Source organism: Enterococcus sp. LJL128 (genome assembly GCF_056924295.1).
The window spans coordinates 115,344-160,002 of record NZ_JBXPBP010000007.1 but is presented as its reverse complement, the minus strand read 5'-3'; the positions used below and the strand labels follow the sequence as shown (position 1 = coordinate 160,002).

The 44,659-nt window shown below is 39.0% G+C and carries 40 protein-coding genes and 1 other annotated feature (1 of these 41 running past the window's edge); of the genes, 32 read left to right on the top strand and 8 right to left on the bottom strand.

Annotated elements, in window-relative coordinates; genetic code table 11:
* Positions 1-254: 254 nt before the first annotated feature.
* Genes AC1Z3K_RS10735 through AC1Z3K_RS10725 form a run of 3 tightly spaced genes read right to left on the bottom strand, consistent with a single transcriptional unit; the run spans position 255 to position 3,853 of the window.
* A complete protein-coding gene (locus AC1Z3K_RS10735; RefSeq protein ID WP_461732725.1) occupies positions 255-2,180 on the bottom strand; it encodes a PTS fructose transporter subunit IIABC in 1,926 nt (641 codons plus the stop codon).
* Between the two features lie 12 nt (positions 2,181-2,192).
* The gene (pfkB, locus tag AC1Z3K_RS10730; protein ID WP_461732724.1) at positions 2,193-3,104 is read right to left on the bottom strand and encodes a 1-phosphofructokinase; all 912 of its coding nucleotides are present in this window, start codon (positions 3,102-3,104) and stop codon (positions 2,193-2,195) included.
* Complete coding sequence (locus AC1Z3K_RS10725) at positions 3,101-3,853, bottom strand: DeoR/GlpR family DNA-binding transcription regulator (RefSeq protein WP_461732723.1); 753 nt, start codon at positions 3,851-3,853, stop codon at positions 3,101-3,103. The genes pfkB and AC1Z3K_RS10725 overlap by 4 nt, the downstream gene beginning before the upstream one ends.
* A 310-nt stretch (positions 3,854-4,163) precedes the next feature.
* Between AC1Z3K_RS10725 and AC1Z3K_RS10720 the strand changes: the two genes are divergently transcribed.
* The 19 genes from AC1Z3K_RS10720 to AC1Z3K_RS10630 all read left to right on the top strand — a co-directional run bounded on the left by AC1Z3K_RS10720 (position 4,164) and on the right by AC1Z3K_RS10630 (position 27,327).
* Positions 4,164-5,360 carry an EpaQ family protein gene (locus AC1Z3K_RS10720; RefSeq protein WP_461732722.1) on the top strand — a complete coding sequence of 399 codons (1,197 nt, stop codon included), beginning with the start codon at positions 4,164-4,166 and terminating at the stop codon, positions 5,358-5,360.
* A gap of 183 nt (positions 5,361-5,543) precedes the next feature.
* Complete coding sequence (gene pcrA, locus AC1Z3K_RS10715) at positions 5,544-7,787, top strand: DNA helicase PcrA (protein ID WP_461732721.1); 2,244 nt, start codon at positions 5,544-5,546, stop codon at positions 7,785-7,787.
* A 12-nt stretch (positions 7,788-7,799) separates the two neighbouring features.
* The gene (gene ligA / locus AC1Z3K_RS10710; RefSeq protein ID WP_461732720.1) at positions 7,800-9,836 is read left to right on the top strand and encodes an NAD-dependent DNA ligase LigA; all 2,037 of its coding nucleotides are present in this window, start codon (positions 7,800-7,802) and stop codon (positions 9,834-9,836) included.
* 174 nt (positions 9,837-10,010) lie between these two features.
* Entirely contained in the window at positions 10,011-10,316 is a 306-nt protein-coding gene (gatC, locus tag AC1Z3K_RS10705) for an Asp-tRNA(Asn)/Glu-tRNA(Gln) amidotransferase subunit GatC (protein ID WP_461732719.1), read from the top strand.
* Positions 10,316-11,785, top strand: coding sequence for an Asp-tRNA(Asn)/Glu-tRNA(Gln) amidotransferase subunit GatA (gene gatA / locus AC1Z3K_RS10700; protein ID WP_461732718.1), 1,470 nt, complete (start codon positions 10,316-10,318; stop codon positions 11,783-11,785). The genes gatC and gatA overlap by 1 nt, the downstream gene beginning before the upstream one ends.
* Entirely contained in the window at positions 11,785-13,215 is a 1,431-nt protein-coding gene (gene gatB, locus AC1Z3K_RS10695) for an Asp-tRNA(Asn)/Glu-tRNA(Gln) amidotransferase subunit GatB (protein ID WP_461732717.1), read from the top strand. The genes gatA and gatB overlap by 1 nt, the downstream gene beginning before the upstream one ends.
* 18 nt (positions 13,216-13,233) lie before the next feature.
* Positions 13,234-14,307, top strand: a complete 1,074-nt coding sequence (locus AC1Z3K_RS10690; RefSeq protein ID WP_426083406.1) for a diacylglycerol kinase — start codon at positions 13,234-13,236, stop codon at positions 14,305-14,307.
* 463 nt (positions 14,308-14,770) lie between these two features.
* Complete coding sequence (gene rlmD / locus AC1Z3K_RS10685; protein ID WP_426083408.1) at positions 14,771-16,135, top strand: 23S rRNA (uracil(1939)-C(5))-methyltransferase RlmD; 1,365 nt, start codon at positions 14,771-14,773, stop codon at positions 16,133-16,135.
* Between the two features lie 368 nt (positions 16,136-16,503).
* Positions 16,504-17,178: a response regulator transcription factor gene (locus AC1Z3K_RS10680; protein ID WP_461732716.1), complete on the top strand. Its 675-nt coding sequence runs from the start codon at positions 16,504-16,506 to the stop codon at positions 17,176-17,178.
* On the top strand, positions 17,163-18,074 hold the full coding sequence (locus AC1Z3K_RS10675) for a sensor histidine kinase (protein WP_461732715.1): 912 nt from the start codon (positions 17,163-17,165) through the stop codon (positions 18,072-18,074). The genes AC1Z3K_RS10680 and AC1Z3K_RS10675 overlap by 16 nt, the downstream gene beginning before the upstream one ends.
* Before the next feature lie 114 nt (positions 18,075-18,188).
* On the top strand, positions 18,189-18,899 hold the full coding sequence (locus tag AC1Z3K_RS10670) for an ABC transporter ATP-binding protein (RefSeq protein WP_461732714.1): 711 nt from the start codon (positions 18,189-18,191) through the stop codon (positions 18,897-18,899).
* Positions 18,880-21,468 (top strand): ABC transporter permease, encoded by a 2,589-nt coding sequence (locus tag AC1Z3K_RS10665; RefSeq protein WP_461732713.1) that lies wholly within the window; start codon positions 18,880-18,882, stop codon positions 21,466-21,468. Before AC1Z3K_RS10670 ends, AC1Z3K_RS10665 begins: the two co-directional genes overlap by 20 nt.
* Positions 21,469-21,681: 213 nt before the next feature.
* Positions 21,682-22,086: an SRPBCC family protein gene (locus tag AC1Z3K_RS10660; RefSeq protein WP_426083418.1), complete on the top strand. Its 405-nt coding sequence runs from the start codon at positions 21,682-21,684 to the stop codon at positions 22,084-22,086.
* Positions 22,087-22,642: 556 nt separating this feature from the next.
* Positions 22,643-23,467, top strand: a complete 825-nt coding sequence (locus tag AC1Z3K_RS10655; protein ID WP_426083420.1) for an HAD-IIB family hydrolase — start codon at positions 22,643-22,645, stop codon at positions 23,465-23,467.
* A 112-nt stretch (positions 23,468-23,579) separates the two neighbouring features.
* Positions 23,580-24,662: an endonuclease/exonuclease/phosphatase family protein gene (locus AC1Z3K_RS10650; RefSeq protein WP_461732712.1), complete on the top strand. Its 1,083-nt coding sequence runs from the start codon at positions 23,580-23,582 to the stop codon at positions 24,660-24,662.
* A gap of 148 nt (positions 24,663-24,810) precedes the next feature.
* Positions 24,811-25,125 carry a rhodanese-like domain-containing protein gene (locus AC1Z3K_RS10645; protein WP_426083424.1) on the top strand — a complete coding sequence of 105 codons (315 nt, stop codon included), beginning with the start codon at positions 24,811-24,813 and terminating at the stop codon, positions 25,123-25,125.
* Positions 25,125-26,777 carry an FAD-dependent oxidoreductase gene (locus AC1Z3K_RS10640; protein WP_426083426.1) on the top strand — a complete coding sequence of 551 codons (1,653 nt, stop codon included), beginning with the start codon at positions 25,125-25,127 and terminating at the stop codon, positions 26,775-26,777. The genes AC1Z3K_RS10645 and AC1Z3K_RS10640 overlap by 1 nt, the downstream gene beginning before the upstream one ends.
* On the top strand, positions 26,777-27,076 hold the full coding sequence (locus tag AC1Z3K_RS10635) for a rhodanese-like domain-containing protein (RefSeq protein ID WP_461732711.1): 300 nt from the start codon (positions 26,777-26,779) through the stop codon (positions 27,074-27,076). Before AC1Z3K_RS10640 ends, AC1Z3K_RS10635 begins: the two co-directional genes overlap by 1 nt.
* Positions 27,073-27,327 (top strand): metal-sensitive transcriptional regulator, encoded by a 255-nt coding sequence (locus AC1Z3K_RS10630; protein ID WP_426083430.1) that lies wholly within the window; start codon positions 27,073-27,075, stop codon positions 27,325-27,327. Before AC1Z3K_RS10635 ends, AC1Z3K_RS10630 begins: the two co-directional genes overlap by 4 nt.
* Before the next feature lie 399 nt (positions 27,328-27,726).
* On the opposite strand, the gene AC1Z3K_RS10625 is transcribed toward AC1Z3K_RS10630, so the two are convergent.
* From AC1Z3K_RS10625 to AC1Z3K_RS10615, 3 genes are read right to left on the bottom strand one after another with little or no spacing between them, the layout of a single operon-like run.
* Complete coding sequence (locus AC1Z3K_RS10625; protein ID WP_461732710.1) at positions 27,727-28,521, bottom strand: ABC-2 family transporter protein; 795 nt, start codon at positions 28,519-28,521, stop codon at positions 27,727-27,729.
* A complete protein-coding gene (locus tag AC1Z3K_RS10620) occupies positions 28,521-29,306 on the bottom strand; it encodes an ABC transporter permease (protein ID WP_426083433.1) in 786 nt (261 codons plus the stop codon). The genes AC1Z3K_RS10625 and AC1Z3K_RS10620 overlap by 1 nt, the downstream gene beginning before the upstream one ends.
* On the bottom strand, positions 29,290-30,273 hold the full coding sequence (locus AC1Z3K_RS10615) for an ABC transporter ATP-binding protein (protein ID WP_426083435.1): 984 nt from the start codon (positions 30,271-30,273) through the stop codon (positions 29,290-29,292). The genes AC1Z3K_RS10620 and AC1Z3K_RS10615 overlap by 17 nt, the downstream gene beginning before the upstream one ends.
* A gap of 785 nt (positions 30,274-31,058) precedes the next feature.
* Between AC1Z3K_RS10615 and AC1Z3K_RS10610 the strand changes: the two genes are divergently transcribed.
* The 9 genes from AC1Z3K_RS10610 (at position 31,059) to AC1Z3K_RS10570 (ending at position 38,414) form a co-directional block, all read left to right on the top strand.
* Positions 31,059-31,946, top strand: a complete 888-nt coding sequence (locus AC1Z3K_RS10610) for a helix-turn-helix transcriptional regulator (protein WP_461732709.1) — start codon at positions 31,059-31,061, stop codon at positions 31,944-31,946.
* Positions 31,947-32,007: 61 nt separating this feature from the next.
* Positions 32,008-32,409, top strand: coding sequence for a GyrI-like domain-containing protein (locus AC1Z3K_RS10605; protein WP_461732708.1), 402 nt, complete (start codon positions 32,008-32,010; stop codon positions 32,407-32,409).
* A gap of 358 nt (positions 32,410-32,767) precedes the next feature.
* Positions 32,768-33,199: a hypothetical protein gene (locus tag AC1Z3K_RS10600; RefSeq protein WP_426083441.1), complete on the top strand. Its 432-nt coding sequence runs from the start codon at positions 32,768-32,770 to the stop codon at positions 33,197-33,199.
* 133 nt (positions 33,200-33,332) lie between these two features.
* Positions 33,333-33,722: a MerR family transcriptional regulator gene (locus tag AC1Z3K_RS10595; protein WP_461732707.1), complete on the top strand. Its 390-nt coding sequence runs from the start codon at positions 33,333-33,335 to the stop codon at positions 33,720-33,722.
* A gap of 85 nt (positions 33,723-33,807) precedes the next feature.
* Positions 33,808-34,389, top strand: a complete 582-nt coding sequence (locus tag AC1Z3K_RS10590; RefSeq protein WP_426083445.1) for a DJ-1/PfpI family protein — start codon at positions 33,808-33,810, stop codon at positions 34,387-34,389.
* Positions 34,390-34,494: 105 nt separating this feature from the next.
* A complete protein-coding gene (locus AC1Z3K_RS10585) occupies positions 34,495-34,761 on the top strand; it encodes an ACT domain-containing protein (RefSeq protein WP_426083447.1) in 267 nt (88 codons plus the stop codon).
* A 234-nt stretch (positions 34,762-34,995) separates the two neighbouring features.
* Complete coding sequence (locus AC1Z3K_RS10580; protein WP_426083449.1) at positions 34,996-36,339, top strand: PFL family protein; 1,344 nt, start codon at positions 34,996-34,998, stop codon at positions 36,337-36,339.
* Positions 36,340-36,415: 76 nt separating this feature from the next.
* On the top strand, positions 36,416-36,808 hold the full coding sequence (locus tag AC1Z3K_RS10575) for a DUF1149 family protein (protein ID WP_426083451.1): 393 nt from the start codon (positions 36,416-36,418) through the stop codon (positions 36,806-36,808).
* A gap of 217 nt (positions 36,809-37,025) precedes the next feature.
* Positions 37,026-38,414 carry an L-cystine transporter gene (locus AC1Z3K_RS10570; protein WP_426083452.1) on the top strand — a complete coding sequence of 463 codons (1,389 nt, stop codon included), beginning with the start codon at positions 37,026-37,028 and terminating at the stop codon, positions 38,412-38,414.
* Between the two features lie 79 nt (positions 38,415-38,493).
* On the opposite strand, the gene AC1Z3K_RS10565 is transcribed toward AC1Z3K_RS10570, so the two are convergent.
* Positions 38,494-39,303, bottom strand: a complete 810-nt coding sequence (locus tag AC1Z3K_RS10565) for an MBL fold metallo-hydrolase (protein ID WP_461732706.1) — start codon at positions 39,301-39,303, stop codon at positions 38,494-38,496.
* A 98-nt stretch (positions 39,304-39,401) separates the two neighbouring features.
* On the opposite strand from AC1Z3K_RS10565, the gene AC1Z3K_RS10560 reads away from it, so the two are divergent.
* Complete coding sequence (locus AC1Z3K_RS10560; RefSeq protein WP_426083456.1) at positions 39,402-39,776, top strand: VOC family protein; 375 nt, start codon at positions 39,402-39,404, stop codon at positions 39,774-39,776.
* Between the two features lie 305 nt (positions 39,777-40,081).
* Positions 40,082-41,023, top strand: a complete 942-nt coding sequence (gene trhO, locus AC1Z3K_RS10555) for an oxygen-dependent tRNA uridine(34) hydroxylase TrhO (protein WP_461732705.1) — start codon at positions 40,082-40,084, stop codon at positions 41,021-41,023.
* A gap of 490 nt (positions 41,024-41,513) precedes the next feature.
* Here trhO and AC1Z3K_RS10550 read toward each other — a convergent pair whose 3' ends face one another.
* On the bottom strand, positions 41,514-41,990 hold the full coding sequence (locus tag AC1Z3K_RS10550; protein WP_461732704.1) for a hypothetical protein: 477 nt from the start codon (positions 41,988-41,990) through the stop codon (positions 41,514-41,516).
* Between the two features lie 258 nt (positions 41,991-42,248).
* Positions 42,249-42,510: a binding site (T-box leader), on the top strand.
* 172 nt (positions 42,511-42,682) lie between these two features.
* On the opposite strand from AC1Z3K_RS10550, the gene AC1Z3K_RS10545 reads away from it, so the two are divergent.
* Both AC1Z3K_RS10545 and AC1Z3K_RS10540 read left to right on the top strand, forming a co-directional pair.
* A complete protein-coding gene (locus tag AC1Z3K_RS10545) occupies positions 42,683-43,954 on the top strand; it encodes an O-acetylhomoserine aminocarboxypropyltransferase/cysteine synthase family protein (protein ID WP_461732728.1) in 1,272 nt (423 codons plus the stop codon).
* Between the two features lie 3 nt (positions 43,955-43,957).
* Positions 43,958-44,659, top strand: partial view of a homoserine O-succinyltransferase gene (locus tag AC1Z3K_RS10540; RefSeq protein ID WP_461732703.1) — the 5' portion only. The gene runs 249 nt beyond the window's last position; 702 of the gene's 951 nt are visible here — the first part of the coding sequence; the start codon lies at positions 43,958-43,960; its stop codon lies beyond the right edge, outside the window.

Genomic DNA, 44,659 nt, shown 5'->3' with positions numbered 1-44,659 from the left:
TTAACCCCTGTCAGCTCTAGTATCTCTTTTGTTGTCTTTCCTTCAATTTTCAATTCAATTACTTTCTCTTTGACTTCAAGAGAATACGCCATTTTTTTCTTCATCAAAAGCACCTCCGCTAAATTTATTATATAAAATAAATTCAACGGAGGTGCCTCTTTTTTATATTCTCATTCTTGGGGGTCAGTGCCCTTCTGTCACAACCTCTATTTTAGACAGTTCATTCATTCACTAATTTTATCAAAATTTTGTAATTAAACCGCTGTTTTAGCTACAGGCTTTTTTATTAAACCGACGATTACTGCTGATACTGCTGCACCAATCGCAATAAAGAGTAAATACATCACGGGGTTGGATAATAATAATGCAACGAAGATTCCGCCGTGAGGAGCTAAGAGACGAATCCCCATTCCGCCAACTAAAGCACCAGTTAGTGCAGAGCCGGCAACAAAACCAGGGATGACACGCAGCGGGTCAGCAGCAGCAAAAGGAATCGCTCCTTCTGTAACAAAGGATAGACCCATAACTAGATTTGTCAAACCGGCATCTTTTTGATCTTGTGTAAACTTATTTTTAAATAACAGAGTAGCAATAAAGATTGCCAATGGAGGAACCATACCCCCAGCCATTACAGCTGCCATGATGACACTGCCGCCTTCTGTCAGAGAAGCTGCAATAGAGGCTGTTCCAAAGACATAAGCTGCTTTATTAATTGGACCACCTAAGTCAATTGCCATCATGCCGGCCAACAAAGCTCCCAGTAAAGCAGCATTGGTTCCGTCAAGACTCAGTAGGAAACTATTTAGGCTGTCATTGATAAATTTCATTGGAATATTAAGTAATATCATGGCACCACCAGTAATCAGCAAACCAAATACTGGGTAGAACAAAATTGCTTTAATCCCATCTAATGATTTTGGCAGATAGCTAAATAGTTTTTTCAGACCAATAATAATATAGCCGGCCAGGAAACCGCCGATTAAAGCGCCTAGAAACCCAGCACCGCCAGTATTTGCTAACGCTCCAGCAGCAAAGCCGACAATCAATCCGGGGCGATCTGCAATACTTGATGCGATAAAACCAGCCAAAACAGGAAGCATAAAACCAAAGGCAGCACTACCGATTTGATTGAACCAACTGGCTATTTCGTTATAATTTCCCAAACTAGAAAGCTGATCCTGAGGAACGCCAAAAAACTGGTCAATCATGAAGGATAGGGCAATAGCAATTCCGCCGCCGATAACAAATGGCAGCATATGAGAAACTCCATTCATCAAATCTTTGTAAATACGTGAACCGATAGAACCATCAGCTGCAGAGTCTTCAGAGGAAGAGTCGGATTCGTGGCCGTGAAAGACGGGAGCGCTGCCATTTAGAGCTGTTTCAATTAGTTCCTGCGGTTTCCGAATGCCATCGCTAACTGGACGATTGACTAGTTTTTTTCCATCAAACCGATTCATTTCTACTTTCTTATCAGCCGCAACAATCACCCCTTCTGCACGTTCAATGTCTTCGGCGGTTAGTCGATGTTTGATTCCTTCAGAACCGTTTGTCTCTACCTTGATATCGACACCCATTTCCTTCGCCATTTTCTTTAAAGCGTCTTCTGCCATATAGGTGTGGGCAATTCCAGTAGGACAAGCAGTAACAGCAACGATAAATTTCCGATTGCTGTTCGTTGCTGCTTGTTCCTGTTCCAACTCCAGCTGTTCTTCTTTTGCTTTTTGCTGTTCAGCCTCCTGAAACAGGTTTTGAACTTCTTCAGGTGTCTGTGTTTCTTTTAGCTGAGCTACAAATTCAGGATTAACAAGCAATCTTGATAATGCAGCAAGAGCCTGCAGATGAGTATCGTTTGCCCCTTCCGGTGCAGCAATCATGAAGAACAGATAGGTCGGTTGTCCATCTAAAGCCTCGTAATCCACGCCGGCACTACTTTTTGCAAAAAGGACAGTAGCTTCTTTGACTGCTTTGTTTTTGGCATGGGGCATGGCAATGCCGTCTCCTAAGCCGGTAGAGGTTTGGGCTTCACGATCGAGTATACCTTGTTTGTAGGTTTCGATATCTGAAATACGACCGCCTGCATACATCTTTGCAACCATCTCATCAATAGCTCCCTGCTTATCCGCGGCTTGAAGGTCCATAATCATTACGTCTTTGACAAGTAAATCTTTGATATTCACATTAATTCCCCCTTATAATTGTTCAATTTCTACTTCATGCAGCAGTTCATTTATAAAATCGCCAGAAGCCAAATCGTCTGAGAAAGCTGTGGCACTGCCGGAGGCAACACTCCATTTAAATGCTTCAACTGGATCATTGGTTTCTACAAATTTTCCTACAAAGCCGGCAATCATCGAATCTCCGGCACCAACAGAGTTTTTCAAAGGCCGTTTTAAGATATTGGAGCGGTAAACAGCTTGATTAGTAAATAAGAGTGCCCCGTCTCCAGCCATTGAAACGATTGCATACTGAGCACCAGTCTTTAGCAAGGATTTTCCGTAAGGTAGAATGTCATCCTCCGTTTGAAAGGATGTCTGATATAGCTCAGCTAATTCATGATTATTAGGTTTAACCAATAGTGGTTTATGAGGAAGAGCATTTTTTAAATCCGCTCCAGTTGTATCAATAACAAATTGAGCGTTGCATTGCTTAATCAATGCAATTAATTCGCCGTAAAAACCTTTTTCAAGAGCAGCTGGCGTACTGCCGGATAGGATGACAACATCTTCAGCGGTTAAGTGGGACAGTTGGTTTTTCAGCTGTGTCATTTCTGCTTCAAGGATGATTGGTCCCGCTCCGTTTATCTCGGTTTCAACAGTGGATTTTAGCTTGATGTTAATTCGGGTATCCGCTGCAATAGAAACAAAGTCTGTTGCTACTTTTTCTTTGTAGAGCCAGTCGTTGATGAAGTTTCCTGTGAAGCCGCCTATGAATCCCAGAGCAGTAGACTCAATTCCTATTCTTTTTAGAATTCTAGAAACGTTGATTCCTTTTCCACCTGGAAGCTTCAAATCGGATTTCATTCGATTCAATTCTCCAAGATTGACTTCATCTATATGGACAATATAGTCAATTGAAGGATTTAAAGTTATGGTATAAATCATTTTTCTACCTCCTGGATAATCGTTTTCTTTTGAAATTCAGGTAATAAATCTTTCGGACAATGATCTACAAGTAAAATGACCTGTTCGATGTCTGCAACCTTAGTAAAAGTAACTTTATTCAGCTTGGTATGATCTGCCAGGATAAATGCCTGCTCGCCATGCTGAATGGCTAGTCTTTTTACAGAGGCCTCTTCCGGATCAGGAGTGGTCAAGCCAAACTCTGAATGGATGCCGTTCATGCCCATAAATACTTTGTTGAAACGAAACTGTCTTAATTGCTCTAAGCTGGTTGCACCGACAATTGCTTTAGTTGAAAGCTTCAATGTTCCACCTAAGATGATTGTGTTGATATTTAAATCAATGAGCTTGGCTGCGTGATGTACAGAGTTGGTCACAGCTGTAATTTTCTTTTCAGCTAGATAAGGAATCATTTCAAGGGTAGTTGAACCAGCATCAAGATAGATAACATCACCATCCGTTACCTTTTCAGCAGCTAGTTTAGCGATTAATTGTTTTTCTTGAATGTTTTTGATTGTTTTTTCGTTCATCGTCTGTTCGGTACCCAAATCTGAGCGAAGCTTGGCGCCTCCGTGAATTCGTTCCAATAAATCAGCGGCTTCCAGTTCTTGTAAATCTCGTCTTATTGTTGATTCTGACGCGTTTAAAACTAAGGAAAGTTCCTGGGATTTAACGATTGAGTGCTTGTTCAGCAGCTCCATTATTTTTTGATGACGCTCTTCTGTAAGCATTTACATCCCTCTTTTCATTTGCTATCATATCATGATGCTTTATCTAAATCAACCAAAAACGTTCATTTTATTTCAAAAACATTCATTTGAGAAGAAATTATAAATGTTTTTTTGTTTTGAAATTTATTTGCGATTTTTTACAAAAAAATCTTTTTTGGTCTGGTGTGTTGGATGATTGTTTGTTAAGCTAGATAAGGAAAAAAGGTAATAAATCAGAAATACATAGCTCTATTTTTTATTTTTAAATGTTTGATAAATGAAAACTGGTTTATAACCGAATTAACAAAATAAGGATGTTAGGATGTTGAAAATGAAAGAAGAAATACGTGTCAAAGAGATTGCGAAGCTTGTGTCGCTGTTCCTCATGGTGGCCACCTGTGCAGTAGTCTGGAGCGGCTACGGTATACTGACTAGTGCAGCTAGTCAGCATATAGGGACAATTTTTACTATTGCCTTTTTAGTTATACTAGGGACCTCTCTGTCTGACTTTACTAAAAAAGATTGGTTATGGACTGGATTTATTACTATATTGATGGCAGTGCCTATTATTTTTTATCAAGACAATATGGGTTACCTCCGTTTTTATTCACAAATTCCATTTGTTTTAGCTTTCATATTTTTTGGCAGCAAAGTAAAAATGGATAAGAAATATTGTTTTACTTTTTTAGGCTTTAGTAGTTTGTATTCGGTTATTGCTTTGGTAAAAATGATTTTGGCAACATTTGAAATTGGCAGCAGTTCTTTGTGGATGAATGTAAATCTAATAGCTGGTTCAGTACTCTTTGTAACAATGCTGGGAATTATTATGCTGGATAAATTGGAAACAGAATATACCGTGATTTTTCAATTGATACTTGCTGTTGTTGCCATGATGACTGTTTTACTTTGTAAATCATGGACTTCGATGATTGCCTTTTTCATTTTTGTTGCTCTTATGTTTATAGTCAAATTTGTACCGGCTATTCAAAAAATCGCAAAAAAAAGAAATTTTTGGCTAAGTATCTATAGTGGTCTGTTTATTTTTGCTCCAGTAATTTCCTATGTTGTTGTCGCTTTTGATGGATTTGGAACATCATTTAGCGGACGTGTAGATATTTGGATGTACTTTTTCAGAGCATGGAAGAACTCTACCAGTATCATACTTATTGGAATGAAAGGAACATTTCACGATCCTATGCATAATTTACCTGCACACAATGCGTATCTTGATGTTTTAGGTGCCTATGGCTTAATTGGTTATATTCTTCTTTTTGGCGGTATCTTAGGTCTCTTGTTTTGGCGGAAGCAGAAGGAATATTCAATAAATCAAGTTATTAGTTTATCCGCTTTTCTGATGGTGGGTCTTCATGCGTTTATGGAAAACTACCTAAATTCTTTCCATTGGATATCTCTTATGTTTATTTTCTTAGCTGTCTTTATCAGCCAATCAAATGAAGCTGAATTACCAGTTTCAAATGAGCGTGTAGCTGAAGCGGCAGAAGCAGAAAGTACTGACATCGAAATTTAATGGTTCATTTATAATGTAAGTCTGGATAGCGGCTGTTTTACGCGCTGTCTTTTTTGTTTTCTTAGCTAATTTAGTATTTAAGCGTTTTTAGAATAAAATCCTATCAGAGTAATTGTTTTTAGAGAATTTCAGGGCTACTTTTGGTATAATAGTAAGGATTGAAATTAAAGGGAGGACGTTGAAATGGCTCCAAAGAATACCTTGGTTCAGGGAATGAATCCTAGACAAGCAGAAGCTGTTCTTCATACGGAAGGACCTCTTTTAGTGATGGCCGGCGCCGGCAGCGGCAAGACTAGAGTGCTGACCCATCGAATTGCTTACTTGATAGAAGAAAAAGGAGTGAATCCCTGGAATATTCTGGCGATTACCTTTACGAATAAAGCTGCAAAAGAAATGAAGGAACGGGTTGTACGCCTTATGGAGCATGGAGGAGAAGATGTTTGGATTTCGACTTTTCACTCGATGTGTGTGCGGATTCTTCGTCGGGATATTGATCAGATTGGTTATAATCGAAATTTTACGATTATTGATTCTTCAGAACAACGGACACTGATGAAGCGGGTACTGGCAGAATTGAATATTGACCCAAAGAAGTACGATCCGCGGACAATTCTTGGGACCATCAGCAATGCGAAAAATGCCTTGCAGACACCGGAAAAAATGGCGGAGCTTCAGGGGAGTCTTTATGAGGAAATCGCAGCCAAATGTTATGCTTTTTATCAAAGAGAGCTTCGAAACAATCAGTGTATGGATTTTGATGATTTGATTATGAATACGATTCGGTTGTTTGAAGAACATCCAGATACGCTAGCATACTATCAAAACAAGTTTCACTATATTCATGTAGACGAGTATCAAGATACGAACCATGCGCAGTACATGCTTGTTAATATGCTGGCGGAACGTTTTCGCAATCTTTGTGTTGTAGGAGATGCGGATCAAAGCATTTATGGCTGGCGGGGAGCTGATATGCAGAACATTCTTGATTTTGAAACTGACTACCCCAACGCCTCTGTCATTCTTTTAGAACAGAACTACCGTTCAACCAAGAAAATTTTGGCAGCAGCAAACAACGTGATACAAAATAATAGAAACCGTAAAGATAAAAGCTTATGGACTGACAATCTGGACGGGGAAAAAATTGTATATTACCGAGGGAACAGCGAGCGGGATGAGACTCAGTTCATTGTCCAGCAGATACAAAAAGAAATACAAGAAAACGAACGGATTTATGGTGATTTTGCAGTCTTGTATAGAACCAATGCTCAGTCACGTGTAATGGAAGAAATGCTGTTGAAATCAAATATTCCGTATACGATGGTCGGCGGGCATAAATTCTATGACCGGAAAGAAATTAAGGATATTCTTGGTTATTTAAATATCCTGTCTAATCCTATGGATTCGCTAAGCTTTGAACGGATTGTCAATTCTCCAAAACGGGGAATTGGAAAAACCTCGCTTGAAAAGCTTAGACAATTTGCAGATATGCACGGCTGGCCAATGCTGGAAGCTGCTCAAAATGTTGAGCTTGCAAACATTTCTGGAAAGGCAGGCAAGGAGTTAGGCGGGTTTGGATTGATGATTCAAGAATTAACTCAAATGATTCCTTACTTGACAATTACGGAGCTGGTTAAAGAAATATTAGACCGCAGCGGCTACAAGGATGACTTGATTAGACAGAATAATTTGGAATCTCAGTCACGTCTGGAAAACTTGGATGAGTTTCTGACAGTTACACAGGAGTTCGATAAGCGTTATGCTCAGCAGGACGAGGAAGATGCTGAAGCACCGGAAGAAAAACTAGCGGTTTTTCTAAACGATTTAGCACTGGTATCAGATATTGATGACTTAGAAGAAAGTTCTTCTCAAGTAACACTGATGACTCTTCATGCAGCCAAGGGTTTGGAATTTCCAGTGGTGTTCCTAATTGGTATGGAAGAAGGGATTTTCCCGCTATCTCGTGCGATGCTTGAGGAAAGCGAGCTGGAGGAAGAACGGCGTCTGGCTTATGTAGGCATTACAAGAGCAGAAGAAGTATTGTTTATGACTAACGCTTACTCCCGGACTCTATATGGAAAAACACAGTATAATCGACCAAGCCGATTTTTAGAGGAAATTGAAGAGGAACTGTTTGATCGTCGGGGAATTGATTTCGCTGCACAGCAGAGAGCAGTACCTGCACGCGATCCTAAAATATTTAAACCAGCTTATAGCCAACCGGTGCAGAAATCCGTTTCTGCAAAAACAGCCAGTGGGGGCGAAGCGCTGGATTGGAATGCCGGAGACAAGGTGAAGCATAAAGCCTGGGGAACAGGAACCATTGTTAGAGTTGGCGGCACAGGCAAAGATTTAGAGCTGGATATTGCTTTTCCTGAAAAAGGAATCAAGCGTTTACTGGCAGCTTTTGCTCCAATAGAGAAAATCTAGGAGGTTAGTTAGATGGAAAAAAATCAGCCGTTGACTTTAAGTGATGCAACAGAACGCGCAAAGGAATTACGGGTACAGCTGAATAATTATTCCCATGAATATTATGTAGAAGATCAGCCAACAGTGGAAGACTATGTTTATGACCGGCTGTATCAGGAGCTGGTAGACATAGAAGAAGCCTTCCCGGATTTGATTACCTCTGATTCGCCTACTCAGCGGGTTGGAGGCAAGATTCTTGCCGGCTTTGAAAAAGTGACTCATGAGGTACCAATGTATAGCTTGAACGATGGTTTTTCAAAAGAAGATATCTATGCATTTGATGAACGGGTTCAGAAGCTGGCTGGTGGACAAGTCAGCTACTGCTGTGAACTGAAAATCGATGGCTTAGCTATTTCTCTCAAATATGAAAATGGAAATTTCGTTCAAGGGGCAACTCGGGGAGACGGAACAGTAGGTGAAAACATTACTGAAAATTTGAAAACCGTTAAATCAATTCCTTTAAAGCTGAAGCGTCCCGTCTCTATTGAAGTCCGTGGTGAGTGCTACATGCCTAAGAAATCATTCGTTAACCTTAACAAAGAACGGGAAGAAGCCGGACAGGATATTTTTGCTAATCCAAGAAATGCGGCAGCAGGTAGTCTGCGGCAGCTGGATTCGGCTATTACAGCAAAGCGAAACTTGAGTACATTTTTATATACAGTGGCTGATTTCGGACCTATGGAGGCTGAAACACAGTTTGATGCGCTAAATGAGCTGGGAGAAATTGGTCTGCGGACAAATCCGGAGCGAACGTTATGCAAGGATATCGATGAGGTATGGCAGTATATCGAAGAATATCATGAAAAACGGGAACAGCTGCCCTATGAGATTGATGGTATTGTTATTAAGGTTAATGATTTTGCCGTTCAGGATGAACTGGGCTTCACTGTAAAAGCACCACGCTGGGCGATCGCTTATAAGTTTCCGCCAGAAGAGGCCGAAACAGTTATTGAGGATATCGAATGGACGATTGGCCGAACAGGAGTGGTGACGCCAACAGCAGTAATGACCCCTGTGCGTGTCGCTGGAACTACTGTTAGCCGGGCTAGCCTTCATAATGTTGATTTCATCAACATGAAGGGCATTCGTTTAAAGGATCATGTAATTATCTACAAAGCTGGAGATATTATACCAGAGGTTTCTCAGGTGCTTGTAGAGAAGCGTCCAGCAGATAGCAAGGCATTTGAAGCGCCTACTCATTGTCCTATCTGTGACAGCGAGCTGGTACATTTAGATGAAGAGGTTGCTTTGCGTTGTATTAATCCAAAATGTCCGGCTCAGATTAAAGAAGGTCTTAGTCACTTTGTCTCAAGAAATGCCATGAATATTGATGGTCTGGGTCCTCGTGTTTTAGAGCAGATGTATGATAAGGAATTAGTTGCAGATGTTGCCGACTTATATTTTCTGACAGAAGAACAGCTAATGACTTTGGACAAAATTAAAGAGAAAGCAGCACACAATATCTATACAGCAATTATGGCAAGTAAAGGTAATTCTGTAGAGCGGCTAATCTTTGGCTTAGGAATCCGTCATGTTGGTGCGAAAGCTGCGAAAGTGCTAGCTGAACATTTCGGTGATTTACGTACAATAGCTGCAGCTGGGAAAGAAGAGGTGGTTGCTCTTGATTCTATTGGTGAAATTATTGCCGATAGTCTAGTAACTTACTTCGAAAATGAAGAAGTTCATGAGCTGATGAGCGAACTGGAACAGGCTGGAGTAAATCTGGAATATAAAGGGCTGCGTGCTGCACAGCTGGAAGCAGTTGAGTCTCCTTTTAAGGATAAAACGGTTGTACTGACTGGCAAGCTGGAAAAATATAATCGAGAAGAAGCAAAAGAAAAAATTGAAAGTTTAGGCGGGAAGGTCACGGGTAGCGTATCGAAAAAAACAGATATCGTTGTGGCTGGAGCAGAAGCTGGAAGCAAGCTTGCTAAAGCGGAGAGTCTAGGTGTGGAAGTCTGGTCGGAAGCTCAGATGGTAGAAGCATTGGATAACAGCCATGTAGAATAAAAATTGGCTTCGGCACTTCAGTAGCCAGCTAAATAGAAGTAAGAAATAAAGAAATCAGAAGATTTTCATGTTTTTCTGTATCTCTTTCAAATATCAGATATTTTTTATGATAGAATATAAAAAAATGTCTTTTTAAGACGAACACTCGCACTTATAGAGGAAAGAAGGGTATTTATGGCAATCAGTGAAGAACAAGTAAAGCATGTGGCCAAGCTGGCAAAGCTGTCATTTTCATCAGAAGAACTGACAGGTTTTACTGAACAGTTAGGGAAAATAATCGATATGGTTGAACTTCTTGAGGAAGTGGATACGGAAGGCGTTCCTTTTACGTCAAATGTTGTTGAAACAATTAATGTGATGAGAGAAGATCAGTCAGTGCCGGGAACAGATAGAACTGATTTGATGAGAAATGTACCTGATTCACAGGACGGTTATATTAAAGTGCCGGCAATCATGGACAACGGGGAGGCTGGTGCATAATGGCAAAATTATATGATAAATCATTAACAGAGCTGCATGATCTGCTTGTATCAAGGGAGATTACAGCAGTCGATTTGACAAAAACTACACTAGACCGCATCAAAGAGACTGAAAAAGACGTCGATGCTTTTATTACCCTTAATGAAGAAAAGGCAATGAACTTGGCTGAGGCAATTGACCGCAAAGGAATTACTGAGTCAAATCCTCTTGCCGGAATTCCAATTGGTATTAAGGATAATATTGTAACCAAAGATATCAGAACAACCGCAGCATCTAAAATACTGCATAACTTTGATCCTATTTATGATGCTACAGTTATGGATAAAGTGTATCAGGCTGATTTGATTCCTGTTGGAAAACTAAACATGGATGAATTTGCTATGGGCGGTAGTACAGAAAATTCAGCTTTCAAGAAAACTAAAAATGCTTGGGATGCGACTAAGGTTCCCGGCGGTTCATCCGGCGGTTCAGCAGCAGCAGTAGCAGCCGGCCAGATTCCTGTTTCTTTGGGGAGTGATACAGGCGGAAGTATCCGTCAACCAGCTGCGTTTAATGGTATTGTAGGAATGAAGCCCACTTATGGCCGGGTTTCCCGTTATGGACTGATTGCATTTTCTTCCAGTCTCGATCAAATTGGACCACTGACTAGAAATGTTAAAGATAATGCATTGGCATTAAATGCAATTAGCGGATTTGATCCAAAAGACGGCACCTCCGCTGGCGCTTCTGTTCCTGATTTTACAGAAGGATTAACAGGAGACATCAAGGGAATGAAAATTGCTCTTCCAAAAGAGTACTTAGGCGAAGGCGTTGCTCCAGATGTTCGGGAAGCAATTATGAAAGCCGTCGATACCTTCAAAGCTTTAGGAGCAACAATTGATGAAGTTAGCCTGCCGCACTCTAAATATGGTGTAGCTGTATACTATATTATTGCTTCTTCAGAAGCCAGCTCTAACCTGCAGCGTTTTGACGGCATCCGCTATGGCTACCGTTCAGAAAATGTCCAGAATTTAGAAGATGTCTATGTTAACTCACGGACAGAAGGCTTCGGTATGGAAGTGAAACGCCGGATTATGCTTGGTACCTTCTCGCTAAGTGCAGGTTATTATGATGCACACTTTAAGAAAGCGGGTCAGGTTCGGACACTGATTATGCGTGATTTTGACAAGGTATTTGCAGATTATGATTTAATCATTGGACCAGCAGCTCCTACGGTGGCTTATGGACTTGGTGAAAACATCAATGATCCGATTACAATGTATATGAATGATATTTTGACTATCCCTGTTAATTTGGCTGGTCTGCCTGGGATGTCTATTCCAGCGGGATTCTCAGAAGGTCTGCCGGTTGGTCTGCAGCTGATTGGGAAAGCCTTTGATGAACAAACAATGTACAAGGCTGCCTATGCATTTGAACAGGCAACCGATTTTCATAAAAAGAAACCAGTGATTTTAGGGGGGAACGATTAATGAATTTTGAAACAGTTATTGGTTTAGAAGTCCATGTAGAATTGAAAACAAACTCTAAAATCTTTTCACCGGCTCCAGCTCATTTTGGCGCTGAGCCAAATAGTAACACAACTGTCATCGACTGGGGATATCCTGGGGTATTGCCTGTTATGAATAAAACAGCTTTAGAGTTCGGAATGAAAGCTGCACTGGCATTAAATTGTCAAATTTCCAAAGATACTCATTTTGACCGTAAAAATTATTTTTATCCGGATAATCCGAAAGCTTATCAGATTTCTCAATTTGATCAGCCTATCGGTCATGACGGCTGGATTGAAATTGAAGTCGAAGGCGAAAAGAAAATTATTCGTATTGAACGCGTACATTTAGAAGAAGACGCTGGGAAAAATATCCATGGAACAGACGGGTACTCTTATGTGGATTTAAATCGTCAGGGAACACCACTGATTGAAATTGTTTCTGAAGCTGACATGCGTTCTCCTGAGGAAGCTTATGCTTATTTGGAAGCACTACGTTCAATTATTCTGTTTACGGAAGTATCTGATGTGAAGATGGAAGAAGGCTCTATGCGTTGTGATGCCAATATTTCTCTACGTCCATATGGTCAGGAAGAATTTGGTACAAAAGCAGAGTTGAAAAATCTGAACTCCATGAGCTTTGTAAAAAAAGGATTAGCTTTTGAAGAGAAACGTCAGGCAAAGGTGTTACTTTCCGGCGGAGAAATCCAACAGGAGACACGCCGTTTTGACGAAGCAACCAACAAAACTCTATTAATGCGTGTAAAAGAAGGATCAAGCGATTATCGTTATTTCCCTGAGCCTGATATTCCTCGTTTTGTCATTGATGATGCATGGATTGAAAAGGTGCGGGAAAGTCTGCCTGAACTACCGGCTTCTCGACGTCAACGTTATGTTGAAGAGCTGGGCTTACCGGAATATGATGCAATGGTCTTAACACTAACAAAAGAAATGTCTGACTTTTTCGAAGACACATTAGCTGCTGGAGCCGATTCAAAGCAAGCCTCCAACTGGTTAATGGGTGAGGTTTCGGCTTATCTGAACAGTGAAAAGATGGAGCTGCTTGATACAAAACTGACACCGGAAAATCTCGCTGAAATGATTCAGCTGATTGCTGACGGTACAATCAGTTCAAAAATTGCGAAAACAGTCTTTAAAGAACTGATTGAAAACGGCGGAGCTGCAAAAGAAGTCGTTGAAGCAAAAGGTTTGGTTCAATTATCTGATCCTGCACAACTTCTGCCAATCATCAATGAAGTACTGGATAACAATCAACAGTCTGTTGATGACTTTAAAAATGGAAAAGACCGTGCGGTTGGTTTCCTTGTTGGACAAATTATGAAAGCGACCAAAGGCAAGGCTAATCCGGGCATCGTGAATAAGCTATTGCAAGAAGAGTTAGCCAAACGATAAGAAAGCAGCTGACAGCATATGAAAAAAGCAAGAGTCATTTATAATCCAAAATCAGGAAAAGAGCTGGTGAAAAGAAATCTGGCGGATATTCTGAATGTATTGGAGGAATCTGGATACGAAGCAAGCTCTTTTGCGACAACACCAGAACCGGATTCCGCAAAAAATGAAGCTAGAAGGGCCGCTTTACAAGGATTTGATTTGATTGTGGCTGCTGGTGGAGATGGAACGATTAATGAGGTTGTGAACGGGATTGCACCTCTTGATAACCGTCCGCTGATGGCAGTCATTCCCGCCGGCACCACCAATGATTACGCCCGGGCACTAAAAATTCCAAGAAACAACATTTTGGAAGCAGCCAAGGTTATTAAGAAAAACCAGACAGTTAAGATGGATATCGGCAAAGCAGCAGAGAACTATTTCATCAATATTGCTGCTGGCGGTCATCTAACTGAATTAACTTATGAGGTTCCTTCAGAGTTGAAAAGCATCTTTGGCTATCTTGCTTATCTTGTAAAGGGAGCGGAAATGCTGCCTAGAGTCAAGCCAATTCGGATGCGGATGACCTATGATGAAGGAGTTTATGAAGGAAATGCTTCAATGTTCTTTCTAGGATTGACTAACTCTGTGGGCGGTTTTGAGCAAATTGCTCCGGACGCAAAGCTGGACGATGGAAAGTTCTCTCTTATTATTGTTAAAACAGCCAATATCTTTGAAATTGTTCATCTGGTTGCTCTGATGATGAATGGCGGGAAGCATGTAGAGGATAATCGGGTAATCTATACAAAAACAAATTATCTTCATGCGGAAACATTGGATGAAGAAAACCGTATGCTGATTAATCTTGACGGTGAATATGGCGGCGAAGCACCGATGACCTTTAAGAATCTGCATCAGCATATTGAGATGTTTGCCAATTTAGATGATATTCCTTCGGAAGCTGTGATTGGCGCTGAAGATGATACGTCGGAGGATGACGGTGATTATCAGGAAATCACGAAGGATTTCGTTAAAGAGGTAGAACGGTTAACTGACCAGGATATTGATGGAGACGGAAAAATAGCTGGTAAAGAAGATGAAACAGTTGAAAAGTAATAGCCTATTGCTGATTGAAATAACCAGCACACAAACATAATTGATTGTGTTCCGAGATATTTTTTAGAAAATGTCTCGGTTTTTTTTTTCTGTAAGAAAGAGTTAGAAAAGCAGAACGAGATTATCAAAAAAGTATTCAACTCTGAGAACCGAGTTGCTGTTGCTTGAGATATACTTGGAGTTTTTCCTATTTTGGGACTTATTCGGCTTATTTCAAAGACTTCATTTAGCAAAGAGATAGGTTCCTGCAAGCGCGTCTAACGTTCTCGCTACGTTCCAGTCATCGAAGCATGCAAAGACTGGGATACTGTTTATTCGGTTTTAGAGTAAAGGAAGAAGTGAAAACTGATTATCTCCTGCTCCATTTATATGATGAGAAACTTTCAGACTTAATTGAAAGCTGGTTGCTTTTCTGATACTTTTTCATTAGAATGAAACAAGCGATAAAAAGAAGGGGCTAATTATGAAGACATATCCTGTAAAAAAGAATGAGACAATTGAAATAGAAATTATTGACCTGACCCATGAAGGGCTTGGTGTTGGAAAAGTAGATCATTATCCATTATTTATTGAAAATAGCTTACCGGGAGAAAAAGTAAAAGTACTGGTGCTGAAAGTAGGAAACAAGTTTGGCTATGGAAAAGTTTTGGAACGTCTGACAGAAAGTCCGGATCGAGTTGCGTTAACCGATGAGAGCTTGCTGCGGACAGGAATTGCACCTTTACAGCATATGACCTATGAGGCACAGCTTTTATTCAAACAGAGACAACTGGAAAATGTTTTAAGCAAAATCAGTAAATTGCCGGACGTACCTGTGCTTCCAACGATTGGGATGGCCGAGCCGAAAGGCTATCGTAATAAAGCCCAGATTCCTGTTCGGAAAATTGATGGACAGCTGGAAACAGGTTTTTACAGAAAAAATAGCCATGATTTAGTGCCGATTCAGGATTTCTATATTCAGGATCCGGTAATCGATCAGGCCATATTAACCATTCGTGATATTTTGGGACGTTTCAGCGTGAAAATTTATGACGAAAAATCACACGTAGGAAACCTGCGGCACATTATTATTCGCCGTGGACATTATTCTCATCAGATGATGGTGGTACTAGTAACCAGAACTGGAAAAATCTTTAAGCATGAGCAAATTGTCGAAGAGATTCTTAAAGAGCTTCCGGAAGTAGTTTCAATTATTCAAAATATTAATCCAGATCAGACAAATGTTATTTTAGGTAAAGAGTCTAAAGTGCTGTACGGCAAAGAATACATCGAAGATCAGCTACTTGGAAAAACCTACCGTATTTCGGCTCCTTCATTTTATCAGGTGAATACTGAGCAGACTGAGTACCTTTATCAGACAGCAATGGACTTTGCCGGTTTGACAAAAGAGGATATCGTAATTGATGCTTACTGCGGTATTGGAACCATTGGGTTGTCAATGGCTGACCGTGTGAAGCAGGTTTATGGTGTAGAAATCGTTAAAGAAGCGATTGATGATGCGAAAATTAATGCCTTTACCAATGGCATCGAAAACGCGACATTCAAAGTTGGTGCTGCTGAGAAGGTGATGCAGAAATTGAAAGAAACTGGAATTCATCCGACTGTATTGGTCGTTGATCCGCCAAGAAAAGGTCTAACAACTGCTTTTATTGAAACATCAATGGAAATGAAGCCGGAACGAATTATCTATATCTCTTGTAATCCGGCAACCCTGGCAAGAGATTTAAAACAGTTTAATGAAGAGTACGAAGTGAAAAAGATTCAGCCGGTGGATCTCTTCCCACAAACGCACCATGTAGAATCTGTAACACTGCTGGAAAGAAAATAGAAAAATGAAAATGAGGAGCCTGTAAACCCAGGTTCCTTTTTTTGATTAGTTCAGATGAAAGATGCAAGTAGAGTGTGATTATTTAAAGATTTAAGAAAGGAATTATAAAAGCAAGCTTAAATCGATATAGCTCAGTATGATGGATTCATGTAAAATAGAGTTATTTAGTAATAGTTAAAGGAGAGCTAAGAGAGTCTTTAGCATTTCCATAAAAGCCTAACGAGTAGTTTACCTTATACTGGGCGAAAATGCTGCTTTTATTCAATATATTAGTTTTTACAGTCTTATCAAAAAAGATAATAAATTAATCAAATAAACTTAAAATGAACTATACTACCATAGTTAAATTAAACGGATGGAGTTTAAAAATGAATACAATTCTAATTATCGAGGATGACAGAAAATTAAATGATGGAATCAGGTTGTCTTTAAAAAAAGATAGTATCAGCTTTATTCAGTGTCAAACGATAAAATCAGCTAGAGAAGTATTAAATAAAAATAGTATAAAGCTGATTTTGTTGGATGTTCATTTACCAGATGGGAATGGTTTAGATTTTCTCAAGGAGCTACGGCAAAAATATGATATGCCAATAATTATTATTACCTCAAATAACTCGGAATTAGATATCGTAGTGGGATTAGAGTTAGGAGCAAATGACTACATCACAAAACCGTTTAGTTTGATGGTACTGCGTGCACGTGTTGAGGTACAGCTGAGACAACAAAATTTGTCTCCTGCCCAGTACGTTACAGATACATTCAATTTTAATTTTGATAAAATGCTGTTTTTTGTTCAGGGCATTTCTGTAGAACTAAGTAAAACTGAGCAAAAATTATTAAGAATTTTGATAGAAAATAAGGGCGCAACAGTGAAGAGAGAATACTTAATAGATAAAATTTGGGATGGAGACAGTGAATATGTGGATGAACATGCATTAACAGTAAGTATAAAAAGATTGAGAGATAAACTTGAATATGAAGCAAAAAATCGGGAATATATCAAAACAGTATATGGAGTTGGCTATACATGGACAATAATGTAATAAGGATAGCTTTAATTTTAATACTTTCGGCAATAACAGTTTTGTTTTTTATGATGAGGTTATATTATAGAAAACGGGAAAACAAATTGATAGATGTATTGCAGGAGATGGTCGATTCATCCATGAATGGGAAATTTTCGGATATAACATTCGATGAAACGAAATGCTCATATTTAGAAAATTCTTTGAAGCATTATGTTTTAGCAAAAGAGGCCTCTGTTTTAAAACTTGAAAAGCAAAAAGAAGCTGTTCACATGCTGATTACAGATATTTCCCATCAAAGTGCAGTTCCGATTTCTAACATATTGCTGTATACAGAATTAATAACTGAACAAGTCGACAGCTGTTCTAATGAGTTATCCATTGTAAAAGAACAAGCCCAAAAACTAGATTTTCTTATTCAGTCATTGGTAAAAACAGCACGGCTGGAGACTGACATGATTACTATTAACAGCAAAAAAGAGAATATCAATCTTATTCTTCAAGCGATAGGTCAGCAGTTCACTTCATCCGCAAAGAAAAAAGCGGTTAAATTAACGATAGAACCGACTTCTGTAACTGCAGAAGTTGATTTGAAATGGACAATTGAGGCAGTTTCTAATATTGTAGACAATGCTATAAAGTATACGCCAAAAGGTGGGAATGTAACCATTCGTGTTATTCCATACCAAATGTTTGCCCGCATAGATGTAATTGATACAGGGATAGGGATATCAGAAGAGGAGCAGGGGAAGATTTTCTCACGCTTTTACCGCTCTCTAGATGTTGAAAACAGTGATGGTATTGGTGTTGGACTATATTTAGCACGAAAAATAATTCAAATGGAACAAGGCTATATAAAAGTGAAATCGGCTAAAGGAAGTGGAAGTACGTTCTCGATTTTTTTATTATTATGAAGTTAAATATTTCAATACTGTGATTTTTTCGAAACGAACTGAACACTTTTATATGATAGCCTATATTGTAAGAAGAGCAATATGGGCTATTTTTAGTGAGGAGATGGGGACCCAATGGAGATGTTGAAAACGGAAAAGCTGAAGAAAATATATGGAAAGGGGGAGACTGAGGTTCAGGCACTGAAAGGAATTGATTTAACGGTAGCTAAGGGTGAATTTCTAGCCATTGTTGGAACCAGCGGATCTGGTAAATCTACGCTGCTGCACATTATTGGCGGATTAGATACGCCGACAAGCGGAACCGTTACTGTTGATGATAAAAAAATTAATCAGCTAGCAGATGAAGAGCTGACGATTTTTAGAAGAAGAAGTATTGGATTTGTTTTTCAAAAATTTAACTTAATTTCAATGCTGACTGTTCAGGAAAATATTATACTGCCAATCAAATTAGACGGTCAAAAGGTAGATATGGAGTATGTTGGACAAATCATAAAAATGTTAAGGCTTGAATCAAAAACGAATAGCTTTCCTAATACGTTATCGGGAGGTCAGCAGCAAAGAGTAGCGATTGCTCGTGCATTAGCAGCAAAGCCTGCTGTTATATTAGCTGATGAGCCCACAGGTAATTTAGATACACAGACTAGTCAAGATGTGATTGGTCTTTTAAAAATAACCGCCAAGCAGTTTACCCAAACAATAATTATGATCACGCATAATGAAGAAATTGCTCAGCTAGCTGATCGCATCATTCGAATTGAGGATGGACAGATTGTCAGGTCAACTAAAAAAGATTGGGGTGATTCTAATGGTGAAGGTAGAGAATGATAAAACAATTCAAGCCCTAACGAAGCGTTTTATTAAAAGCTACAAAAAAAATACAATAACAATTCTACTTGCAGTTACTTTGATTATTACGTTGATAGTTAGTTTACTGACCCTTTTTCATACGAATCATAGAATTGAAGCAAAGCAAAATCTTTTTATATACACAGATATTGACTATCAAATCAGCAATCTTAAAAATTCTCAATTACGTGAATTAGAAGGTGATAAAGCAATTGCTAAACTGGGAATCAGACGTTTTCAGGCGACAATAAAAAACGATTATCAGAGCGCTGCTCTTGTTTCAGCAAATGAACCTTCGATACTTGCAACATCAAAACTATTATCCGGCGCTATGCCTACAGCGGAAAACGAAATTGTTGCTGAAAAATGGGCATTATTAAATTTAGGTATAAATCCTGTCGTTGGTACAGATGTTCAGCTAGAAACAATAGCTACTGAATCAACTGATTCAGAGCTAAAAACCTATACTATTGTGGGAATAATTAATGATGTATCATTAAATAAATTATCTGGGAGTCTTAACCTTTATACTAGCTTAAATGAAGACGTAGCGGATGATTATTACGCTGAGGTAAAATTTAAAAATAATGTGGATAGTCGGCAAATAATCCAGAATAAAAAAAAACATCTAGGAATAGCACAAAAAGATATTTCCCTCAATCCTTGGAAAGAAAATAAGCAGGAGTTGCTTATTTTGGATATTCAAATTACTACTTTACTGCTAATTATCTGTTTTGTTATTATCTGGGGAATTTATAGGATTTCATTATTAGCAAGAGAAAACCAATACGGCATACTTCGCGCAGTGGGAGTGACAAAGCGACAAATTAGAAAAATGATAGTCTCTGAATTACTTGTTATATATGTTATTAGTATTCCTTTAGGAATCATATTTGGACAGCTGTGTTCTTATCTGGTTACGTATATTTCAAAAAATAATGAGAGTGACATCTTTTTTTGGGGAGAAAGGGAGCCCTTTGAAATGGTAGTTCCCATACTCCCAATTATTTTATGTATAGCAGGAGTGGGCGTGGTACTATTTATTATTTCATTATTAGGTGCTCGAAAAATAAATAAGCAAACAATTATGGAAGTTATTATAGGTGAAAAAGAAGATGACAACAAAAATACGGCTGTTTTTACTATTAGTGACAAATCAGAGCGGTTTCTATATGTAAAATTAGGATGTAGGTATATTTTTGCTAAGTTCAGAACATCAATTGTCATTGTTGTCTCTTTAATTATTGGCGGAAGTTTATTTTACGGACTTGCCTATAAAGGAATATTAGCATCACACGAGACAGTTATACAAAAAGAAGCAAATTTTTATAATAGCGATTATATACTCACAGCAACAAATGATAGGACAGCGAACCAAGGAATTACAATTGAAACAGTAAAACAAGCGCAACAGATTGAGGAAATAGTCAAGACTGAAACACAAATGGCTATGCCTATCAAAGTACTAAACGATGAAACCAAAAGAAATAATAAGTATTTTGAAGAGATGGAAAAGAGAGTAGAAAATATTTATGGATTTTCTTTGAGAGGAAAATTAGGCTCTAACTCTATTTATCAAACGAAGTTAAAAGGTTATAATACAGAAACTTTAAAAAAGTTGAAAAACTATTTAGTTGTCGGCAACTTCAATCCTGATAATATGGAAGCAAATGAGATTATTATTGCAATGCCTAGAATAAGTGAATACGGGAAGTCAAAAGGTACGGTAGGATTCTTTAAAAAAGGAACAGCAATTATGGATTATCAGTTGGGGCAGACAATAAAGATTAGCTACCGTTCAGACTTTGATACAACTTCTAATAAGTATTGGCAAAGTGAGGATGATGAACAATACTATTCGAAGCTAGATTATAAAATTGTGGCGATTGTGTATTATCCTTATATGAAGGAGGTCTCTGTACTTGAACAGGTATACCCTTTATTAATTACAAGTGAAACGAATTACAGTAAAATAAACCCTTCTGGTGTATATGAAACTGCCAACTTTACTGTTAAAGACAGTAGTTCTAAAAAAAGGAAAGAAGAAATTGAACAAGAATTAATTCGGTTAGCTGTAAAAAATCAACAAGTGACCGCAAGAAGCTTAATTGAAGAAAACTCGAAGTTGGATATGCTATATCAAAAAGAACTAGTTTATATATATGGAATTGCAGTTGTTGCTTTCACGTTATTGCTAATAAATTTAGTAAATAGTCTCAAGTATAGAGTGGAAACAAGAAAAAGAGAACTATATATTTATAGAGCAATTGGGATGAGTTTACATTCGCAATCCAAGATGATCCAAATAGAGAACATGATTTTTGGATTAGTATCTGTAGGTATAGTATTCCTAGCTTCACATGCTATTGCTCAATTTCTATATGTAGAGTCGGAAATATATATTTATGGTCAATCATATGAATACGATTATTTCATCTATCTGCTTTTAGCTGCTGCAATATTGGTAATTTGTTATGTGGTTTCAATATTACTAAATCGCCGGCTAAAAGATGAAAGCATTCTTAATGAATTGAATAAAATAGAATAAAAAGTAGAAACACTAGGCTGGGATGTTAGTTGGAATGAGACACTTAACATTCTAGCCTTTAAACAGGTAAAAATCCTACGGAAAATGTGAGGTTAGAAGAATTTAGATAGTATATAATTGAACTGTAGAAAAAATTGTTTCTTATTAGACTAAACCGGTTTTACAGTTAATTTGTATGTAGAAAATTAACTGGTAGGAAAGGACAGAAAAAGTATGACGATAGCAACGATTAAAGCTGTTTTTGATCAGGAGCTGCCGCTTGTTTGGCAAATAGTTACCTCTTTAGAGGAGTACAGCTGGAGGAGTGATTTAAGTAGAATAGAAATTTTAGAACCAGGAAAAACCTTTGTGGAATACACGAAAGATAACTATGGAACAACCTTTACAATCACTGCGTTGGAACAGTATTCATGCTATGCTTTTGATATGGACAATGACAAGATGAGGGGACATTGGATAGGCCGCTTTGAAGAACAAGGTGGGAAGACAGCAGTAGAATTTACAGAAGATATTCAGGCAAAGAAATTTTTTCTGAAGCCTTTTGTTTCAACCTATTTAAAAAAGCAGCAGAAGACCTATATTCAGGATTTGAAAAAATATCTTGAAAAAGTTAAATAGAATAACCAGTTCTTTATTAGAACCTGTCAGAGGATTCTGGAGGCAAATATTGGAGTGGCTTTTCAATCAAGCAGTCTCATAATTTTTTGCAAGTGTTCTTTAGCCGGTAATGCTGGACCTTACTGAAAAATTGATTGTTTTTAAGCTGTTATTACTCTTTGATTGTCATAAGCCTATTGTTGTTTGAAGGCAGAAAAAAGCTATTGAAAATGAATTTTAGCTTTTTAAAAGACGTTAACTAACTATTTATCTGTTAAAATGAGTAGGAATAAGTAAACAAAGTTTCATAGATAAAGGAAGAAAAGTTTATACTGGGGAACAAGCCTGGAATAACCAATCAAATAGAATGGACGATCGCCAAAGTAAAGCTTAGTAACCAACAAGCTGAGCAGCTCTAAATGAACATTCAGGATACTGTTCAAAAGTGCAGATGAGGCATTTCATTTATTGATTTAACTTTGTGACAAAAAAAATCAATCCGGCATTCTGTTTTAGACTGATTTCATAACATATGATACAGATTTAGTGGAAAAGCTGCGAGAGGGAGCGTTGTGTAGTGAAGCAAAAGCAAGGGTTTAAAGTACTAGTATGCGACATGGATGGAACATTAACGTATGAGGAGAGCGAGAGCTCTACCTATACACCGTCAAAAAAAGGATTGCCGGTTCGAAACCATGAACAAATTACACAATTTATTGATGACGGCGGATTTTTCTGTGTAGCAACAGGACGTCTAGCTGCGGATGTCCAAGGCGTCATTGGAGCTGAGCTGTTTGGGAGAAGCTATAAGATTGTGCAGAATGGTTCGTTTACAATTGATCCGGAAGGCAATATTTTAGGGCAGGATCAGTTTTCAAAAGAACAGTCAGACAGAATTTATCAAAAGCTGCGTGCGCTTCAGCTGCCATTTGCTTGTTCAGTTGCTGATCAGCATACATATGAGGCTGAGATAGCTTTGGAATTGATGGAGAGTGTCTTTGGCGATGTTGTTGAAAAAGTTCAGGTATCTGAACAAGCTGCTCATCCGGAAAATCCGGCAAATATCTGTATTGTTCGTGAGGATAATCAGGCGTTGCGTCAGGATTTGCTAAAGCTTCAAAAGGCTTTAGCTGATGAAGCTGTTAACTTTCAAATAACTAGTCCTTATACAATTGATATAAATCCAGTATCGGTGAACAAAGGCGCTGCTGTAAAGAAACTAGTGGAACAGCTGGCTGTACCCATACAACAGGTAGCGGTTGTTGGGGATTCCTATAATGATATTAGCATGTTTAAGGTTTTTCCTGAGTCTTATGTCATGAGTCACGCAGAAGCACCAGTTAAAAAACAAGCGAAGTATCAGGTAGCAATGGTGGCAGATGTATTTGAAGGCGAGCGTTAGTTCAGAAACGTGCAGACAAGCTGCACTGCAGAGAGAAACAGGCGGTAAACTAGCCCCTGTTTCCTTTTTTTGTTATGATTTGTAGGTAAGAATAAACTAAAGGAGTTTGGGAATGAAAAAATCAATCAAAGTAATTGGTGCGGTTATCGGGCTGATTTTGTTAATCGTCTTAATTTATGTAGGATACGTTTTTTTCAGCTATTCAAGAATTGAAGATGACTTGAAAATTGATGTAGAGCAAAAGGCAGAACATCAGTCAGTTGAAATAGGAAAAGACTACAAAGCTGTCACCTTTAATATTGGCTATGGAGCTTATCCGCCGGACTATACATTTTTTATGGATGGCGGCAAAGAATCCAAAGCACGGAGTAAAGAAGCTGTTAATAAAAATATCGATGGCGTAGTAGACACATTGGGAAAAATTGACGCCGATTTTGCAGTTCTTCAAGAGGTGGATGAAAAAGCCACACGAAGCTTCGGTGTGAATGAAGTGAAGAAAATCAGCGACAGCTTCAGTACCTATTCAGCAGCAAGTGCAACGAACTATGATTCTGCTTATTTAATGTATCCGGTTTTTGACCCAATTGGAAAATCCAAGTCCAGCATTTTAACATTGAGCAGCACGTCGATTGATGAGAGCATCCGCTACAGTCTGCCAATTGAAACCAGCTTTAATAAATTTTTCGATCTGGATCGGGCATTTACTGTTTCTGAGCTTTCGGTAGAAAATGGTAAGAAGCTAATGCTCTACAATGTACATTTATCCGCCTATATGAAGGATCAGGCTGTACAGAAAAAGCAAATCATGACGCTATTTAATCATATGAAGGCTGAGTATGAGAAAGGCAATTATGTAGTGTGCGGCGGCGACTTTAACCATGATTTATTGCCTTCGTCCTCAGATACATTCGGCAACGATACAAGTAAAGACTATTCATGGCTGCAGGCTTTTCCTAAAGAAGAATTGCCGAAAGGGTTAACAGTCACAGACTTTTCTAATGATGGCGAGGTTGTTCCATCTACTCGGAATCTTGACACGCCATATGAAAAAGGTAAATCTTTTGTAGCGTTAATTGATGGTTTTATTGTCTCTGACAACGTGAAAGCCTTAGATACGAAGGTGTCGGATGAAGCCTTCCAATACTCTGATCATAATCCGGTAATATTAAGCTTCCGTTTGCAGGAAGAAAAATAATTTTTTGAAGAACGAGCGTTTTAAAGACTGCACTACAGCAGCTTTAGAGCGCTTTTTTTATAAAAAAACAAAGTATCTGCTTTACAAAAGAATAAGAATCGTTTATGATTAATTTTGTAAATACCCTACAGGGTATAAAGGAGGAGTTATGTTTTTATTTAATAGAGTATCAGCTATTTCAACAAAAGATTTAAACGGAAAATTATCAGAAAAGCCCACAATTTTGGATGTTCGTGAGAAATCAGAATTCATCGGCGGACATATACCTGGAGCAGTTAACGTCCCCCTTAGTAAAATTCGTCAGTATAAGACGAAAAATACCCATGGGGTGTATGTGATTTGCCAATCTGGAATTAGAAGTAAGCAGGCTGTGAAGATGCTTGAAAAGAAAAATATTGAAGCCGTGCATGTTAAAGGCGGAATGAATCGTTGGCAAGGAGAAATCAGAGGAGGAATTTACTAATGAGAGTAGTAATTGTCGGTGGAGTTGCCGGAGGAATGTCAGCTGCAACCAGATTAAGACGGTTATCTGAGGAGATAGAAATCGTTGTTTTGGAAAAAGGACCCTATGTGTCATTTGCAAATTGCGGTCTGCCTTACTATGTTTCAGGAGAAATCAGTGAACGTGAAGAGCTGATTCTGCAAACGCCAGAACAGTTGAAAAATAGATTCAATATCGACGTGGTAACCGAAACCGAAGCAACAATGATTCAGCGTGAAAAGAAAACCGTTCAGATTAGCCAAAAAGGGGAGAGAAAGGAACTAGCTTATGATAAATTGATTCTTTCACCTGGAGCAGAGCCGGTAATACCGCCAATTCCTGGTCTCAACGAGGCAAAAAACAGCTATACACTTAGAAATGTTCCTGATGTGGATAAGATTACTGCAGCCGTTAAAGAAATAAAACCGAAAAATGCAGTAGTGATTGGTGCCGGCTTTATTGGCTTGGAGATGGCTGAAAATTTGAAGCAATTAGGGATTGAGGTAACCATTGTGGAAGCTGCTCCTCAGCTTTTGCCTCCTCTCGATATTGAAATGGCTCAGATTGTAGAAAATCGGCTGATAGAGGCTGGTATAAAGGTCTATAAAAATGCTGGAGCTCAATCTTTTGAGAATCAGGGAGAAATCATTCATTTGAGTACTGGTGAACGTATTCCTAGTGATTTTACAGTTTTATCTATTGGAGTAAAGCCAGCTAGCAGTTTAGCAGCAGACGCTGCTTTAGAAACAGGAATTAGAGGAGGAATCGTGGTCGATGAAAAGTACCAGACCACCGATCCTGATATTTTTGCGGTAGGAGATGCGATCATTGTTAAACAGCAGATCACTGGAGCAGATGCTCTGATTTCATTGGCATCACCAGCTAATCGTCAAGGGCGTCAAGTAGCTGATGTGATTTTAGGAGCGGAAAGGAAAAACCTAGGCAGCATTGGTACTGCTATTGTTAGAGTATTTGATCTTGCTGCAGCGAGTACAGGCTTGAATGAGCGTCAGCTGAAGGAGCTGCAGCTGGATTACAGTGCAGTTCATATCACGGCTAAAAGTCATGCAGGGTATTTTCCCGGAAGTCAGCCAATTGCTTTCAAGCTGCTTTTCAATCCGGTTAATGGTAAAATTTATGGGGCGCAGGCAGTTGGAAAAGATGGGGTTGATAAACGAATCGATGTACTGGCGACAGCAATCAAAGCTGATTTAACTGTAATGGATTTACCCGAGCTGGAATTAACTTACGCACCCCCATTTGGTTCAGCTAAAGACCCTGTCAATATGATAGGCTACGCTGCGTTGAACATTGTAGAAGGCTTTTCTGATAATATTCAGTTTTATGAGCTCGCACAAGCCAGAGAAAGTGGTGCTGTCCTTTTAGATGTGCGTAGTTCGGAAGAATTAAAAACAGCTGGAAGTATTGGTGAAGATATCAATATACCGTTGGATGAGTTGCGGAATCGTCTTAGTGAGCTGCCGCAGGACAAGCTAATAATTGTCAGCTGTCAAAGTGGTCAGCGGAGCTATCTGGCTGAAAGAATTTTAAAGAATCATAATTTTAATGTGAAGAATCTGGATGGAGCATTCCAGCTATACAGTACGATGTACCCTGAGGAGGTAAAAAAATAATGTATCATACAGTAATGATTCCTGAGTTTGAGCAGCTGCTGAAGCAGCAGAGCTTAACTATTTTGGATGTCAGAGAGTTAGACGAGTTTGAGGCAGGACATATTGAAGGTGCAGTACACCTGCCTTTAAGCAGTTTTCCAGAAGGGGTATCGGAATTGAAGCAGGAGCAGGAATACTATATCATTTGTCATTCCGGCAGCCGATCGCAAATGGCCTGCAGTTATCTAGGCAGGGAAGGCTTTACAACGACAAATGTTATGGGCGGCATGTCTGCTTGGCGAGGTGAAATCGTACGATGAAATGTGATAAGAAAATAGGCAACCGTCTTAAACGCTCTGAAGGACAAATTCGGGGTGTCCTCAAAATGATGGAGGAAGGCAAGGATTGCCGAGAAGTAGTAACTCAGCTAATGGCAGTTCGTTCAAGCATAGATAAGGTTATCGGGCTAGTAGTTACTGAAAATCTGGTTCAATGTATGCAGGAAAAAGAAGTTGATCTTTCTAGCGAAGAAATTGAGAAAGCATTGGAAATGATTGTTAAAACAAGATGATTTGCAGTTTTTGAAATGTTAAGAAAAGCAATGAAGTAAAAAGGTTGGCTGATATCGAGGCGGTGACAAAGTCTATCGACTCGAGAAATAAAGTGAACCAGTCGAAAACAGCTTCATGAAGAGGTTGTGACAGAAGTGTTCAGCTTCAAGCAATAAGGCGGAAATTCCGAAAATTGTTCCACAAATTTTTGCGAATTTCCGCCTTATTGTCGAAGAAGTTACTTCTGAAACACCGTTTATCCGGGTTTAAGGGACTGAGGCATACTAATGTCACAGCCCCGCATTTTTTATTTTCAATATTGCTCAATTTATTTGTAAAGACGCAGACGTACCATTGTTCTCGTCTCTTTAACTCCAAGCCTTGTATGGTCTATAAAATAGGCAAGTAGTCATTTATTATTAACTGCTGACGCTGTCATATTGCCGGCAGCCAATGCGCCAAATCCGTAGAGATAGAAATGAGAAAGCAGAAGGCACAGTAAAACACAGTAGCCAGTGCTGCCAGCTGAGTGTTCCAAATAAAGCCATAGCCGGCATATTGGCAATTAAACCGTAAGGCAGAACAATCAGTAAAATTAATTTCCAAAAACTGGTAATTGCTGGATATGGAAGCCGGAAAGAAGTTTCCAAGATAGTATTTTCCAGTGTATTGATAGCGGAGATTCTAGTTAGCCAAAATGCAGCAGACCGCAGCAGCAGCATAAGTGAAAACATCAGCCAGTACATTAAGAGAAAGAGAATAATGTATTGAAATAATTGAACAGCAGTTATGGATTCTAAATGACTGGCTCCATAGCTGACAATCCCAATACCTAATAAAAATAAAAGAAACGAACTGATATTAATATTCCCAAAAGCGATATAAAGCAAAGCATTAACAGGCTTTACAAAGATTTGATCTAGTCCGCCGGTTCGAATTTTTTCCGGCAAAGAGAGAATACCAAAAAAATAAGTGGCCATATATAAGGCGTCTAATGTAATAAAAGTGCCAATAAAAACAGTGATTTGATGAATGTTCCAGGTACCGACCATGCCATCCTCAGCAATAACATGAAAGAAAAGCAGCTGTATACCAAAGAAGATTGAGTCAATCAGAAATGCTCCCCAGAAGTTAAAGCGATAGATCATCGCAGACGAAAGCTGAACTTTCATTAAGGTGTATAGGATTTTTACTGTGTAAACGATTGTTTTCATTAAATACCCACTCCTTCAAAGTTATGTTGAACTTTGTGTTGTAAAAATCTGGCTGTACAATATAAAAGCGCTATCCAGAGGATTAATACGAAAAGAACAGATGAATAAGGCTCTTCATTTTTTCCTAAACAGAGAGCTGCCGGATAGTAAAGGGTGTAAGAAAACGGCAGCCATTTAATTAAAACCGCAGGCAGTATCAGACTCAAAGGAATTAAAGAACCGGACAAAAAGGTTTTTATCGTACTTTGCAGGACAGATAAAAAACTGATGGCTGTCAGCTTAAAGGCAGCCAGTGAAATAATATAGCTTATGAGTATATTTAATAGACTTCCTAGAAGAAGAACGGGTAAAGCCAAAAGCAAATTTTGCAGCTGTATAGGCTCAAAATACTGGTTCAAAGAAAAAAATACTGTGAGGAGCACACTGCCGGTTATGAGAAAAGGAAATAGCGCCTGAGCGTAGCTGGCAGTAATAAAATAAGTAAGCGGAGATATAGGTCGAACCAAGTATTTTGAATAGGTTCCCTGTCTGATTTCTTCCGCAAAGGTATTTAGCAGTCCATCTGTATTTGTAAATGGCGTCATCAGGTTGACGAATAAATAGTAGGTGACCATCTGTGCTAAAGTGCTGCCGTTAAACGTTTCTCTGCCGTTGAAAATAGTTTGCCAAAGCAGATAGGAAAGCAGAATGGAGAAGATACTAAGCACGGCGGTTAATCCCACATCGCTGCGGTAGATTAATGAATGCTTCCATTCAATCTTAAAAATTTCAAGATATTTTTTCATCTGACTGAAACATCCTTTCTACCAATGTACTGACATCTTCTTCAGAAATTTTTATATCTAGAACCTCAGTTTTTTTGAAAATAAGCGCTAGACAACGACTGATATTTTCTTTAGGTGTTTTAATTTTTACAGCGTACCCGGTTTGTTCAATAATCTCTACATTACTGAGAGCCGGCAAACTTGGTTTTTCTGAAAAGATTAGCTCCAATGTACTTTCAACTTGATAACGGGCTAACAATGGCTGCAGCAGACCATCGTAAATCAAAGCACCGTCCCGTAAGACTAAGCTTCGTTCAGTAAGATCCAGTAAATCCTCTGTGTAATGGGAAGTCAGTAATAGAGAAATACCGCGCTCTTTTCCAGCTGTTTTCAGCATTTCCCGAATTTGCCGCTGGGCAACGACATCTAGCCCAATGGTTGGTTCATCTAAAAGCAGCAGCTTCGGCATGTGGAGTAAAGAGGCAATCAGTTCAAATTTCATGCGTTCGCCTAAGGATAATTTTCTGACTGGTACAGAAAGGAGTGTTTCGACTGCAAATAACTCAGTAAAATAATGGACGTTTTCCAAGTATAGCTTTTCAGGAATATCGTAAATCACTTTATTGAGAAGTAGTGAATCACTGGCGGGTAAGTCCCACCAAAGCTGTGATTTTTGTCCCATAACAACTGCGAAGCTTTTCTTAAACGCATCTGCTCCCTCAGCAGGATTGAATCCGTTGATGGAAATTTCTCCTTTAGTCGGTTGAATGATTCCCGTCAGCATTTTTATCAATGTTGTTTTTCCTGCACCATTAGTTCCGATTAATCCTACAAATTCCCCTTCATCTATTGAAAATGAAACATCGTTTACTGCATTTTTTATTTTTGTTTCCCGTCTAAATAGGTCTTTAACTGCACCTTTAAAACCAGGTGTCTTCTCAAAATAAGAATAGCTTTTTGATACATTCTTTACATGGATAGGCTTCATAGTTTTTTCCTCCTCAAACAAAATATACGCCCGCAAAAGACAGGTTCCTCTGCTGTAGGAAGACAGCGAAGAAAACTTCTGCGGGCGTATAGCAAAAAATAAAGAGATCAGTCCAAACACTGATCCCTGAATATAAATAATCTCCTGTAAAACAGCAGACTGCTACATATATTATTTCAGGCGAAGTCTTCTTGTAAGGTCCATGTCGAATAACACTAGGCAGACCTAGTGTTGAAAACAAGCTCAATAAAGCTGCTTTCACAACGATTTAGTTGCTGAAATTATTCAACAATGACAGACAAAAAGACACTCCTTCCATTTCATTCTGCTTTAACTATAAGGGACAATCACTTTTTCGTCAACGTTTGATTTTTGATTCTCCGAGCGGATTTACAGGCTTCCTTTTTTCTAAATAAAAATTGAGGTGAGTTGTGTTAAACTATCAGAGAATGAGCGCACAGTAGTATTAGAACAAACCTGAAAGCATCGATGAAATTATGAATATATTGCATCCTGAAGATGCGACAAAAGTGCTGAGCTACAGGAAATAAGAAGGAGCGGAGCGTCCGAAAATTGTCAAGAAACACTATATGGGAACCGAGTAGCTGTTTCTCGATACCTACCTAGAGTTCTTTATATTTGAAGAACTATTCGACTTGTTTTCAAAGTAGTTGTTTCTGGAACACTATTTTTCGGATTTTAGAGAAAAAAGAGTTCGGGCATTTACTTATGTCCCAAGCTCGTTCATCCTTAGGGGAAAATAAATTTAAAGAGGAGTATTGCCAATGTCCAGACAATCCAGAATGTTTTATATCATGCACTATCTAAGTGCCCATCAGGAAGCAACAGCTCCTTTTTTAGCGGCGAAGCTGGAAGTGTCAGTCCGCACGATTTATCGGGATATTGATCATCTGTCAGTATTAGGCTTTCCAATCTATGCTCAAAATGGACGGAACGGAGGGCTCCGATTACTGGAAAATCATCAGCTTCCGGCAACCTTTGTGACCGAAGCTGAACAGGAAACGATCCTTTCTGGCCTGGAAAACTTGTCTGTCACAAATTTTGGTGCAGCGGATGAGGTTATGGTTAAGCTATCCTCTTTATTTAACCGCAAGACAACCCCTTGGTTGTCCATTGATTATTCCAGCTGGGGAAAACCAGAAGAAAAGCAGTTAGTGGATCAGTTGACAGCAGCTAAGAAGCAGCAGCGGTGTGTGATCATTACCTATGAAAATACACGGGGAGAAGTTTCCAAAAGAGAAGTTGCGCCCAATAAGCTGTTTTTTAAACAGCATAGCTGGTATTTATCTGCCTATTGTTATCTGAAAAATGATCATCGGATTTTTAAACTAAAACGCGTCAAACGAATTGAACCTTCGGATAAAATGATTGATCCGGCTGTTTTAACGGATGAGTATCTGCCGGTCTATGAACTGGGGTTGCTGGAATTTTTTATTGAAAATGAACAGTTGGCTAGATTACAGGAAGAACTGTCGAACTTGACGATTGAACGGTCTGGGGAACGACTGAAGGTTTCGACGTACCAGTCGTTGGGAGACTGGTTATTTTCTTATTTACTTTCTTACGGAGCCAGTATAGAGGTTATTCAACCAAAAGAACTCAGAGAACAGCTGAAAGAAGAAATTGAGAAGTATCAGACGCTTTATTTTTAACATGACAAACTGTTGTCATGTTTTTTTGTTTATGATTAGAAAAATGTGAAGGAGGGATACTATGAAAATTTATGAAATTGATTCAGTAAGAGCAAACAACTTTTCAGAGGATGTAGGACAAAAAATTGGATATTTATGGCAGCAGACTATGACAAAAATTGAACCAGGTGAGGTAGTTTATGCTGTTTATCATGAGTACGCTGGAGATTTCACTGCTGACTATACCTTGTCATTAGCGGTGGAAAAAGCTGAGAAAGGAAAAGAGCTGGTGTTAGATGATGGGACCTACAAGGCTTTCCCTGTTGTACCAAGTTCAACTGGATTTTCTCAGGATAATGTTCTGCAAGCTTGGCAGGAAATCTGGGCACTGGAAAAAGCCGGCAAGTTGAAGCGGCGCTATGAAAAGGATTTTGAAAAATACGAGGCAGATGATCAGGTTTGTATTTACATTTCTGTATACTAAGCATTCTATAAAAAAAGAATGGCACAGCCCGCTTGCTTTAGCTAGGTCAGAAATAAAGAAGAGGGATAGCGAGACATAAATAAAGCTTCAACTCTGTCTACTTTTAAAACCTAAATAAATGACAGTCTAAAAGCGACCTCTTCTTTTTCTATTTCTTGAGATATACCGGTTCTTCTGCGAGCTCGCAGCTGTTTTTTAGAGAAGCAAACAAAAATCAGACTTTCGCCGGTTGCAAAATCACTTGATTGATAGTAAGCTGTTTACTATTCAAAAGATTTGAAAGCTGTACTGAGTCAGAAAATGTTTAAGGCTTCTGTCGAATGAATACAGCGGAGCAAAGAAAGAGGCGGTAGAAAACATGCGGAATGTCTGGCTGGCACGGCTGATGAAATGGAATATGAAACTGCAAAAGTATATGAGAGGACGTTATGGACAATTTGACAAGCTAAGTAGAGGACTGCTGCTGCTTAGTCTAGTTCTGGTAGTTGGGAATATGTTTCTGGGGTATGCATTGTTAAGAGCATTAATCGCTTTACTGCTGATACTTGTGTACTATCGGTTCTTTTCAAAAAAAATCTATGTTCGAGCAAATGAGAATCAGAAATTTACCCACTGGCTTGAAAAGATTCAAAAGAAATTTAATCGAATTAAAGAGCGTTTTCAGCACCGGAAAACCCATACGTATTTCTCTTGTCCAGAATGTCGACAGCAGCTGCGGGCGCCAAAACATAAAGGGCAGATAAAAATAACCTGTTCTAATTGTAAAGCACAGTTTATTAAAAAAGTATGATCTTTTTTTGAATAACATTTCAGAGCTATCGGAAGGTGAGACATTATGGTGTCCGCCTTTTTTTGTTTTGATAAACAATAAAACAGAGAAGCGTTTATCTGTTACAATAAAATAAAAAGTAAAGGAGTTTCTTATGAAAATTAATGAAGTAAGCAGTAAATACCAGCTTTCCTTATCTACTCTTCGTTATTATGAGAAGATAGGCTTGCTGGATCCTGTAGCAAGAATTAGCGGAATTAGAGACTATCGAGAACCCGATTTAGACCGCATTGAGTTTATCTTATGTATGAAGGAATCCGGAATGAGTTTGGAAACAATTAAAGAATATTTTGATTTATATAAGGCGGGAGATGACACTTTAGAGGAGCGGCTGGCGCTGCTAGAAGCACAGGAACAAAGAACTAAAGTAAAACTCGATCGAATCCAAGCCTCTCTTGATTATCTCCAGTATAAAATGGGCTTGACCAAAGGCAATATAGAAAAAAGAGAGTCAAAGACTTTGAATCCTAGCACTGCAGGCTAGTGCAAAGGTTGCTTGAAAGTATTTTAGCTGTGAAATGCTTAGTTGTTTTGAATTCAAAAAATTTATGAGAAGGCGGGAAATAAGAATGAAGGTATTGGTGTTATTGGCTAAAGGCTTTGAAACGATGGAATTTAGCGTATTTATTGATGTGCTTGGCTGGGCAACAGCTGATTATGAGGCGGATATTGAAACGGTTGTCTGTGGGATAGAGGAAACGACGTTGAGTACATTTAATGTATCGATGAATATGGACGTACTGCTTAAAGATGTTAATGTGGATGAATATGCTGCGTTGGCAATTCCAGGAGGCTTTGAGGAATACGGGTTTTATGAAGAAGCGTATTCAGCACCATTTTTAGCTCTTATCAGCGCTTTTGAAAAGCAAGGAAAACCAGTGGCTTCTATCTGTGTTGCTGCTTTGCCTTTGGCGAAAAGCGGTATTCTCGCAAATCGACAAGCAACTACTTATCACCTGAATGACGGAGTGCGGCAAAAACAGCTAGCAGAAATGGGCGTTGATGTACTGAAGGATCAGCCAGTAGTTGTTGATAATAAAGTAATCACTTCGTACTGTCCAGAGACGGCCGTACATGTCGCTTTTGAATTGTTAGAGATGCTGACGGATCACTCGCTGCGTCAAAAAGTTATGATAGCGATGGGCTATTAAGGAAAGACGAACGATTGTGAAAAATTATGCTATTTTGTTCTGTATTTTCAAGGCTATTTCAGAAAGATATGCTATAATAGGTCAAACAAATCAGGAGGTTGAATTATGAGAGCTGTTTTGACAGTAATTGGTAAAGACAAAGTAGGAATTATCGCAGGGGTAAGTGTGAAGCTTGCAGAGCTAAACATTAATATTTTGGATGTATCGCAAACAATTATGGACGACTATTTTACGATGATGATGGTTCTGTCTTTGGCAAAAGAGACAAATTTTGAAGAGCTTCGTGACACGCTGAACACTCTTGGTGATCAATTAGGTGTGAAAATCAGTATTCAGAATGAAGAAATTTTTAATGTCATGCACAAATTGTAAAAGTATATTTTTCCGTAAATACTGGGGTAGGAAACTACTTTCTTTGCCTATAGGCACATTTTTCACTAACTATTATCAGAAAATAAAAAGATGTCGTTTTTAGATTTCTGATTTCTCATGTCAGTTTGAGGAAGAAGCACAAAATAGCAGTATTGAAGGCAGTATCAAACATAAAAAAGATGATTTGAAAGGGTTTATAGAGTAGTCTATCCATTCAAAATAGAGGTGAAAGCTTTGGAGACAAAACAAATTTTAGAAACAATTCGAATGATTGAAGAAGAAAATCTAGATATACGTACCATTACGATGGGGATTTCTTTATTAGACTGTATTGACAGTGATAGTGATAAGGCTTGTCAGAAAATCTATGAAAAAATTACCCGAATGGCAGCAAATCTAGTACGTGTTGGGGAAGATATTGAAGCAGAATACGGCATTCCCATTATTAATAAGCGTATTTCTGTCACCCCAATCAGTATTATCGCTGCAGCCAGCGCAGATGATGATTATGTGAAATATGCTAAGGCGCTGGACCGGGCTGCTCAAACAGTGGGCGTTAACTTTATCGGCGGCTTTAGTGCTTTAGTAGAGAAAGGGTATCAATTTGGCGATGACCGTCTAATTAATTCTATTCCACAAGCGTTAGCTGAAACGGATTTTGTGTGTTCTTCTGTCAATATCGGCTCGACCAGAAGCGGCATTAACATGGATGCGGTTCGTCATATGGGCTACGTGATTAAGGAAACAGCAGACAAGTCAGACATGGGCTGTGCCAAGCTGGTTGTATTCGCAAATGCGGTGGAGGATAATCCATTCATGGCGGGAGCTTTTCATGGTGTAGGTGAAGCGGATTGTGTCATCAACGTTGGTGTCAGTGGTCCTGGTGTTGTAAAACGGGCACTGGAAAAAGTAAAGGGTGAACCGTTTGATGTTGTTGCAGAGGTTGTAAAGCAAACTGCGTTTAAAATTACCCGTATGGGACAACTGGTTGGACGAATTGCTTCAGAACGCCTGAATGTTCCTTTTGGAATTGTCGATCTTTCTTTAGCTCCAACTCCAGCAGTTGGAGACAGTGTAGCTTATATATTAGAGGAGATGGGTTTGGAAAGTGTAGGAACTCATGGTACTACGGCTGCATTGGCTCTGCTAAATGATGCAGTAAAAAAGGGCGGCGTGATGGCTTGTAATCATGTCGGCGGCTTATCCGGTGCATTTATCCCAGTTTCTGAGGATGCCGGAATGATTGATGCTGTTAACAATGGTGCACTGAATTTGGAAAAATTAGAAGCCATGACAGCTATCTGCTCTGTAGGTCTGGATATGGTTGCTATTCCGGGAGATACATCAGCTGAAACAATCGCAGCTATGATTGCCGATGAAGCAGCAATCGGAGTGATTAATCATAAAACAACGGCTGTCCGGATTATCCCTGCTAAAAATACCAAAGTCGGTGATATGGTCGAATTCGGCGGGCTTTTAGGAAGGGCACCAGTAATGAAGGTGAATGACTATGCTTCAACTGACTTTATTTTAAGAGGCGGACGTATTCCGGCACCTATTCATTCGTTTAAGAATTAGTCTGTTTTTTATCAATTTTTGAGCAATATTTGAAATATGAGTATGTTATAATATGGTGAAAGGAGAGTGATATTCATTGGAACTTAAACGCCAACAAGAAGTAGTGGAAGGCTTCCACTATGATATGCGTTCGCCGGAAGCAGAAGTTGAAACTGAATTACGTGTGGGCTTTTCACCTATGGAATCAAAGGATGAAAATTACCCTGCTGAAAATACAATCATTGCCGCTCGACTAGAATTTCGTTTGGCATTTGATGAGTATGTACTGTCAGGCGCTGTCAGCCAGATTTCTCATATCATCAACCAAAAGATTGAGAAACAGGAAGACTTAAGTCAGGCTGATGTAGATGAGCTGATTGCACCATTATTTGATATCGTAAAACGTCTGGCCTATGAGGTAACTGAAATTGCCTTAGACAAGCCGGGAATTCAATTGAACTTTCAGTCAAATGAACCAGAAGAAAAGTAAAGACTTGAACAATAGTGGCAATAGCTAAAAGCTATCGCCACTATTGTTTTGCTATCAGACTTCAAGCAAAAAAATAGCTGTTGTCCTCCTTTATCAGTTAGAATAGGTATATCACTGAAAAATCCTTTTTCAGGGCAGCTGTTGAAGAACAGCTGCCGGGAACCTTTACTTCCTTTGATGGACTTGTCATTAAAATAATTATTACAGGAGGAAGAAAATGACAACACTCATCACAGTTTTAGTGGTTCTGGCGTTTCTTGGCGTCGTTTACGGCTTTTACCGGATGCAGGCAAAGCATATGAAATTTTCAACACGTGTTTTTGCAGCGTTAGGTGTAGGAATCGTATTAGGTGCAATTATTCAGGTAGCGTTCGGTACACAAAGTAAAATCACCAGTCAGGCGATGGAATGGATTGGCATTATCGGAAACGGCTATGTAGCATTGCTTCAAATGCTTGTCATGCCGCTAGTATTTGTTTCTATTGTAGGAGCATTTACAAAAATGAAGGAGTCAAACAAGCTTGGAAAAATCAGCTTTAATGTTTTGGCAACTTTACTGGGAACAACAGCAGCTGCTGCACTTATTGGATACGGCAGTACAGTTTTATTTGGATTACAAGGTGCCCAGTTTACGCAAGGAACTGCAGAAACAGCGCGGATAGCTGAGCTGGCAACAAGACAGGAAACCATTGAAAATCTTTCAATTCCTGAGCAGATTTTGTCCTTTATTCCCAGAAACGTTTTTGCAGATTTAGCAGGGACTCGTGCGACAAGTACTATTGGCGTGGTAATCTTTGCTGCTTTCGTAGGAATTGCCTTTCTTGGAGTGAAGCGCAAAGCACCGAAGGAAGCTCAATTCTTTGCAGATTTAATTGATAGTCTATATAAAATTGTTATGAGAATTGTTACACTGGTTTTACGCTTAACGCCGTATGGTGTATTGGCACTCATGACTAGTGTTGTCGCTACAAGTGATTTTGAAGCAATTTTGAATTTGGGCAAGTTTGTACTTGCTTCATATACAGCTCTAATTATTGTCCTGTTACTTCATCTGTTGATTCTTACTGCGATTCGAATCAATCCGTTAAACTATCTGAAAAAGGCATTTCCAGTTTTGAGTTTTGCCTTCACTTCAAGATCTAGTGCGGGTGCACTGCCTTTGAATATCGAAACACAGACAAAGGCTTTAGGCGTGGATGAAACAACAGCGAATTTTGCAGCCAGCTTTGGATTGTCAATTGGACAAAATGGCTGTGCCGGGGTTTATCCGGCAATGCTGGCAACTATTGTGGCGCCCAGCGTAGGGATTGACGTTTTCAGTCTGGAGTTTGTTCTAATGCTGATTGCCGTTGTAACCATTAGTTCATTTGGGGTTGCAGGTGTCGGCGGCGGTGCTACCTTTGCATCTCTAATCGTTTTAGGTGCAATGAATTTACCGGTAGCAATCGTTGGTTTAGTAATTTCAGTTGAACCACTAATTGATATGGCAAGAACAGCAGTTAATGTCAGTGACAGTATGGTAGCCGGCATGGTAGCCAGCTCACGAATTGATCAGCTTGACCGTTCTGTAATTTCAGACGATGAACTAGTAGTCGAAGCTAAATAAAAAAGAACCATGACTGGAGAAAACAGGAATCCAGTCGTGGTTCTTTTTATTTTTTGATAGTAGTTGGCGAGCTGGAGACTCAGTGCCATTCGAGTGTCATGCCAACACCTACTTCACCAATAGGAATTTCCTGATGAATAGCAGCCTTAGCATTGAATGATACGCAATGACAAGGATAGAGCTCAGTAATTTGGTTTTCTTTGAAATAGGCAATCGTTTTATCCAGCTGCTCATTTTCTTCAAATAAATGGAAGCCCCCAATTACACCAACAATTTTTGTTACTCCTGTCGCCAATTTTGCATATTCACAGATATTACAAATGCCGCTATGGGAACAGCCGGTGATGATATAGAGACCGCTGCTGCCTTTATAAACAATGGCAGAATCGTCTATTACGTAGTCTGCCGTGTATTCTTCAGAGCATCTGGTTTCATCTACTTGCTGCCGCGGCTCGAAGTCAACAAGCTGAGGAATTTCTCCTAGGAAAAGGAGATTATCTGAGAGAGGCAGAGGCTCTTTAGCTAACGTGAGCGGGTAGTTTCTTTGCAGATCATCTACAGTCAGTGGTGAACCAATTACCCCTTCTTCAGCTCTTTTTGGAAAAAAGGCTAACGGATGAGCAACGATTTCCGGTTTAGTCTCTGTAAATAATAAGTCAATGTAGCTCAGACCGCCAGTATGATCATTATGACCATGAGAAAGAACCAGTTTTTGAGTTGAAGCTAAATCAACTGCTAGCTTTGCAGCATTTTTATAAAAAATATCGCTGTAGCCAGTATCAAAAAGGATGGCTGTTTCGTTATCTTCTAAAAAAAAGGACAGAGCAGGCTCTCCGTAATAATAGTGGTCAATATAGACGTTGTTGTCGACAAGGACGGTTAATTTCATTGGCTGCCTCCTTTAAAACAAATGTGTATTTTTTTAGCATAACATAAGTTAGAATGTTAAGGGAAGGTTAAAAAGAGAATTTAGGAGGAATTAGTGAGATGTTCTCAGATCAAGTAAAGATTATGTTGTATGTAAATAATGTAGAGGAGTCAAGCAGGTTTTGGCAAAGTATCGGCTTTGTGGAATTAGAAAGGGATGCAGTGGACGGCACGCTGGTAGTAGAAATCGCTCCAAAGAATTCCTCAAGTGCTAAAATCGTTTTATATGAGCTGGCTTTTATTCAAAAGCATTCACCTGAAGTTGCAGGCAACACGCCTTCGTTGATGTTTTTCAGTGAAGGGATTGAGGAGCTGTATAAAGATATGAAGGACAAACATGTAACTGTGGGAGAGCTGGTTCAGCTTCCCGGAGGAGAGCTTGTCTTTAATTTTTCAGATAATGATGGAAATTATTTTGCCGTTTCCGGTCAATAAAGAAATCGCTGCTCCCTTCAGTTAGACTTAAAAATCTAACTGAGGGTTTTTTAATAAGTCACTTCAAGAATAAATTTGGAAAATGTGAGGCTGAAGCCTACCTGCTAGAGAAAGAAAACTATGCAAATTTGGCTTGTTTCTTTAATACTCCAGCTGCTTTTTTGTATCAAGAATGACGCTAAGTATTTCAATGTTCCTCATTTTCTTAAAAACTTCTTGTGTAGAAAGCTACAAGCATAAAGCTGGCGCTTTGGTTTTTTCCTTTTATATACTGATAAGGTATGATTTAGAAAAGGAGAATTATCATGGACTATCAAGTGCTTTTATATTACAAATATGTACAAATTGACAATCCGGAGCAGTTCGCTAAAGAACATCTGGCTTTATGCAAAGAGCTGAACTTAAAAGGCAGGATTCTAGTGGCAGAAGAAGGAATCAATGGGACACTGTCTGGTACAACGAATGAAACGAATCGCTACATGACGGTTATGCTGGCAGATGAACGTTTTAAGGATACGTTTTTTAAGATAAATGAAGCGGAAGAGCATGCATTTAAGAAAATGTTTGTTCGTCCCAGAAAAGAGCTAGTTGCTCTGAATTTGGAGGATGATATCAATCCGTTGCAGCTAACAGGTGATTACCTTGAACCAAAGGAGTTCCGGGAAGCACTAATTGATGAAAATACGATTGTGCTGGATGCACGAAATGATTATGAGTATGATTTGGGACACTTTAGAGGAGCTGTACGTCCAGATATTCGCAATTTTAGAGAGCTGCCGAAGTGGATTCGGGACAACAAAGAACAGCTGATGGATAAAAAAATTGTCACTTATTGTACCGGCGGTATCCGGTGTGAGAAATTTTCCGGCTGGCTGCTTCGCGAAGGCTTTGACGATGTCGCGCAGCTTCATGGAGGAATTGCAAATTATGGGATGAACCCGGAAACCAAGGGGGAATTTTGGGACGGTAAAATGTATGTGTTTGATGAACGCATCAGTGTAGAGATTAATCAAGTGGATAAGCAAATTATCGGAAGAGACTGGTTTGACGGAACCCCTTGTGAACGTTATATTAACTGTGCCAATCCTTACTGCAACAGACAAATTTTAAGCTCAGAAGAAAATGAGGAAAAACATCTTGGCGGCTGTTGTGACGAATGCAGTAAACATCCAGCCAACCGCTATGTAAAAGAACATGGATTCAGTGAAGAACAAGTAGCTGATTTTCTGACTGCTGGAATAAACTAGTTTTATAGGGAGAAAATCAAACGGCTTTTCCGAGCTCTTCTATTAACCAATCAAAGCATTTTTTTGTTTCTCTAAAAAGAAAAACTAGTAGATGAGTATGGAAATGGAAAATCTGCTGTTGAAATAGGTTGATAAAACCAATAACTGAATAAAGTCATAGAACTTGAAATAAACAGCGAAAACTGGTTCGTTTTGTTTCAGGTTTTTTTATTCGAAGTATAGAGCAGGCAGGAGGTTGTGACAAAAGTGTTCAGCTCCGAGAAATAAGAAGAATAATACGAAAATAGCTTCTCATATTTTTGATATTATTCGGCTTATTTCCGAGAAAGCTGCTTTTGGAATACTGTTTATTCGGTTTTAGGATGTCAAAAGTCTGGGATTTTGTTTATGTCCCAGACTCTATTTTATTCTAAAAAAAAACTCGAAAAGCTGGTTTTTCAGTCTAGCTCTTCGAGGTTGATAGGATTATCTGTGCCAGTTTTTTATTATCTTATAAAGTATGCAGAATATCGATATACTTTTGAATCAGCGGATTTTCAGCGGTGAAATCAGCTTTCTTATGGATATCTTTTAAGCTTGCCAGTAATTCTTCAACTGTTTTTTCTCCGGTTAAATCCTTCCAAATAGTTACTTTCGCTTCTCCGTTATTCACAATCTCCACGCCAGAAATAAAACCAAAGCCAGTTAGCAGGATAAAGAAGCGACCAGACTCAGTTCCGTAAATCTCCAGTTCTTTTGACCATAAAAGATAGCCGATAAATGATTTTTCACCAAGGGTAAAAGAGAATACTCTGGTGTCTTTATATGTTAAATTCGAAAATTCATTCATATAAAAGCTGCCCATTTCTGAGCTGATTTTTTCACTAAGCTGTGTATATGTCTCGTTTTTATCGTAATAAGCATGATAGGCGTCAGTTAATGCCTCTGTAATTTGTTGTTCTAATTGCGGATTAATTTGTGTGTTCACAATGAAGCTCCTTTACCGGTAACTCTTTTTTTAGTTACTCTTTTTCTATTATAGCATGGTACTGAAAGGATTAGGGAGATAGAAACCAATGCTTTTTAGATTTAGAGCTGCCTGGAAATTAGATAGTGAAAGGACTACAGAGCTGAAGAAAGTATCCTGCTTCATTATGAGAAAATGATGATGATTTTTCATTAAAGACTCATTTTTGTTATTGACTGACTATGAAAAATCGAGTATAGTTGTAAACAATAACATAGAGTAGTTGCTTTGAAAAGAAGAGTACAAATCAATAGGTTTCTAAGAGAGCTTCGGGTGGTGAAAAGAAGCAGACAGGTTGATTTGGAAGATGGCCTTTGAGCAGATGAACGTGAGTTTGAGGATAAGCGTTCGGCGGGAGTGCCCGATACAGCACAGCAGTATGAACTGGGAGTATTTCTATACAGTTATACTGGTTAAGGCTGTTTCTGTGAAGAGACAGTGAATAAAGGTGGTACCGCGGAGTTTAACTCCCGTCCTTTCGGAAACGAAGGATGGGAGTTTTTTTGTATTCGGTTTTGACTGCTGTAGTTTTTTACCGAAATACTTCGTAAAGGGCGGGTTGAGAAAGCGTGAGCTTGTTTGATAAACCTATCTAAAAAAGTATGAGCAGAGCAAAACAAGAATAAAATGAAAAAATACTGGAGGAATCAATGATGGAATTTGAAACGAAATGTCTACATGCTGGATATCAACCGGGAAATGGCGAACCAAGGGTAGTACCAATAATACAAAGCACGACTTATACGTATGACTCAACAGAAGCAATCGGCAAGCTGTTTGATTTAGAGGAAGCAGGATATTTTTACACCAGAATTGGTAATCCGACAACGAATGCAGCTGAAGAAAAGATTGCTGCCTTGGAAGGAGGCGTGGCTGCATTGTGTACATCTTCTGGGCAGGCTGCTACTTTCTTTGCAATTCTGAATATTTTAGAGTCAGGAGATCACTTGATTTCTTCTTCCTATGTTTATGGCGGCACCTTTAATTTATTCGCTCATACGTTTAGAAAAATGGGGATTGAAGTTACGTTTATTGATCAGAGTGCTCCACTGGAAGAACTTAAAAAGGCAATTCAGCCAAATACCAAAGCAATTTTTGCTGAGACTATCGCTAATCCGGCTATGCATGTACTGGATATTGAAAAGTTTGCAGCGCTTGCTCATAGTGCTGATTTGCCATTCATTATTGATAATACATTTGCTACGCCGTATTTCTGTCGTCCAATAGAGTATGGGGCTGATATCGTTATCCACAGTACAACGAAATATCTTGACGGTCATGCGGTTCAGACGGGTGGGGTTATAGTTGACAGTGGAAAATTTAATTGGAATAATGGGAAATTTCCGCAGTTGAGTGAACCAGATGTAACTTACCACAATCTGGTTTATACCGAAACTTTCGGACCAGCAGCCTATATTACAAAGGCTAGGGTTCAGTTGATGAGAGACCTGGGAGCCACACCATCACCTCAAAATTCCTTTCTATTAAATCTGGGGATGGAAACTTTGGCAGTTAGAATGGACCGGCATTATGGAAATGCATTAGCTGTTGCAAAATTTTTGAAGGAGCAGCCTAGTGTATCCTCTGTTACCTATCCAGGATTAGAAACCGATAAAAATTATGAGCTGGCACAAAAATATGTTCCAAATGGGTTATGCGGCGTCATTTCATTTGAAATTGGGGCAGGAAAAGAAGCTGCGGCTAAGTGGCTGGATGCACTTAAGCTTGTTTCTTTGGAGGTTCATGTGGCTGATATTCGAACCTGTGCGCTTCATCCAGCAACATCAACACACCGTCAGTTATCAGATGAAGAGCTGACGGCTGCCGGCATCTCAGCCGGACTAGTTCGGATTTCCTGCGGCATTGAAAATGTTAATGATATTTTAGCTGATTTAAAACAAGCTTTTGAGCAGTTGGAGGCTTAAGGAATGCCGATTAAACTGATTGAAAATTTTCCAGCTAAGCAAGTATTAGAAACGGAGAATATTTTTGCTATTGATAATGAGCGGGCCACTGCTCAAGATATTCGTCCATTAAAGCTGTTGATTTTAAATCTGATGCCAAACAAAATTGATACAGAAATTCAGCTGCTGCGCTTAATAAGCCAGAGTCCGCTGCAAATTGATGTAGATTTTTTAAAGATTTCTTCCCATGTTCATAAAAATACTAGTATAGATCATTTGGCTAAATTTTACCTTTCTTTTGAGGAAATTAAGAGCAGTACGTACGATGGAATGATTATTACAGGAGCACCTGTAGAAAAGCTGCCTTTTGAAGAGGTGAATTACTGGCAGGAGCTGGTTCAGATTATGGATTGGAGCCAAACAAATGTGACCTCGGTTATTCATATTTGCTGGGGAGCACAGGCAGGTCTATATCATCATTATCAGGTCTCTAAAACCAGCTATGACAGAAAACTTTTTGGCATTTATAGTCAGGAAATGAAGCATAGTCATCGGCTGTTCAGAGGGTTTGACGATTGCTTTAATGCCCCGCAGTCAAGATACACAGGGATTAATGAAGCTCAAATAGACAGCAGCCGCTTAAAAGTTATTGCTGAAAATCAGGATATTGGCGCAACGGTCTTGGTTTCTACTGATGACCATGATATTTTCTTGCTGGGTCATTTT

Coding starts and splice junctions, on each gene's coding strand:
- pfkB (WP_461732724.1), bottom strand. CDS start 3,104: ATGATTTATACCATAACTTTAAATCCTTCAATTGACTATATTGTCCAT.
- AC1Z3K_RS10725 (WP_461732723.1), bottom strand. CDS start 3,853: ATGCTTACAGAAGAGCGTCATCAAAAAATAATGGAGCTGCTGAACAAG.
- AC1Z3K_RS10720 (WP_461732722.1), top strand. CDS start 4,164: ATGAAAGAAGAAATACGTGTCAAAGAGATTGCGAAGCTTGTGTCGCTG.
- pcrA (WP_461732721.1), top strand. CDS start 5,544: ATGGCTCCAAAGAATACCTTGGTTCAGGGAATGAATCCTAGACAAGCA.
- ligA (WP_461732720.1), top strand. CDS start 7,800: ATGGAAAAAAATCAGCCGTTGACTTTAAGTGATGCAACAGAACGCGCA.
- gatC (WP_461732719.1), top strand. CDS start 10,011: ATGGCAATCAGTGAAGAACAAGTAAAGCATGTGGCCAAGCTGGCAAAG.
- gatA (WP_461732718.1), top strand. CDS start 10,316: ATGGCAAAATTATATGATAAATCATTAACAGAGCTGCATGATCTGCTT.
- gatB (WP_461732717.1), top strand. CDS start 11,785: ATGAATTTTGAAACAGTTATTGGTTTAGAAGTCCATGTAGAATTGAAA.
- AC1Z3K_RS10690 (WP_426083406.1), top strand. CDS start 13,234: ATGAAAAAAGCAAGAGTCATTTATAATCCAAAATCAGGAAAAGAGCTG.
- rlmD (WP_426083408.1), top strand. CDS start 14,771: ATGAAGACATATCCTGTAAAAAAGAATGAGACAATTGAAATAGAAATT.
- AC1Z3K_RS10680 (WP_461732716.1), top strand. CDS start 16,504: ATGAATACAATTCTAATTATCGAGGATGACAGAAAATTAAATGATGGA.
- AC1Z3K_RS10675 (WP_461732715.1), top strand. CDS start 17,163: ATGGACAATAATGTAATAAGGATAGCTTTAATTTTAATACTTTCGGCA.
- AC1Z3K_RS10670 (WP_461732714.1), top strand. CDS start 18,189: ATGGAGATGTTGAAAACGGAAAAGCTGAAGAAAATATATGGAAAGGGG.
- AC1Z3K_RS10665 (WP_461732713.1), top strand. CDS start 18,880: ATGGTGAAGGTAGAGAATGATAAAACAATTCAAGCCCTAACGAAGCGT.
- AC1Z3K_RS10660 (WP_426083418.1), top strand. CDS start 21,682: ATGACGATAGCAACGATTAAAGCTGTTTTTGATCAGGAGCTGCCGCTT.
- AC1Z3K_RS10650 (WP_461732712.1), top strand. CDS start 23,580: ATGAAAAAATCAATCAAAGTAATTGGTGCGGTTATCGGGCTGATTTTG.
- AC1Z3K_RS10645 (WP_426083424.1), top strand. CDS start 24,811: ATGTTTTTATTTAATAGAGTATCAGCTATTTCAACAAAAGATTTAAAC.
- AC1Z3K_RS10640 (WP_426083426.1), top strand. CDS start 25,125: ATGAGAGTAGTAATTGTCGGTGGAGTTGCCGGAGGAATGTCAGCTGCA.
- AC1Z3K_RS10635 (WP_461732711.1), top strand. CDS start 26,777: ATGTATCATACAGTAATGATTCCTGAGTTTGAGCAGCTGCTGAAGCAG.
- AC1Z3K_RS10630 (WP_426083430.1), top strand. CDS start 27,073: ATGAAATGTGATAAGAAAATAGGCAACCGTCTTAAACGCTCTGAAGGA.
- AC1Z3K_RS10625 (WP_461732710.1), bottom strand. CDS start 28,521: ATGAAAACAATCGTTTACACAGTAAAAATCCTATACACCTTAATGAAA.
- AC1Z3K_RS10620 (WP_426083433.1), bottom strand. CDS start 29,306: ATGAAAAAATATCTTGAAATTTTTAAGATTGAATGGAAGCATTCATTA.
- AC1Z3K_RS10615 (WP_426083435.1), bottom strand. CDS start 30,273: ATGAAGCCTATCCATGTAAAGAATGTATCAAAAAGCTATTCTTATTTT.
- AC1Z3K_RS10610 (WP_461732709.1), top strand. CDS start 31,059: ATGTCCAGACAATCCAGAATGTTTTATATCATGCACTATCTAAGTGCC.
- AC1Z3K_RS10605 (WP_461732708.1), top strand. CDS start 32,008: ATGAAAATTTATGAAATTGATTCAGTAAGAGCAAACAACTTTTCAGAG.
- AC1Z3K_RS10600 (WP_426083441.1), top strand. CDS start 32,768: ATGCGGAATGTCTGGCTGGCACGGCTGATGAAATGGAATATGAAACTG.
- AC1Z3K_RS10595 (WP_461732707.1), top strand. CDS start 33,333: ATGAAAATTAATGAAGTAAGCAGTAAATACCAGCTTTCCTTATCTACT.
- AC1Z3K_RS10590 (WP_426083445.1), top strand. CDS start 33,808: ATGAAGGTATTGGTGTTATTGGCTAAAGGCTTTGAAACGATGGAATTT.
- AC1Z3K_RS10585 (WP_426083447.1), top strand. CDS start 34,495: ATGAGAGCTGTTTTGACAGTAATTGGTAAAGACAAAGTAGGAATTATC.
- AC1Z3K_RS10570 (WP_426083452.1), top strand. CDS start 37,026: ATGACAACACTCATCACAGTTTTAGTGGTTCTGGCGTTTCTTGGCGTC.
- AC1Z3K_RS10565 (WP_461732706.1), bottom strand. CDS start 39,303: ATGAAATTAACCGTCCTTGTCGACAACAACGTCTATATTGACCACTAT.
- AC1Z3K_RS10560 (WP_426083456.1), top strand. CDS start 39,402: ATGTTCTCAGATCAAGTAAAGATTATGTTGTATGTAAATAATGTAGAG.
- trhO (WP_461732705.1), top strand. CDS start 40,082: ATGGACTATCAAGTGCTTTTATATTACAAATATGTACAAATTGACAAT.
- AC1Z3K_RS10545 (WP_461732728.1), top strand. CDS start 42,683: ATGGAATTTGAAACGAAATGTCTACATGCTGGATATCAACCGGGAAAT.